The organism is Streptomyces sp. NPDC048606, assembly GCF_040650855.1.
Taxonomy (GTDB): domain Bacteria; phylum Actinomycetota; class Actinomycetes; order Streptomycetales; family Streptomycetaceae; genus Streptomyces.
This window is the reverse complement of record NZ_JBEZIB010000001.1, coordinates 468,313-509,139: the sequence shown is the minus strand read 5'-3', so window position 1 is coordinate 509,139 and position 40,827 is coordinate 468,313. Positions and strand designations below refer to the sequence as shown.

Here is a 40,827-nt window from a genome sequence, read left to right as displayed (position 1 = left end):
TGCACAACCTCGCCCTCGCCGGATAGGCCTACGGGCGGTACAGCAGCCCACTATCCCCGAGGCAACTCAAAGATCATTTACGGGACAACCCTTAGGGGTTCGGGACGGTCAGCCGGAAGCCGTCAGACGGTTGCCGAGTAGGCAGCGCGCCGCTGCGGTGCGGCGCTTACGGGGTTGAGGTCGGGGTTGGAGCGGGAGTCCGCCTGCTCCTGCGCACGTATCCAGGCGTCGAGCGCATCGACCCGGTACGTCACCCGCCCGCGGGCGCCCATCCGGAAACTGGGCGGACCCTGCCGCCGGTGACGCCAGACGTAAAGCGTCTTGGGTGAAATACCGAGATACGCGGCCGTGTCCTGGACCCCGAGAAACGCACGGCCGACGGTGGAACGGTGACGAAATTCGGGGGAACCGACAGAGGGAATCGGATCGACGACGGACAAGCGAAGTTCCTTACGAAGGGGACGGGGAAATAGACCACTGGCCACGCACAGGCGCAGCGGCCTCCAGGGACCACCAATGGTGCGGAGAATCCCCGGTTTCGGAAACCGGGGATCGTCGGCTATATTCCGCCCACCCTCAGCGACTCGGGGCGGCTCGACGGAGCAGCGAGAAGCGCGTTCGGCGAGGATCCGAGGGCTGCGGCGATGGCGACGAGGTCGTCGATGTCGCAGCGTCGGACCGTGCGTTCGATGCGGGAGAGCGTGGTGAAGGTCATGGGGCGACCGAGTGCGGTGACCCGGGCTGCGAGCTGGCGCTGGGAGTAGCCACGGGCCACGCGGGTGCGTTCGATGGTCTGGGCGGCGGCGCGTCCGGCGGGTCCGATTTCGAGAGGGCGTGGCGGCATTGGTGTGTTGTAGCTTGCCCGCCGGAGGCTTGGGAAGGCATTCCCCGTCTGCTGTGAGCGATCCCGGGCCGACATCGAATATCGCGGGCGATTTCGGCGACCGGGGTTTCGGGTTTACGGTCGTGCGACCGGAAAACCTTTCACGGCCGCTTGAGCCAGGTCTGGACTTCCGGACTCGGGGTGTGGCTGTGTTGTCCACGCACCCCGGCCCCGCCGGTTTCCCTGCCCCGATTTCGAAAGGCGGTCGATCTCCATCGCCCGTATCCGCACCATCAAGCCCGAGGCCTTCGCCTCCGAGTCCCTGGCGGCCGTGTCCCTGAGCGCCGAGCGGACCTTCTTCGGCCTGCTCACCCAAGCCGACGACAAGGGCCGCATCCGCGACCAGTCCGCCGTCATCGCCGGACAGCTGTGGTCGCTCCGCCGCGAACACGGTCCGGTCGAAGTCGAGGACGATCTGACGCAGCTCGACGCGGCCAGCCTGATCTGCCGCTACGAGGGCGAGGACGGAAGGCAGTACCTGCACGTCGTCGCCTTCGCCCTCCACCAGAAGATCAACCGCCCCAGCATCAGCAGGATCCCGTCCTGCCCGCACCACGACCTCGGCGTCCCGCGTGAGCCCTCACCGCCGGTACACGGAGCCGTCACGGAGGCCTCCAGGACGGGTCAAGCAGCATGCAGTGAGGCCGCCATGAGCAGGGAATCCGCAGTTCAAGGGCAGTTCAGTGAGTCCTCACAGCCGGTTGCGGGAGGGCTCACTGAACCTGACGTGAGCCCTCAGCGTCCGGATCTAGGACCTAGGAACAGGGATCTAGGAACTACCCCGTTGGGGGGCGCGAGCGCCCCCGCGCCCCAGACCGTCTCGGCGAAGGACCTCATCGCCGAGTACGCCGCGGCCTGCGAGCACCGCCCTCCCTCCACCGTGCTCGGCCAACTCGGGCAGGAGACCAGGAAGCTCCTCGACGAGGGCATCGCCCCCGCCCACGTACGAGCCGGTCTCGACCGCCACCGCGCCAAGGGCCTCCACCCGAAGACCCTGCCCAGCCTCGTGCACGAGGTCATGAACGCGGGTGCCTCCACACCCACCGCCGCGCACCGCCCCTGGCCCAACCCCACCGACGTCGCCGCTGCCTACGGGGGTGCCCTCTGATCACCACCGCCCTCCCGCAGCCCGCCGACCACGTCGTCCGGGCCATGGCGGGGATCCTGCACCGCCGGGGCATGGACCCGTCCGTCATGGACTCGCAGGAACCGGAGCCCGCGCCCCAACCGGTCACCTCCCTGCAACTGGCCGACGCCCGCATCCCCCCGCGCTACCGGCAGGCCCTCGCCGATCACCCCGAGGTCGCCGCCTGGGTGGACGAGATCGCGGGTGCCGGGCGCCCCGGCCCATCCGGCACACGCGGCATCGCAGAGGGCCCGTCGTTGCTGATCGTCGGCCCCACCGGCACGGGCAAGACCCACCAGGCCTACGGGGCCGTCCGCAGCCTGCTCGCGGCCGGTGTCCGCCTGCGCTGGGAAGCCGTCACCGCCGCCGACCTGTACGCCCGCCTGAGGCCGCGCCCAGGACTCGACGCGGAACGTGAACTGCACACCCTGGCCCGCTGTCCGCTGCTGGTCCTGGACGACCTCGGTGCCGCCAAGGGCAGCGAGTGGACGGAGGAGCTGACCTACCGGCTGATCAACTACCGGTACGAGTACCTGCGCCCCACCTTGCTCACGACGAACCTCCCCATCCCCAAGCTCCGCACCGCCCTCGGCGACCGCGTCGCCTCCCGCCTCTCCGAGATGACCCACCGAGTCATCCTCGACGGGCCCGACCGCCGCCGCCGCAACTCCCCCGCCGCTTGAACGCGCCCACCCTTTGGAGCACCACCCGCTTGACCACCACCTCCCTCCGCACGCAGACCGCCGAGCGGTACGCCCTGGCCATCGCAGGCTGCGTCATCGTCGCTCTCACCGCCGCGGGTTTCTGGCTCTCCTACGCCCACCTCGCCGAAGTCGCAGGGCGGCACGGCCTCGGGACTTCCCCCACCCGCCAATGGGCGTGGCCCGCCACGCTCGATGCCTTCATCGTCGCCGGCGAAGTGCTCATGCTCCGCGCCAGCCTCCGCCGGGAAACCGACGGCTGGGCGATCTCCCTCACCGCTGCCGGATCGCTGGGCTCGATCGCCTTGAACGTCGCCGGCGTCAGCAGGTCCGACGGCGTCCCCGCCCCAGCCCTCGACTACGTCGTCGCCGCTGTCCCACCAGCAGCCGCGCTCTTCGCCTTCGGCGTCCTCATGCGGCAGATCCACCGCCACGTCGCTGCCGAGGAGTCCCGCCACAGTCGCCGTCCGGTAGGGGAACCCTCGGCCCATCCCGCGGACCTGGACCGTCCCCGCGGGCACTCCGCCACGCCACAGCTCCTGGACCCGGAACGACACTCGGGCCACGAGGGTGACCGCCCCACTCCGGCTGACGCCGGACAGGACGCATCAGGCGATGTGGCGGAAGAGACCGATCAAGTGGCGGAAGCCCACGTCCCGCCGAAGAAGCGCACCGGTCGCAAGCCCGCCGCCACCGACGACGAGCTGTTCGCCATCGCTCTCACCGCCCCGCTCGGACGCGATGGACGCGCGTCGAGCCGCCACATCGAGACGGCTGTCCGCTCCCGCGGCCTCTCCCTCGGCAGGGACCGCCGAGACAAGATCACACGGCAGGTCCAGTCCGAACTCGACAGCGGCCAAGCGGACGCCGCGTAGGCCCCGCCCGAAAGTCACGCTGCCCCCGCGCATCCATCGCGGAGCGAGCTGGCGTTCGTACGCCCCATCCCCGCAGCACCGAAGCCGTTCCAGCCTGACCAACAGGAGGCACGTTCTTACACAACGACCCCACTGCCACGCATCCCCACAACCTCCAAGCAGGCGACGCCTACCCGAGACCCAGACGGAGCAAGTTATCGGCCAAGACACTCTTCCCCGTCGGGGGAGAGCGTCTCGGCCAATCCCGCCCCTGGAGTGGCGGGAGCGGGCCGGAGCCAGGGGGGCACCGGTCCGCCAGGCAGCGACCGAGGACGGATCGCAGCCGAGGGGAAGAGCAGCAGCCTGCGTGCGAAGCCGCGTACACCTCCGCTACCCCGCCAGAGCGCGTACACGACGACGTACCCACAGGGACGGCCAGCGCTCCAAAGTGTGCATCCTCCGTCTGCACGGCGACGAGCACGCACTCGTCGCGACCGCCGCCAGGGCCGTCGGCCGTCGGCGTCGCCAGCTTCTTTGCCCGAGCCGCCCTCAGGCGGTCTCTGGCCTCAGGATCGTCCTGCAGATGTACTGCCATCACACCTGAGTGCGCGGAGCATGGTGGTGTACACGGGTGCGTCGGGGAACGGCTGCTGGTCGCCGATGTGCTGGTACCCCCAACCCTCGTAGAGGGCCTTCACCTTCGGGTGGCCGGGCTCGACGAGCAGCGTGACGCGCTCCTCGGTGCGACCGGCCAGCAGTTCCTCGTGGATCCGGTGCGCCAGGCCCGTGCCCCTCCAGGGGGCCCGGACCATGATCTCGAAGAGGGCGAGGGTGCGGGTGCCGTCCTCGGTCGTGTCCGCCTCGGGAAGCGGCTGGAGCATGTGGGCCCACCAGCCGGTGTTCTGGGGCAGGGCCGCGGCGTAGGCGTAGCCGGCAGCCTCGCCACCGTCGTAGGCGACCACGGCCTCCCAGGACGGGCGGGAGGAGTGGCCGGTGAGACGACCCTCGAAGCGGTCGACGGAGAAGAACGGGTCCTCGCCGATCTCCTTCTCGTACACCTCGGCGTACACGCCGACCAGGGTGGGGCGGATGGTGGGCAGCTGGTCGGTGCCGTAGCGGTGAAGGGTGATCTCCGGGGCGGGCATGGTGCTCCTTGTCGCGTGACGGTTCAGGCAGTGCGGGCGCGGTCGTTCCACTGGCGGGTGACGGCGGACTTGGGGGCCGCCTGGTTGAGTGCGGAGGTGAAGCTGCCCAGGAGGTGCGGGACCCGGCCCGAGTCGGCGCCGGTCGGGGCGATGACGCGGGCGGCGGTGGCCACGGCCTGCTCGACGTCGCCCTGCGCGACCTGCGCGAGCGCCGCCTGGGACAGGTAGTAGGCGCGGTTGCGGTGCTGATCGTCACGGAGGTCCGCGATGCACCGATGGGCGTAGAACTCGGCCTTCTCCGCTTCGCCGAGCCGGTAGTGGGTGATGCCGGTCAGGCCGTGGAGTTCGCCCCGGGTGTAGAAAGCGACGGAAGACGGACGGGCCTCGGCGGGATCGGCCCGGTCGTAGGCACCATGGGCCCGGTCCAGGGCTCGGAGGGCCCGGGTCTTGTCACCGAGGCTGGCGGCGGTCAGGGCGATGCGGGAGTGGGTCAGCGAAGCGTAGAACGGGTCGGTGCGGTGCGCCCGGGTGCCGGTGCAGGCTTCGGCCGCGGCGAGGGCGTCGGCGTACCGGCCCCGCTGTCCGGCGAGCATGGCGGCGTACCGCCAGGTCTGGTGCTGGACCTGTCCGTCTCCGGAAAGCCCTGCGAGGGTGACGGACTGCTCCAGGTAACGCTGGGCCTCCCCCAGCCGGCGGGCGTCGATGGCCGAGAACATGGCGAAGGCCGTGAAGGACGCGGCGACGGCGTAGAGGCGGGAGCGGACGCGCTGGCTGGCAGAGCCGTGCTGCTGGAGGCTGAGCGTACGGGCGGCGAGGTCGGCTGCGCGCCTCTCCAGCACGGGGCCGCCGCCGTTCTGGTCGTCCAGGAGCCACAGTTCGGCCAGCAGAACGCGCAGGCGGTCGACGTCTGAATGCCCGACGGTGGGTCGGGTGGCTGCGGTCGCAGTGCCGGTGGACACGGCGACGGCGGCGCCGGTGGCTACGGAGATGAAGCTTCGACGGCCGAGCACGGGGTCCTCCAGTCGTGCCGAGGGCGTTGTGGGGCGGGAGCGGGCACGGGGCACGAACCCCAGGTCGGTCGCAGCAAGCCCGGAGACGACCTCCAGAGCCTGCCACTGGCGATCCTGGGGCGAGCGGTTCTCCCCCGACAGCCACCGGTAGACCGTCCGTTCGGTGACGGCACCTCGGTGGCCTGTGAGGTCTGCCATGGCGTCGTTGACCTGCTCGGCAAGAGCGCCCGCACTGAGCCCGTGTTCCTTCATCCAGGTCTCTAATTCCGCGTTCCGCTTCCGCACCATGCAGCCACGGTAGGGGTGGGGCCGACCTTCGAGGTAGCGGAGGCCGGGACTTTTCGTCAGTGGTCACGCGAGTAGGCACGAGCCGATTCGTCATGTCCAACGCGGCTCGACCGCGGGTTACTTGTCCGCACAGCCGAACTGGCAGCAGCCGGATGGGAGCGGAATCGTGACCGTACTCGCGCACGAAGTGGCGGCAGCCCCGGTCGAGGTGCCCACGGTCACCTCCGCCAACCAGAAGACCCTGATCGCCTCTGCGGCTGCCGCCGTCGCCGGGGACGTCGAGGCCGCCCTTACCCTCGCCGACCGCCACCCGGCCGGGGAGGTTGCCGTGCGGCTGCGGGAGCGGCTGCGCGAGCACGTCCACACCCTCGCAGTGCCCGCCGAACGGTACGCAGACCTGCTGCCGGAAAGCCGGGAGAAGGACATCGCGGCCAGCACCGTGCGGTTCGCCCGCAAGGTCGCCCGGGACTACGGGAGCAATCCGGCGATAGCACTGCGGCTGCTGGCCAAGTCAGTGGCCCACCTCGCCCGGTACACGGACCTCCTGCGGCAGCACTGAACCGCTTCCGGCGCCGGCCTGCCCGGAGGCGCCGGTGCCGGAAGCCCGCCACCTGCCCGGCCGCGGCAGGTGACAACAGCGCCTCACCGACACCGGTGAAGGCCGGTCGTCTTCTCCACATACGGGCGAGGAGGCGGCCACCGTGCCCCGGCCCGGCGCCGGGCCCCGTCGAACCTCGCCCTGGAGGCACCCACGTGTACGCGATCGGCATGTGCGTCGATGCCCGCTATCTGTTGCCCGCACTGGTCACGCTCGGGTCGGTCGCCGACCACCTGCCTGTGGCCGACCGCCGCGAGAGCGCGGTACGGGTACTGACCAACGGCCTGTCCCCGGGGCAGGCCGCCGTGATGGCGTCCTTCGCCCGCCGCTGCGGGTTCGGCTCCTTCGACCTGCGCTGGCAGACCGCGCCGGCCGAGAGCGTCATGGCGGACACCGCCTACATCTCCGTCGCCACCTACCTGAGGTTTGGGTTCACCCCCGGCTTCCTCGACCGGCCGTTCCTGATCTACGTGGACGCTGACGTACACGTGCGCGGCGACGTCTCCGCGCCCCTGGACGGACTGCCTGTGGACCGAATCGGCGCCGTTCAGGACGAGTTCAACCCGGCCGTCGGGCAGTGCCCAGCACTCCCCGGTGTCGCTGAGCGCTGGCCCCACCTGGTCGGGCGCACCTACTTCAACGCCGGGATGCTGTGGGTCCCCGCGCCGATGCTCGCCCCCATGCGGGTCGGGGTCCAGCAGGCCCTGGTCGGCGGGCGGCGGTACATCAAGCACAACGACCAGTGCGCCTTGAACCTTTGGCTGTTGTCCTCCGGGGCCGTACATCCGGTCGGGCCGGTGTTCAATCGGTTCGAGGTGGACCGGTTCCTCCAGCGGGGGGACTGGGTCCGCAGGGTCCTCCGCCGCCCGGTCACCCGCCGGGACGGGCACGTGGTGCACTTCGTCGGGGGCCACAAACCGTGGATGCGCTCGTGCCCCGGCACCGAGGACGTACGTGCCTACCGGCAGCAGATGCACCGCACCCTGCGGCACCTGGCCGGGGCGGGCGCACGATGACCGGCGGCGGCACGTTCCCGGCAGTGGAGCGCGCCTGCGCGGAGCTGACCGGGTCGGCGCCGGCCGAGACCGTCCGGGTACGCCACGGGCCGAAGACGGACGTCTACCGCGTCCGTCTCGCCGACGGCCGCCCTGTGGTGGTCAAGCTGTTCACGGCCGACACCGCCCACGGAGCGGCTGACGAGGCCCGCCTCCTGACCGCCGTCACCGCCGCCGGGCGGGTGCGGGTACCGGTCGTGATCGGGCACGGCCCCGTTCCCGGTCTGACCGTCTCCGCCCTCGTCACCGCCGATGCCGGGACGAACACATTGGGCGACGCCGTCCGGGCCGGGCAGATCCCGCGTCCGGCGGCCCTGCTGCGGCTCGCCCTGCTGATGGCGGCCTTCCACAGCACCAAGGCCCCGCCCGGCGTCCCCCTGGCACCGGGCATCGGCCAGCAGGTCAGCGCTCTTGCCACCCACTGCCCCAAACAGGTCTTCGTCCGGCTCGCGCCCGCCCTGGAAGTCATCGCAGCCGGGGCCCGCGTGGAACGGCTGGTGTGGTGCCACGGAGACCTCCACCTGGAGAACGTGGTCCGCGGAGACGACCGACGCCTCACCGCCGGCGAACACGGCCTGCTTCGCCTCCCCGACTACCTCGTGGACTTCGAGGCCGCGACCGTCGAGGTCCCCGAGTACGACCTCGCCCAGACCCTCGTGACCTGCGACGCCCTGGAGCCGTCCGACCGGGTGTTCGTGGCCGCCGCCTACGGACGGCCCGTCGATACCCGGCTCTTGGACGCCTACGTGGCCTTCCAGGCCGTTCGTGGCTGGACCTACGCCGCCCACCAGGAGGGCCGCGACCGCGACGCCTGGGCGGCCCGCCTGCACCTTGCCATGTCCCCTCAATCAGGAAGGACCGTGCTGTGACCGACCCCGATCTGTCGGTGATCATCCCCGCGTACAACGAGGCCGAGTACCTGCCCCGCTACCTGCCCACCGTCTTCGCTTCCCTCCGGGCCTGGGAGGCCCTGTCCGGCCTCACCGGGGAAGTGATCGTGGTGGACAACGCCTCCACCGACGACACCGCGACCGTCGCGAAGGAGCTGGGAGCCAGGGTGGTGACGGAGCCGGTCCGCAGCATCGGCCTGGCACGCAACACCGGAGCCCGCGCAGCCGAGGGCCGGATGCTGTTCTTCGTCGACGCCGACGTGGCCCTACCGCTGGAGGGGATCACGGCCGCCGTCGCCGCGATGGACGCCGGGGCCATCGGTGGGGCCATCCCACCGCTCTACACCCCCGCCCGGTTCGGGGCCCGTCTGCTCTGCGCCTACTGGGACCACCACCGCGCCCGCCGCGGGGGCGCCCAGGGCGTCAACCAGTTCTGCACCCGAGATGCCTTCAAGGCCGTGCACGGCTACCGGCCGGACTACTTCATGAGCGAGGACATGGAGTTCTTCGCCCGCCTGACCGCCTACGGCCGCCGCACGGGCGGGCCCGTCGCGGTCCTCGAAGACCTCCGCGTGCGGCCCTCCAACCGCCGCTACGACGCCTGGTCCACGGCCCGGATGCTCTGGTGGCAGAACCCCGTGATCGTCCGCCTCGGCCTGACCTCCCCGCGCTTCTGGCGCAACTGGTACGCCACCACCGTCCGATGATCGGAGAACATCAGGTGACCCGCCTTCCCCTGCCGGACGCCGACGGCATCTACACCTTCCCCACCGACCTCCTAACCGCGCACCGGTCCTGGATGGACTCCCTGACCGGGTCGAAGGAGATCACGACGCTGACAGCGCCGCTGACCCTCGCGCCGTACTGGATCGAGCCGCGCAAGCCGTCCGGGCGGCCGGTCGTCGTCATCGAACCCCACCACGACGACTTCGTACTGTCCGCGTCCGGGACCTTCCTCGCCCGTCCCCGACCGCTGACAGTGGTCACCGTCTTCACCCACTCGCGCAGCGTCCACCCCTCCCTCGAAAGCACCTACAACAGCGTGGAGGCGGTCTCCGGACTCCGCGACCGCGAAGCCGCCCAGTCCCTGTTGCCCCTGGGAGCGGCCCGGGTTGGTCTGGGGCACAAGGACGCCGAGAAGCCGTACCGGGCACCCGAGCCCGCCCAGGTGGACCGGATCACCTCCGAGCTCGCCGAGGTACTGGACGGGATGGACGACGCGGAACTGCTCGCCCCTGCCGCAGTCACCCGCCACCCGGACCATCTCGCCGTCCACGAGGCGGCGCGCCGCCTGGGATGCCGGTGGTTCTGGGAGGACGTCGCTTTCTGGTCCACCTACGCCTTGTCCGGCTGCGACCGGCAGCTGTTCCGGCAGCGGGTACGCGACGCCCTCGACCCGGAGGTCGAGGACATCACGGGCACCGTCCTGGACAAGGTGACCCTGCTCCACATGCACGGCTCACAGATGCACCCCGCGCGGCAGATGTACCGGCCGATCCGGCACGCCCACACCGTCGCCGCCAACCTGCTGCCCGACCCGGACGGCCGTCCACGCGGCCAGTTCGCGGAACGCTTCTACCGGCTCGGGGGGTCGTGGTGATCCTCGGCCTGGAAGGCCCCTCGTACGGGGGAAAGACCTCCGCCCTGGGACGGCTGCGCCAGGTGCCGGCGATGCGGGACGCGATGTTCTTCCCCTGCTACGTCAAGTCGTTCGCGCGCCGCGAGGACATCCCCACCCCCGCCACCCAGTCCGCCGCCGAGCAGGTGGAGGCGTTCGTGACGTTCATGGAAATCGAGGGCGAGCGCGTGCGTGCCGCCCGTCGGCACGGCGGGCTGGTCGTCCTGGACCGGACCGTCGACACCCTCCTCGCCCACGCCCACGCCATGGACGAGATCCACGGCTTCGGCATCCTGCCGGAACTGTGCCGGCGGGTAGAGGAGATGCCGCACCTGAGGCCGGACCACACCCTGTACCTGGACGTGACGCCAGAGCTCCTGCACCTGCGGCGCAAGGCGGCCGGACACCACGAGGTCGAGCCCGACTACTTCCTCCACGACCCCGCCTTCCTTACGCACTTCCGCGACTACTTCCGCCGCCCTGTCCGCAGCCCGGCGACTGCGGAGTTGGCCGTCGCCTCCGGGGACGGCGACCGGCAGGAGACGGCCGCCGTCGTGCAGGCCCTCTTCACGTACTGGTCGGGTGTCCGATGACCGGCCCGACGGTGCTGTTCGCATGGCGGCGAACCCCGCCACCGCTGCTGATCGGGGGCGCTGAGGTCTCCCAGCAGCTCTTGGCGGAAGAGTTCGTCCGGGCCGGCTGGCGGGTCGTCTACCTCGGCAGCCACGAGGCCCCCTGGAACGGGTCCGCCCAGATCGGCCACCTGCGCGCCCACCTCCGGGCCCACGGAACCGTGTGGGAGGAGGCCGGCAGGGAGGTCCGCTACCGGTGGAACGGCGTCTCGTGCCGGGCCGTGCCGCAGGACAGGGTGGAAGCGACGCTGAAGGGCCTCCTGGCTGAGGCCCGGCCGGAGCTGGTGGTGACCTCGCAGGAACGGGCGGCGGACCTCGCCGCCCTCGCCCGCCGGTCCTCTCGGGTCGCCGGATGGCTGCACTCGGTCTCGGCCAACAGCATGGGCGTCCTCCACGGCCGACCGCACGTCGCCCTCGCCACGTCGAATTTCGTCGCGGGACGTGCCCAGGCCCAGGCCGATACGAAGGCGATCGTCTTCTACCCGCCGTTCGCACCGGCCGAAGGCGCCGGGCCCCTCCTCGCCGCAGGGCGCGGCACAACCGATCGCGTCCCCGGCGGCGTGCTGATGGTCAACCCCATCCCCGCCAAGGGCGCGGCCCTCCTGCACCAGCTGATCCGCCGGTTGCCCGCCCTCCGGTTCACTCTCGTCGAGGGCTGGTGGGACACGGCTGGCGAGTTCACCTCTTACCCGAACGTGCACTGGGTCCCCCGCACCTACGCCATGGGCCCGATCTACGCCGCGAACGACCTGCTGCTCGTGCCCTCCCAGGTCGAGGACGCCTTCCCCCGGGTGATCGTGGAAGCCGGGCTCCACGGCGTCCCCACGATCGGCTCGTCCCGCGGCGGCATTCCCGAGGCGGTCGGGGACGGCGGAATCATCCTCCACCCCGACGACGTGGACGCCTGGGTGCAGGCGATCGAGTCGGCCAACCGGACCGGCCTCGGCGCGAAGGCCCGCGCCGGGGCAGCGCCGCTGGTCCGGCCGTGCCTGCCCGAGCTGGCTGCCGCCGGGCTCATCCCGGCGGCAGCCGCCGCCGGCTAACGGGCCGCGTAGGCGGCCTGCACCTCGTCGGTGCGATCGGTCCACCAGTTCAGCAGTGCCTCGTCCGTCAGGAACATCTCGCCGAAGGTGGGGTCCTGACGGTCGAGGTAGAACTCCAGTTGCCAGAAGTCGGTCAGCCGCTTCCACCACAGCCGCTTCACGGCGTCGGCGAGGTCGCCCTCGGACAGGTCGATCACGGACCGGTATCCGGAACAGAACGCGGCGACGCGGTCGAGGTCGAAGACACCACCGACCCCGAACTGCACCTGCGCGGTCCGCGCCACCTCCTCACCGTACGGACGGACCCCGAGCCGGTCCCAGTCCAGGACCGCCACCACCCGGCCGTCCCGGCGCAGCAGGTTGCGGTACTGGAAATCGCCGTGCGTCCACCCGTACGGCCCGGCCGGCACCTCGCCGTCCGGCCGGGCATCGCCGTACCGCGCGAGGAGGCCGCGGCGGCCGTGCAGGGCCTCGGCGGCGGCCTTGTCGAATTCGGTCACAGGATCGGCCGGAAGGCGACTCAGGAGAGCAGCGGCGGCCTGGTCGGCCTCGGCCACATCGCGGACCTTCGCCACCGGCGCCTGCCCCGGAACCGGGCCAGGCCCATGCCGCCGCAAGCCTTCGTGCAGGCGACCCAGGAGAGTACCGAGATCGCGGACCTGGTCGAGCGGAAGGTCCGTCCCTTGAAGGTGCTCGCCGTCCACCCACGGCAGGACGCAGTAGCCGTGACCACCGACTTCCACCACGAGGTCGCCACCGGCGTCGAACAGGGGCGTCGGCACCGGGATGCCCTCACGGGCCAGGTCCACGAGGACCGCGAGGTTCCTGCGGACCTTCGGCAGAGGAACGTCGGTGGTCTCCTTGAGCGCATACACCCCCGTCGTCGTCACGAGCCGCCAGTTCCGGTTCATCAGGCCGTGGGCAAGGAACCGCCGATCGCTCACCGCGCCCAGCCCAAACGCGTCGGACAGAGTGGGCAACACCGCCGCCAGACCATCTTCTCGAGTCGTATCCGTCACCCCGAGCACGGTACGCCGACGCCGAACCTCACACCCGGTTTCGTCACCCAGGTCCCCGCAGAGAGTCGGAGGGAGATCCGAGCCAGGATCCCCCTCCATCATCGGCTCACCTGACTCTGCCCGTGGCGGAGCCGGAACCGCCCCGGCGGCCTCACTACCCTGACCGACGGACCGCCCGCGGCCGTACGACGATCGGGAGACCATGACCACGCCCTCCACCGTCCGAATCGAAGACCTCCTACAGACCGGCGTGCGCGCGGAGGTCTACCCCGGCGCGGTGTGGGCGGTCGGGGACGCCGACGGCATCCGTGCGAGCGGAGCCGTCGGCCTCCTCGACCCCGACCGGCCCGACGAGCCCATGCGGCTGGACACAGTCTTCGACGTAGCCAGCCTCACCAAGATCCTCGCCGTCTGGTCCACGATCGGCACGCTCGTCGAAGAGGGCAAACTCGGCCTCCACTCCCCTCTGGGCACCTTCTGCGACGAGGTAGCCGGCCACCCCCTGGGCCGGGTCACGGCCCACCACCTCCTGACCCACACCGCGGGCCTGCCCCTGCGCGCCAACCTGAAGAACCTCTACGGCACCGACCCCCAGGACATCCGCGACGGCGTCCTCCACGAAGCCCTCCACCGCCCGCCGGGCGAGGCCGTCGAGTACACCGACCGGGCTGCCCTCGTCCTCGGCTACCTCGCCGAGAACCTCTCGGGCCAGCCCCTGGACCGGCTCGCCACCGACCGTGTCTGGTACCCCCTGGGCATGACCAGCACCCGCTTCGGCCCCCTCCCCGCCACCGAGGCGGCCCGCTGCGCCCCCACCGAGTACGACGAGACCACCGGCACCCACCTCAAGGGCACCGCCCACGACTTCTCCGCCCGCCTCCTCGGCGGCGTCTGCGGCATCGCCGGCACCTTCTCCGTCCTCGACGACCTCACCCGCTTCCTCCGCCACATGCTCGCCCCCACCCGCGCAGCCTTCGGCCCCGCCTGGATCAAGGACTCCCTCCGCATCCACACCGGCACCCTCACCCCCGCCCGCGGCCTCTTCTGGCACCCCGCCCCCGGCACCGACCCCGCCGAAGACGTCTGGGTCCACTACGGCTTCACCGGCACGGGCCTGTGGATCAGCCCAGCGCAGGACCGCTGGGCCGTCCTCCTCACCAACAAGCTCCGCTACAACCGCGATCGCGAGCCCCTGGCGGAGATCCGCAACACCTTCCGCGTGGCCGGGTTCACTCCCGAGGGCTCGAGACATCAGGGCATGACCGTGCACTGAACGGGCCCTTAAAGCTCGCTGAAACAAGTCAGGGGTAGCGCGGGAGCAGCCCCGGGCCATTTCAGGTCCCATGACCGCGCAAGGCGGAGCTTGGGCGAGAACAGCAAGGTGTACGCCCTTTTTGCACGAGTGAACTACGTGGGGCCTCGCCCACTGATCTTGGACACTAGAGATGTGGATCTTGAGGCTCCGAGAGCAGACGTGTTGCGGCGATGAAGCATTACCAGCCGGAGTTGAAGGTGATCGCGAATCAGACACGAACACCAGTCGAACATCACATGGTTCCAGCCGAGGGCGAGAACTGCCGCCGCAAGCACGTGCAGCCACCAGCTCATCACCCAGGGCGAACAGCAAGGCTACGAACCGTCAACACCTACTCCTCGGCCACTTCGCGCAGTGACCGTTTTCCACTCTGTCCTTACCCCTGATCACCCTCATACGGTGAAGCCCGTTTTGATCCGCGCAAATGCCGTTCGCGCCTGCCGATTGGAGATGCGACGGCCCTGCGGACCCAGGGGGAGGAAGCGCAAATATGGATCCGTTGGCATTTCCCGTCCTCGCAGGGACGCTGCTAACCGAAGCGGTCAGGTTCCTCTTCGACCGAGCGGGTGCAGTGTTGGACCGCCGAGCAGGTCGAGTTCCGATGGAGCAGCCTGACCACGTTTCGGGGCAGGCGCAGCCCCTTCTGGTCAGCACTCCGGCGCTCACCGATGAACGGGTCGCACGCATTACCGGGGCCCACGGCGCGCTCCGCGTCTACATGTCGCGTCCCGAGTTCCTCCACGGCGATGACACCGAGCTGAGGGAGATCCTCGGACGCCTTCGTCGGGACTTGGAGGAGGTCTACGGACGCCGCTTGCCCTTCGGCGACGAGAAGGAGGCAGACCGGCCTGGAGTGGAGGTCTCACAGCGCGCCGACTCCCTTGATGGCAAGCAGGTTGGTATGCGCGTCGGCGGCGGCATCACCGATCGCGGACGGGCACGGATCGACCAAGAGGCCGACACCATCGGGGAGACCGGTGAGCAGGTCGGCATCGAGGTAACAGGCACGATCGGCTGAGGCGGGGCGAGAACGTCATGAGCTTCGATCACAGCCCTGCCGAGGAACATCCGCAGCAGGCACCAGCTCCGTCTTTCGCAGGCCCTGAGGGACAAGAGGGCGAACACCCGACATCGGTACCCCAGAAACTAGGTGCGAACAGCCTGCCCGGCCTGCCGCCGCGCCCCACTACCCTCCCGCCTAGCAGTGTGCCTCCGGCCCCGTCGGCTCCCACAGCGGCAGAAGCCGGTGACGCCGAGCGAGCCCCTGACGACAGCCACCTGCAGCGGCCCCCTGCAACGACACCCACGCGCGACGCAGTCGAGGCGGTCGGACAGGCTGCCGTGCTCCAACGGGCCTTCATCAACAACGGTGAACAAATCGGCACGAAGTACGTGTACGAGCAGACCCTCGACTCGCACTCCCCCATCTCGTCCGACTATCTGGCCGTAGTCCGCGAGGTATACGCCGAACCCCGCGGTGTGGACCACCTGGCGCCCAGCCCCTTCAAGCAGGCCCTTGCAGCCTTGGGGGCTGAAGGCTCCGTCCTGGTCATCAGCCGCCCGTCAAACAGTAGCCGGAGCTTTACCGCCTACGCATTGTTCGCTCACCTCCTGAACGATGGCGTCATCACCGAAGTACGGCCGTTGTCCTTCGGCGGTTCGAAGCACTTTCCGACCAGGCGGCTGCCGCACGACCACGAATGCGGTTATCTTCTGGAACTCCCTCCCGATGAGGATGACTTCGTGGTCGATGCCTCTTTCGGGGGCAATCTCAACAAACTCGTCGAGCGCCTCCAGCACCGGAGGTGTCGGCTGATCGTGCTCACTCGCCCCGAACAGTGGAGGCGCATCAGCCACGGGGCGCCGGACGGCGTAGCCCCGAACTTGGGCATTGTGACCCCGCGCGACATAGCCGAACGATGGCTGCTCGGACAGGAACCCGACTTCCCAGCACACCAGTGGCTCGATCACGCGGACATAGAGCCGCTCCTAGCCGGCCAAGCCCCGACAGACGTACTCAACCTCGTATACCTCATGCTGGAAGAGCACCGGACGTCGCAATCCGCAGCTGCAGACGCCACCGATCCGGGTCAAGCGCTAAAGCGTCCTCGAGACCGTTCCCCACGCCGTACGTTCGCAGAGCAAGTGGCCAACGTTGCCGCCGCCCACAGCAACTGGGAAGATGCGCTATACACGTGGCACGAACCCGAGGGGCGATCCCGTACCAGCTTCGAGCGCAACTTCCTTCTGGCTGCGGCCGTTCTGCGTGGCGATCCGGTCGGGCATGTCTACGCCAGAGCCGCAAAGCTGACTGAACAGCTCGACAGTCTCAAGGTGGAGGTGGAGGGACAACGGGAACCCGGGGTCATCGCCATGACGAAGGCCATCGGAGCGGAGCGCGAGGGTGACGGCACTCTCACCTTCACCCGCCCGCACTGGGACGACGCCGCGATCGAGTACTTCTGGAACGACCGCCCCCTGGCTCGCACCACGTTCCTGAAGTGGCTCGCGCAGGCACCTGTCCCCGACCCCAACACGAGCAAGGAAGCCCTGGAGATCACCAGCAGAGAAGGTCGACTCGCCCTAGCAGAGCGTGTGGGGCAGTTCGCTCTGCGGTGGGCCGTTCGGCATCGGCGTCAGACGCCGCTCGAGCGGATAGTCGAGGAGTGGCACAAGCACGGAACCACCAGGGAGCTGTGGCCTCTGGCTGTTGAAATTCTGGACTCCGCCGCGATCCACGCCGTGAGCGCGCCCTATATCCATTCCATGCTGCTCGCCTGGTCGAACCGCAGCCAACCCCACCTCCAACGAGCCGTGGTAGACGTGTGTACAGGCGCGTTCGGCCGCCGCCATACCGCCAAAGCGTTACGCCGGCTCAGGAATGTGGCAGCCCAAGGTCATCCCGATGTGATCGATGCGCTGCGCGAGGCCGTGCGCGTTCTTTGGGAGGACCCCACCGTACGGCAGATGTTGTTCGGATACGTCATCGACTGGTGCAAGTCGGACACGACGAGCCAGACCGTCGGACACCGCACATTCACCGCGTTAGCGCTCAACTCGCCACCCGAGACAGCCGGCCTTCCGCCGCTCCTCCAAGCAATGACCGAGGAGAACCGCGACGAGGAGGACAGCTTCCGCCCCACCTTGCAAGGGCTCGTGACAGGCTGGCGCACTCTGCTGCGCCAGGCTGCGGGACCGGCAGGGGAACGAGACTTGGACAAGGGCGTTTTCACGTGGCTCGACGCGGCACTGGAATCGCACACACTCAAGTCCACTGTCCTCGACACCCTGCGCGAAGCCGTGAACGTTCCAGGGGCCGAAGGGCCGGCTCTTCGGGAAACTCTGCGCACCTCTTCCCAGTGGTGGGTGCAGGGGCTGGACCGCCCCTACTCCGCAGAACGGGAAAGCCTCAAACGCGAACTGTCCGCCCTGCTTGACCAAGACCTCCTCGCTCGCCGACAGCAGCCGATCACTGCTCTGCCCTCATCGGCAGGCACTCCGGTTGACGAGCCTCAGGGCAGTGCGGCGGAGGCCGACGTCGCATGAAGCGCCGAACTGTCAAGGCCTCAGATTCTTCGACAGAAGACGAGGCCGTCTGGACGTCCGTCTTGACGGACCGCGTCAGGAGCAAGGACCCGTCGCTGTTCTTCACCACCGAGATCCGAGTGACCTGGCGACTCTCCGGCGCCAACCAGCCGGTGAATCGGTACACAGCACCACGCCTCGCCAGGAGACAAATCGAAGAGGAGGCCGAACGGTGTGACGTCCTCCGTCCAGACGCCGCCGAGCAGGACATCACCGTCGCCGTCCAAAGGGAACTTCCCCTCTCCGCAGAGGGTGTGGAGGTGGTCGCAGTGCGACTACGTGTCCGCGTGGACGACACAACTCGAAGGGCTGCTCTCCTGTTGGAAGGCCTACGGCAGGAGTACGAGCGACAGGAGGAGAGAATCCGACGCGACCACGATCTGGACGAGCTGGCACGACGGCAGGTTCGAGCACGCGAGACGTTCCTCAGGGAGGAGATCCTCGCCAATCCGTCCACAGCCCGCCTCTACGGGCTGTTGGAGGGGACGTCGAAGAACTGGAATCGACTCGGCGGTCCCCCCAGCGGCAGCGACCTCGACGAGTTGGTGCGCGATATCCAGCAGTGGCAGCCAGGCCAGCGATGGGTGACAGCTGCCCAACTGCTCCACGAGTTCGTCGTCGGCCTGAGCGCGGAAGGACGCAAGGAACTACTCACCCTCCTCGTCGACGCTGTTCGTACTTTCGGTGATGAGCAAACGGCACACCAACTCGCCCTCCTATCGGACGAGGCCCGATGAAGACGGCTGTTTTACGCTGGGTGCTCGCCCCCGTCACCAGCACGCTCGCTCTGTGGTTGCTGCTCAGGAAAGGGCGTCGTCGGTTGTCCTTCGACACCGCCTGGCGCCTTGCCCGGGTGATGCGTCATCCAGACGAGTTGGGGTACCGCCTCCACGGTCACCGGAACGAGGATGCGTAGTCACCGCGGGACCAAGGCGACGAGATGTGCGGGCCGTTGGCCCCGTGCCAGTGAAACGTCGGGGCGACATCGTCGGCCGCAGGGATCACGCGGCACCGCTCGGGGCGCGTTCATCCTCCTCGCGGTCCCGCGTCCACGGCTTGAGGGACCGGCCGACGCCCACGATGTGCGCCCGTACCGACCACACTTGAAGCCGGGGCCGCACCCAGAAGCACACTCTCGTACCAGTTCGGTCTGGCCACCAGTGACCAGATCGATCGGATGGTGGTTTGCAAGTCATGAGGACCCGCACCGGTCGCCGAGGCGTACCACCACCTCGGGACGCTATCGCCCGCAAGCTGATGACGTCCCAACGACGCCGAGACACGGCGCCGGAACTCGCGCTGCGGCGTGCCCTCCATTCCCTGGGCTTCCGCTACCGAGTGGACATGCCCCTGCCCGGAATGCCGCGGCGCCGTGCTGACCTCACCTTCACCAGGTGGCGAACTGCGGTCTTCGTCCAAGGGTGCTTCTGGCACGCGTGTCCGAAGCACCTCCACCACCCGAAGCACAATCGCGAATGGTGGCGACAGAAGCTCGCGGGAAACGTCCAGCGCGACGAGGAGACGGACGCTCGCCTATTGCGCATCGGGTGGCTACCACTGAGGGTCTGGGAACATGAGAGCGTGACCGGTGCTGTCGGGCGGGTGACATCGACCCTCGCCGCCCGCGGCCACCCACGAGCCGTTCACCTCGAAGGCCTGAAGTGAGCCTCCTTACCGGCCTTCCTTCCGCAGGCGGACGGCTCTCCCCCTTCCCCCTAAGTGGCCGGCCGACTCCATCTTCCGTGTCCGCCCGGTAGACCGGAAAAGATCGTCTTCTCGTGTCACATCGGTCACCTCCCGCACGGTACGCCCACCCCGAGTCCCGCACCGGCAGTACCGCGCGGGCGGACCGCAGGTCTCCGTGGACGGATAGGTTGAGATCCCGAGACCCGTCATTGTCGGTGGCTGGCCCTAAGCTCACCCCTCCAGCACGAACAAGGGGGGCACTTGAGCACGGCGAGCAGGTTCAACACCTTCCTGAAGAACATCAAGGCGAAGGAAGAGCACCACACTGACGCTCTGACCAGCGTCAATGCCATCGCCCGCAAACTACACGGGCACTACAGCAACGCCCAGTACACGGACGACTGGCGGATGATCGTCGGTTCGTACGGGAAGGGTACGGCGATCAGCCCGCCGCGAGACGTCGACCTGCTGTTCTTCCTGCCCGTACACGAACACACCCGCTACACCGGGTACAGGTACAACGGGCAGTCAGCCCTCCTGCAGGAGATCAAGGGGCTGCTCCTCGGTCGCTACCCCCGTACCGAGATCCGAGGCGACGGCCAGGTCGTGGTCGTCGAGTTCTCCACCAGGCACAGGGTGGAAGTTCTGCCCGGATGGCGCCGGCAGGGCGGCGGGATGATCGTGCCCAACACCCACAACGGGGGAGGCTGGCAGCACGTTGATCACCACGCTGAGATCGCTCACATCGCTGAATCGGACGCCCGGACCAACGGCAACACTCGCAGCCTCATCCAGATGATGAAGGCCTGGCAAGACTGTTGCTCTGTACCCATCAAGTCACTCGTCTTGGAGCTGGAAAGCGTCGCATTCCTGCAGACATGGGCCTATGCCCGCGAGTCCACGGTCTACTACGACTGGATGGTCCGCGACTTCTTCGCCGAACTGACCAAGAAGGCCAACCATTCCCGGCTGATCCCTGGCACCAGTGAGTTCAAGCACTACGGTGACGCCTGGCTCAGCAGGGCAACCAGCGCACACGCCCGAGCAGTCAAGGCATGCCAGCTCGAATCCGAGAATCGGCACATCGAGGCCGCACTGGAGTGGCGCAAGATCTTCGGGGAGCAGTATGAGTTCTAGCCAGGGCACCGGGCACACGGCGAACGTGCAGGCGATCCGGGAAGCCTTCGGCCGCGTCGTCTACTCGCACAAGACCCACGAGAAGGCCCGCGAGCTGGAAGCCGCCAAGGCGGACAAAGCCAAGTGGGTCAACATCACCCTTGTGACGCTGACGTCCGGGACGCTGCTCGCCTCGGTGATCACGAACAAGCAGCTTCTTCTCTACATCAGTAGTGGAGCCTCCGCCCTGGCACTGGCCTTCACCATCTTCCATCTGAGCTTCACTCCGGAGAAGGTCGCCGAGCAGCACCGTGCCGCCGCCAAGGAGCTCTGGTACATCCGGGAGCTGTATCTGCACCTGCTCACCGACATACAGACCGACCCGCAATCCGTGGACATACCTCGCCGCAGAGACGAGCTACTCGAGAAGCTGAACCACGTTTACCGGCTGGCACCGGACACATCGAGTAGCGCCTACCGGGCTGCGCAGCGAGCCCTGCAGATCGACGAGGACATGACGTTCACCAGCTCAGAGATCGACCGCTTCCTCCCGGAAGCGCTTCGCGTCTCCTGATGTCCGCCACAGGTTCTGTCTCGTGGATCACAGGCGGGAGCACGAGGCCGCCCTCCGCGGCTTGCCCCTGACGTGGCGTCATGGTGAAACGGGTTCGGCCCACACTTGTCGCTGGGCTGCGGATCGAACCCGGTTTCATGCCGTGCGGGTTCCTACTCGGTGCGGCTGCGTCGGGGGGCGTGTTTCCGGGGCTTCCGCGAGACGGGCACCTTGCGCTGCTCGGTACGCTGGGAGCGTCGGTCGCGGTACCGCATAGCGGCCAGCCACAGGTCCCTTTTGTGCTCGGAGTCCGACGGCATAAGCACCAACGCGGTGAGGATGCCGAAGGCCGCGGTGATGGTGAGGACGACAGCAACGGCCACCGCCCACCATGGGGCCCCCACAAAGGCGAGCGCACCGATGGCGCCTCCGCCGCCGAGGACGGTCCCGCCCAGCATCCGCCGGCCGTTCGGACCGGGCGGAGCCGGCGTGGAGGACGCGGCCGACTGCTGAAGCGGTGAGCTCATCGAGCCGCCTCCTTCGTGCAGGCCCTGCGGGCTTTGCGGCCCGACTCCTTGCGGGCTTCCTCCTCGCGGCCGCAGGCCCACTCGTGCGATTGCGCCCGCATGAGACTGGTGTTTGCATTCTCCATACCCTCATATACTGCCCGCATGGGACATTGGTCTGAGGGCATTGTCGACGAGGCCATGAAGCTGATCGGCGGTAGCCCAGACCGCCAGATGCTGACGGACGTGCTCGTACAGACCGGCCGCGAGATCGACGTTCTCTCGGGCCGTAGCTTCCAGCCGCCGCGCCGAGCGACCTCAGTCATAGAGCCCAACGGCTTGCCCTTCGTGGACATCCCAGACCTGCGGGTCGGCTCGATGGAACCAGGGGCGGGTGCATGGGAGGTCCCTGACCCGGTGAACGGCGAGATTGCGAACGTCCTACAGGTCTCACCTTTGGCCAGCCCTGTCCCCAGTGCCGCGCGTGTGTCCGACGCACTCTGGATTGCCGGCAGACTCACCGCCGGGGCATCGCAGACGGGGCGCCTGTCGGCGGACCATGTCCTCCACTGGCTGGGCACCTCTGTGGACCACGAGCAGCGAAAAGATCTCTTTCGCCGCATCATGGACCCTGCATTTCGCTTTTACGTCCCGATCCTCGGGGTCAATGTCAACGGATGGTGGATCCAAATCTCGCGGCGTCTCGTTTGGGTGACGAGCGAGACCGAAGACGACGGACGGCTCTACGAGCTGCTGCTGGACGAGGCCAGTACCAACGGACAGATCCCGCCGCTTGCAGCCACCGAGGCCATGCTCGTCGTGGTCCCAATGACGCGGCACCCCGCAGACTGGGCATTCACAGCACGCATCTGGACCGAGCAGGTTCAGCGTCCTGTCGATCGCCCGTGGAGGAGGTTTGCGAAGGCTATCCATGGCCACGGCATACCAACCATCACCCTCGACCCCGTCTCGACCTCTTACGAGATCGCGTGCCAGGTGGTCTTGAAGGCCTACTGGCACGGCTACATCAGGGGCGACGAGCCAGCGCTGACGAACGCCGTCGCGATGGCGTACCCGCGGCAGGTCGATCGCATCCAGCGTGAGACCCGCGCCCCAAACAGCGCTGCTGCGGCCGCAACACTCCTAGAACAACTGATCCACCCCGGCTTCGATCCGGCGCGGGGCGCGGAGGCGACTCGTCGCTACGTGCGCCGGAAGGCGAGCATCGCGGTCATGCAATACCGGAAGAGCGAGGCGCCGGACCGGTACCCGTGGACACAAGTCGGCATCAGCGAACGCCGCTACTACAAACTCCTGCCGCTGTTCGCTCAGAAGGTCAACGGCCGCTATGAGTACGACTACGACGACGTGGTGGCGCGCATGAAGGCCCACCTGAACCTCGTAGACAAGGCGCGAGAAGTACGAGCAGTCGCCCTTGAAGTCCTCCGGTCGCACGGCTTCGGCGACGAAGCCGCACGCAAATGGCTACAGCGGCATCCACCTGAGGAGGCCGTCAATGCCTGGCCGCGTGGTCGACGCTCGTAGTACCGGCTACCACCCGGGAAGCAGCCTGACGCACGGATCACGGTCCCGACCAGCGGCGATCCTCCTTCCGAGGCAGCCTCCGCTGGGGAGAATCTGGGGAGAACGAAGCCCCGTTGGGGAGCGGCTGGGGAGGATCGGCCGTACAAACGGGCAGCACGGCGAAAGGGCCGGGAAGGCGGATCGGCGCAGGCCAGACCCTGCATACCGTCGATCTCCGCAGGTCAGCAGCTTGAGGGTGACGACTTCAAGAAGATCTCCTCGTGGGCCGCCATCCTCTTCGCCCCCACCCTGGTCGGAACCATCTACGGCATGAACTTCGAGGTCATGCCCGAACTCCACTGGGCCGCCGGCTACCCCTTCGCCATCCTGCTGATGGCGGTCGTCTGCACGAGCCTGTACGTCATCTTCAAGAAGCGCGACTGGCTGTAGCCCGCACGGCGCGCGCTTGATCACCGCGCGCCGCGGGAACCGGATGACCGGCCTTCGCCGCTGATCCCGCCGGGGCGGGGCGGTGTGGGGTCTACAGGAGGTTCCCTCCCGGGGAAATGGGACAAATGGCCATTCGGGTTGTACCGGTCGCGGCTTGGCGGTGATCCTTTGCGTCATGCTTTCCGATATCGCCGCGTTCGACGCCTCGCACCTGCCCGACTACGCGCACCACTGGGCGCTGGTGGACGTCGAGACGTCCGGGTTGGTCGCGCGGCGCGACCGAATACTGTCGATCGCGGTGCTGACGTTCGGGCCGGACGGGGCGCCGGACGGGGAGTTCAGCACCCTCGTGAACCCGGGCTGCGATCCGGGTCCGGTGCACGTGCACGGGCTGACGGCGGAGCGGTTGCGTGACGCTCCCCCGTTCGAGGAGGTCGCGGGGCGCGTCGGCGCGCTGTTGCGGGACCGGGTCCTGGTGGCCCACAACGCGCAGTTCGACTACGACTTCCTCGCGCACGAGTTCGCGCGCGCCCGGCTCCACCTGCCCGTCGCGCGGCGCCTGTGCACGCTGGCGCTGAACCGGCGCGTGGAGCCGCCGACCGCGGACCTCAGCCTGGCGTCGCTGGCCGCGCACTACGGCGTACCGCAGAGCAGGGCCCACGACGCGCTCGACGACACCCGTGTCCTCGCGGGGATCTTCCGCGCGTCGCTGTCGGAGGCCGTACGGCTGGACCTGCCGCTGCCGCTCGTGCCCTGCCCGCCCCGGCAGGACCCGAAGTTCGCGCCGAAGCCGCCGAAGACCCCTTGCGCCTACCGCAACCCCGGCCGTCCGGAGGCGGGCGGCCCGCTGGTGCAGGGGATGAAGGTCGCGCTGACGGGCGAGACCGACCTGGCCCGGGCCGAGTTGGTCGCCCGCGCGGTCGCCGCCGGCCTGAACGTGGTGGGGTCGGTCAGCCGCCACACCAGTGTCCTCGTGACCAACGACGCCGCCTCGGGCTCGGCGAAGGCGCGCCAGGCCGTCGCCGAAGGGGTTCCCGTCCTCGACGAGGCGGCGTTCGTGAAGCTGCTGGAGGACGTGCGGCCCGGAACGCCCCATCAGAAGCAGCCGGCGCGGACCTCCTCCCCGGCCCCCGCCCCGACCACCGCGGCCACCCCGTCCGCCCCGGCCGCGTTCGTCGCCAAGCCGTTCGGGCGGCGGCGGGTCCTGGTGCTGGGCGGTTCGCACCAGGAGGCCGCCGACTGCCGGACCCGGGTCGTGGAGATGGGCGGTGCCGCCGCGATCAACCTGTCGGCGAGCGTCACCGACATCGTGCTCCTGCCCGGCGGCGAGCAGGACCGCCGCATGGCCCGCATCACGTCGATGGGCCTGCCGGTCCACGATCCCGCCTGGCTCGGGGCGCCGGCCCCCGTACGGGCCGACGCCGACGCCGACGCCGACGCCGACGTCCCGGGCCACGGCGGCGCGTCCACCGAGGTCCTCCCCCGCGGCGGGGTCGTCGATCTGCCGGCCCTGCCCGTCGACGGCCGCTGGCACCTGAGCGCCTCCTGGGCGCGGCAGACGGACTGCGAGATCGACGTGGTCGCCTTCGTCCTCGACGAGGACGAACAGGTATCCGGCGACGGGGACTTCGTCTTCTACGGCGCCCCGGAGAGCCCCGACGGAGCCACCCGGCTCCTGTGTGACGGCCCGACGGAGCAGACCGTCACGCTGGACCTCGCCGCCCTGCCGCCCGCCGTCCACCGCGTCGCGATCGCGGCGGCGATCGACGGGGCCGCCACCTTCGGCGACATCGGGGCCCTCCAGATCACGGTCGCACCGGGCAGTGACGCGTCGGCGCTGGCGCAGGCCGCCCTCGACGCCGCCACCAGCGAGCGGACGCTGCTCCTCGCCGAGGTCTACCGTCGGGGCGCGCAGTGGCGCTTCCGTGCGGTCGGGCAGGGCTACGACCACGGCCTGGAGGAGCTCGTACGGGGATACGGCATCGAGGTCGCGTGACACCGGCGGCGCCCTGCCCCGGGGCGGGGGGGCGCCGCCCCGGGCGGGGGTCAGACCTTGCGGACCACGCTCGACTTCAGCTGCATCGCCCCGAATCCGTCGATGCGGCAGTCGATGTCGTGGCCGTCGACTCCGTCGACGAGGCGGATGTTGCGGACCTTCGTACCGGCCTTGATGCCCGACGGGCTGCCCTTGACCTTGAGGCCCTTGACGACCGTCACGGTGTCCCCGTCGGCGAGCACGTTGCCGACGGAGTCCTTGACGACCCTGGCCCCCGGCGCCTCCCCGGAGCCGGAGGCCGACGGGGCCTCGGGCTGCCATTCGTGAGCGCACTCGGGGCACACCAGCAGCGCGCCCATCTCGTAGGTGTAGGCGCTCGAACACACGGGGCAGGGGGGCAGCGAATTCTCGGTCACCGCTCCAGTATGCGCGGGCGCGCGACCTGCGCGTTTCATACCTCCGGGTGAGCCGGAGGCACTCCGGGCGGCCCGCCGGCCGCACCTGCCTAGGGTGGACGCGCGCCCGATCGGGAGCGTCCCCGGTCGGGAGCGGACCGCGTCGGGGCGCCCCCGCGGGCGCGTCGTCTCGTTCACGTCCCGGGAGCTCGCGTGGCGCAGCAGTCGCAGGACTCGCAGGAGTCTCAGCAGTACACCAGGGCCCTGCGGCTGCGGCTCCGGTACCGCTACCGGTTCGACCGTCTCGTCGCCGGCGGCACGCGGCTGCTCATCGGCTGGTTCGCCCTGGCCTGCCTGATCGCCGTCGTCCCGGTGAGCGCCGTCTTCGTCTGGTCCGACCGACCGGCCCCGGCCACCCTCTCCGGGCGGCTCCTCGCCATGTGGGCCAGCATCGGGCAGACGTTGAAGATCGGCGGGGCGACCGGTTCCCCCGTCCACGTGCTGGCCTCGGTGGTGCTCGCCCTGATCGCGCTGCTGTTCGTGTCGACGCTCGTCAGTCTGATCACCACCGGCATCGACCGACGCCTCATGGCGTTGCGCCTGGGGCACTCCACCGTGGTCGAGGCCGGGCACACCGTGGTCCTCGGCTGGTCGGACCAGGTCTTCCCGGTGCTCGGGGAGCTGGTCGAGGCGGGCGCCAACCAGCGCCGGTCGGCCGTCGCCGTGCTCGCCCCGAAGGACAAGGTGGAGATGGAGGAGGAGATCGCCGCCCGGCTTCCCGACCGCGGCCGGACCCGGATCATCTGCCGCAACGGGAGCACCACCGACCCGGCCGCGCTGCGTCGGGTGAGCCCGGGGACGGCGAAGGCCGTGCTCGTCCTGCCGCCCGGCGGGGACGCGGGCGACGCGCAGGTCGTGAAGACGCTGCTCGCGCTCGACGCCGCCGTCGTCGACGCCGTCGCCCTCGGGGAGGACGGCGAGGCGGTGGTGGTGGCCGCGGTCCGCGAACCCCGCCACCACGGGACGGCCTCGCTGGCCGCCGGGCCGGCGGGACACGTGCTGTGCGTCGACGAGATCACCGCGCGACTCCTCGTCCAGACCGCGAGGCAGCCCGGTCTGTCCCTCGTCTACCAGGAGTTGCTGGACTTCGACGGCGACGAGTTCTACACGGTCCCCGCCGGCGCCCTGGGCGGGCGCGCCTTCGGCGAGGCCCTGTTGGCGTTCGCCACGTCCTCGGTGGTCGGGCTGCTGCGCGCCGACGGCTCCGTCGCGCTCAATCCGGACCCCGGCGCCGAGATCGGGGCGGGCGACCGGATCGTCGTCGTATCGCGGGACGACGACACGGCCGTGCCGCAGGACGTGTCCGGCTGCGTGGAGCCGGACGCGATCGTGACGGCCGGCCCCCGGACCCCGCCGGCCCAGCGGCTGCTGCTGCTCGGCTGGAACCGTCGCTCCCCGCTGGTCGTGGACCAGCTCGACCGGTACGTCGGCCCCGGAACCACCCTCGACGTGGTGGCGCTCGCCGGGGACGGGATCGACGCCGGCGGGCCGGTCGCCCTCGCCGTGATGCGCCGCCACCTCGAAGTGGCCTTCCTCTACGCGGACGTCACCGACGCGCGGGTGCTGGCGAAGCTGGACGTGCCGGCGTACGACGCCGTGATCGTGATGGGCGAGACGGATCCGGCGACGCTCCCCGCCCTCCCCCTCGCCCTGCCTTCCCCCACGGCCGTGGTCCCCGCCGGGCGGGCGGTCGACCCGGAGGCGCTCGCCGACGACCGGACGCTGGTGACGCTCCTGCACCTGCGGGCCGTGCAGCGGGCCGCGAACCGTCGCCTCGCGCTGACGACCGAACTGTCCGACGACGGCAACCGGCTGCTCGCGCCGGCCCGGGAGGGCGCCGACTTCATCGTGAGCGGCCACCTGATCAGCCTGTTGATGACCCAGATCTCGGAGAACCGCCATCTGGCGGCCGTCTTCGCGGAGTTGTTCGACGCGGAGGGCCACGAGCTGTACCTCAGGCCGGCCGCGGACTACGTCCGGACCGGGCGGGAGGTCAGCTTCGCGACCGTGGTCGCGTCGGCCGGGCGGCGGCGCGAGTGCGCGGTCGGCTACCGCTCGGCCGCCGGGTCGGGGACCGCGCCGGCGCACGGGGTGCACTTGAACCCCGACAAGCGGCAACGGATCCGCTTCACCGACGCGGACCGGATCATCGTGCTCGCCGAAAGCTGACCGGACGGAGGCGGGGGCCGGGGGGACCGGGGGGACCGAAGGGGCCGTGGGTTCCCGGGCCCCGGGGCGCCGGAGCCCTCCGGCCCACCCCGGCGGGGCGGGGTGGGCCGGAGGGCCCGGTCGGTCAGCCGCCCAGGAGGGTGGCCGCCGTCGCCGCCGGGACCGGGGCGAGGCCGTTCGGGCGGGCCGTGAACGTGCCGCGGCCCTGGGTGCGGCCGCGCAGGCGGGACGCGTAGCCGAACAGCTCGGCCAGCGGCACCGTCGCCGTGAGCAGCGCCGTCCCGCCCTCGGTGGTGGACCCCGAGATCCGGGCGCGGCGGGCCGCGAGGTCGCCGAGCACTCCCCCGACGCCGTCCTCGGGGACGGTCACGGTGACCTCGGCCACCGGCTCCAGGAGCTCCAGGGTGCTCGCGCGCAGGGCGTCGCGCAGCGCGAACCGGCCGGCCGCCCGGAACGCCATCTCCGAGGAGTCCTTGGAGTGGGTCGCCCCGTCCGTGAGGACCACCCGCAGGCCCGTCACCGGATGCCCGCCGAGGGGTCCCTCGGCGAGGGCGTCGCGGCAGCCGGCCTCCACGGCCCGTGCGTACTCCTGCGGGACGCGTCCGCCGGTGACCGTCGAGCGGAACTCGAAGCCGGGCCCGTCCAGTGGCTCGACGTCGAGGACGACGTGCGCGAACTGGCCCGATCCGCCGTCCTGTTTGACGTGCCGGTGGACGAAGCCGGTGACCCCGGCCACGACGGTCTCCCGGTAGGAGACCTGCGGCCGACCCACGACGACCTCCACCCCGTGGCCGCGCCGGATCTTCTCCACCGCCACCTCCAAGTGCAGTTCGCCCATCCCCGACAGCACGGTCTGGCCCGTCTCCGCGTCGGAACGCACCACCAGGGAGGGGTCCTCCTCGGTGAGGCGGGCCAGCGCGGTCGCGAGCCGGCCGGTCTCGGTGCCGCGCGCCGCCTCGACGGCGACGGACACCACCGGTTCGGCCACCGAGGGCGGTTCGAGGACCAGCGGCGCCCCGGGGGCGCACAGGGTCGTCCCGGCGCGGGCCGTCTTCAGCCCGATCACGGCGACGATGTCACCGGCCGTGGCCTCCTCCCTCTCCTCGTGCCGGTCGGCCTGGACGCGCAGGATCCGACCGATCCGTTCGGTCCGGCCGCCGCCCGCGTCCAGGACGGAGTCGCCCTTGCGCAGGGTTCCGGCGTAGACGCGCAGGTAGGTCAGCCGCCCGGTCGGGGTGGCCGTCACCTTGAAGGCGAGCGCGGTGAACGGCGCCGCCGGGTCCGGCTCGCGCCGCGTCTCGGTGTTCCCGTCCGCCGACGTGCCCCGTACGGGCGGCATGTCGGCGGGTGCGGGCAGGTAGTCGCGTACGGCGTCCAGCAGCGGTTCGACGCCGCGGTTGCGGTACGCCGAGCCGCACAGCACGACCAGTCCGTCCCCGGCGAGGGTCAGCTCGCGCAGGGCCCGCACCAGGGTGGCCTCGGTCACGGTCGAGGTGGCGCAGAACTCCTCCAGGGCGTCCGGGTGCAGTTCGGCCACGGTCTCCTCCAGCAGGCGGCGCCGCCGGGCCGCCTCCTCGCGCAGGTCCTCGGGGACCGGCGCGTCCTGCCGTTCCCCGCCGCCGGCGGGCCACAGCACGGCGCGCATGCGCAGGAGGTCGACCACTCCGGTGAAGCCGTCCTCGCGGCCGATCGGCAGCTGGACCACCAGCGGGACCGCGCCGAGCCGTTCGCGCAGGGACGCGACGGCTCCGTCCAGGTCGGCGCCGGCCCGGTCCAGCTTGTTGACGAACGCGATGCGCGGGACGCCGTACCGGTCGGCCTGCCGCCAGACGGACTCGCTCTGCGGTTCGACGCCGGCGACGGCGTCGAAGACGGCGACCGCCCCGTCGAGCACCCGCAGGGAGCGCTCGACCTCGTCGGCGAAGTCGACGTGGCCGGGGGTGTCGATGAGGTTGATGCGGTGACCGTCCCAGGTGCAGCTGACGGCGGCGGCGAAGATCGTGATGCCGCGGTCGCGTTCCTGCGCGTCGAAGTCGGTGACGGTCGTGCCGTCCTGGACCTCGCCGCGCTTGTGGACGGCGCCGGTGGCGAAGAGGATCCGCTCGGTGACGGTGGTCTTGCCGGCGTCGACGTGGGCGAGGATGCCGATGTTGCGGACGGCGCGGAGGGTGTCGTGGATCGGGGTGGCGCGCATGGCCGGGGGCCTTTCGAATGACGGGGCGTTGGCGGCGCGATGGTCCCGGTCACGGCACGGGAGCACCCCCGTCACCCCCCGTCGCGCGGCCCGAGGGGCCTGCGGAGGGGGCGGGGAGGGGAAGAGCCCGGGCGTGCGCCGGGGGCGTACGGTGACGGCCGCGCAGCCGGTCACCGCACGCGGCGGGACACCAGGATCACGTCGTACCGGCAGGGGGGAACGGAGGCGGCGGCACGGTCGGTGTGCGTACGCATGGCCTGGTTCCCCTTCTCGTCTCTTCGCTCGGCATCGGATCACGCCGGGCCCGTCGGGCGGGGCGTGTCGGTGAGTCTAGGGGCGGGGCGGGCGCGGGGGCACCGGGTTTTTCGCCGGGCCCGGCACGGCCCCCGCGCGGCGCGCGTCAGACGAGGAGGCGGGCCCGCAGGCGGGCGACGGTGTCCGGGGTGATGCCGACGGTCTCGGTGAGGTAGGCCGCGGGGGATCCGTAACGGGTCGTCAGGTCGGCGAGGACCAGCGACATGACGGTGGCCGGGGCGCGACCGTACGAGGGCCAGCGCATGGTGCGGCCGGGGTGGGCGGCGTGCCAGTCGGCGGTGAGGCGGGCGGTGGCCAGCTCGGTGAGGGCGAAGTCGGCGAGGATCTCCTCCTCGGGGACCTCCAGCAGGGTCAGGACGAAGGCGGCGATCAGGCCGGTGCGGTCCTTGCCGGAGGTGCAGTGGAAGACGGTCGGACCGGTTCCGTCCGCGATCAGTTCGAGGGCGCCGCGGATCTCCTCGACCCCGTCCTCGGCGACCTCCGCGAAGCGGTCGGCGAGGTAGCGCCAGGGGTCGACGTCCGGGTCGATGGCGGCCTGGTCGTAGGGGCGGTGCTCGATGCTGAGGTTGGCGTACGCGAAGCGCTCCGGCTCCGGTATCCGGCCCTTGGCCTCGATCTCCCAGGGGTAGCGCAGGTCGATGACGGTCCGTACTCCGAGGTCGAGGAAGCGGTCCCAGTCGGCGCCGCTCAGCTTGCCGAGGGAGTCGGCGCGGTAGAGGGTCCCCCAGGCGAGGGTGCGGCCGTCGGCGGTCCGATATCCGCCCAGGTCACGGAAGTTGTGCAGGCGTTCGAACGGGATGTGGCGGCTGTGCGGCACGGGGGCTCCTGAGTACCGGTGGGGCATGTTGCGGTGATCATCAGGATGCGGTGGGATCCGCGCCGGATTCAAGGGGCGGCGGCGGGCGGCGCGGCGACGGAACGGCGCGCGGGACGAGGGTAGTTCGGGTGGGAGCGTCCCGCTCCCACCCACCCCCTATCCATCACGTGTGACATGTGAAATATTACCTCCGCTTCGCTCGAAGCCCGACGCACCCCTCCGGAAGGCCGACCACGTTGCGCAGACGTCGCCTCGAACTCCTGCTCACCTCGGCGGGAGCGGTGATATCCCTCGCCGCCCTGACCCTGCTGTCCCCACCCGCCCAGGCGGCCACCGCGCCGCCCCCGCCCACCACACAGGTCTCCCCGCAGGCCCCCGAGCACGCCGCGGCCCCACCGCCCGCCCCGCTGGAACTCCAGCGCCAGTCCCTGCGCCGGCAGGCCCTGGAGGAGATCGCCGCCGGCGGCTCCGCCCCCGACTCCGCGCGCGCCTCCGGACTGCGGGCCGAGGCGGACGGCACCCTCCCGCGCACCGCGAAGATCGGCGATCGGTACGTCGAACTCGCCCGTGAGCGCAAGGACAAGGTGTTCGTCATCCTCGCCGAATTCGGCGAGGCCACCGACCCCCGCTTCGGCGGCACCCCCGGGCCCCTGCACAACACGATCGGCAAGCCCACGAAGGAGGACAACCACACCCTGTGGCGCAAGGACTTCGACCGCGCCTACTACCAGCGGCAGTTCTTCTCCACCGAGCCCGGATCGGCCTCGATGCGGGCCTACTACCGCCTCCAGTCCTCCGGCCGCTACGACCTGGACGGCACGGTCACGGACTGGGTCAAGTTGCCCTTCAACGAGGCCCGTTACGGCACCGACAACTGCACCGAGCCCGGCCAGTGCCGCACCAACTGGGACATGATCCGCGACGCCACGGCCGCCTGGTACGGGGCCGAGCGCGCGAAGGGCCGCACCCCGGAACAGATCCGCCGGCAGCTCGCCGAGTACGACGTGTGGGACCGCTACGACGCCGACCACGACGGGAACTTCGACGAACCGGACGGCTACCTCGACCACCTGGTGGTCGTGCACGCCGGCAAGGACCAGACCTGGGGCGGCGGCGCCCAGGGCAAGGACGCCGTGTGGGCGCACCGCTGGTTCGCGTACTGGAACCAGGCCGGCAGCGCGGGCCCGGAGGGCAACAAGGCGGGCGGCACCCCGGTCGGTGACACCGGCATCTGGGCCGGGGACTACCTGACCGGCGGCGAGAACAGCGGCGCGGGCCTCTTCTCCCACGAGTTCGGACACGACCTGGGCCTGCCGGACCTCTACAGCTCGGACGGCGACAACAGCGTCAACTTCTGGTCGCTGATGTCCTCGGCCTCCTACCTGGGCAAGGGGGCGAACACCACCGGGGAGTTCCCCGGCGACCTCGACCCCTGGAGCAAGCTCCAGCTGGGCTGGCTGGAGTACACGGAGGCCGACGCGGGCCGCCGCACCCGGGCCGTCCTCGGCGTCTCCGGCTACAACACCCGTGATCCGCAAGCCCTGTTGGTGCACCTGCCGCCGTCCGTCACCCGGACCGAGCTGGCCGACCCGTACGAGGGCGGCAGCCAGTGGTGGAGCGGTACGGGCGACTTCATGGACAACACCCTGACCCGTACGGTCGACCTGACCGGGGCCTCCTCGGCCCGGCTGGACGCCCGGGTCTGGTACGACATCGAGCGGGACTTCGACTTCCTGACGGTGGAGGCCTCCACGGACGGCGGCACCACCTGGAGCGCCCTGCCCGCCACCGTCGACGGCGCGGCCGTCCCCGAGAAGGGCCTCTCGGGCACCTCGACCGACTGGGCCGCCCTGGAGGTCCCGCTGGACCGCTTCGCCGGAACGGTTCCCCGACTGCGGCTGCGCGTCACCTCGGACGGCAACACCCATGGGCGGGGCGTCGCCTTCGACGCCGTACGCGTCACGGCGGGCGCCCCCGACGGCGCCGTGCGGGAGGTGCTGCGCGACGGCGCGGAGCAGGGCGCGAACGGCTGGACGGCCGTCAAGTGGTCTCGTACGGAGGGGCGTACGGGCAGCGCGTCCCACCCGCGCGCCTACTTCGTGGAGAACCGCCGCCACACCGGCTACGGCACCTTCCTGAAGACCGGGCCGTACAACTTCGGGTTCGGCGGCGACAAGGTGGAGTTCTACCCCTACCAGCAGGGCGTGCTGATCTGGCTCTGGGACACCGCCCACAGCGACAACACCACCAAGGCGCACCCGGGTTCGGGCATGCTGTTGCCGATCGACGCGCGGCCCGAACCGTTGCGCTTCGCGGACGGCACCCTCCTGAACGCGCGGGCCCAGACCTTCGACGCGCCCTTCTCCACCCGCGCGACGGACCGGATCACCCTGCACAGGGCGGGGGTCGCCCTGACGGTGCCCTCCCGCCCCGGCGTGGCGGTCTTCGACGACCGGCACGGCTCGTACTGGAACGCGGACCTGCCGCAGGTCGGCGTCAAGGTCCCGGACACGGGCACCCGCATCGAGATCGTGCGGGAGTCGGCGTCCACGCACCAGGCCACGATCCAGCTGACCCCCTCCCCGTGACGCCCGACGCCTGACGCCTGACGCCTGATCCCCGGCCCTGCGCCGGGGTGACGCCGCCCCGCCCCGAACCCCCGGGGCGGGGCGGCGCGCGTCCCGGCCCTGCCCGGCCCGACCACGGGGGTGCGCGGGGGGTGTGCCACCTTGGGGGAGCACGGGCCGCGGGGCGCGGGCGGAGCGACGACGAAGGCGGAGCGGGGACGGATGAGCGGCGCGGTGAGGCGAAGGACCATCGGCCTGTGGGCGCTCGGGGGCGCCTGCTGCCTGCTGCTGGCCTTCGTGGTGGGCCGCGGGGTCCTGTTCGGGCACCTCGCCACCGGGGATCCCGGGCGCGGGACCTACGTGCAGAACGCCGCGCTCGCCGACGAGGCCGGAGCCGGGGTGGAACGGATCACCCGGGCCGCACCGCCCCTCGCACGGCCGACGCCGACGCCGACGCCGACCACCGGCGCGACGCCGCCCCCGGACAAGCCGCCCTCGGACACGCCGCCCGCCGATCCGCCGCGAGCACGGGCGGTTCCCGCCGAGGCGGCGATCGGGGCGCTGTTCTCCCCCGGCGCCGACTGGGACGGCGACCACCACTGCTCGGCCTCCGTCGTCCACTCCCCCGGCGGGGACCTGATCGCCACCGCCGCGCACTGCGTGTACTCGGGCGGCTTCCGCACCAACCTCGCCTTCGTCCCCGGCTACCGGGACGGCGGCGCCCCCTACGGCGTGTGGGTGCCCACCCGCGTCGAGGTGGACCCCCGCTGGGTCGAGTCCTCCGACCCCGACTACGACGTGGCGTTCATCCGGGTGCGCCGCGCCGGCCCGCCGGGACCACGCCTGGAGGAGGTCACCGGCGCGCACCCGATCGGACTCCGCGCCGAACTGCCCACCGCCGCACGGCTGGTGGGCTACCCGAACGATTCCGAGGAGCCCCTCGGCTGCGCCGGCGCCGCCGTGCCGGCCGGGCCGACGCAGCTGCGTCTGGACTGCGCCGACGTACCGAACGGGACGAGCGGCGGCCCCGTCCTCGGCACGACGGGGCGGCTGATCGGGCTGATCGGCGGTCGGGACGGCGGCGGGGACGAACTGACCTCGTACAGCAGCGGGTTCGGCGACGGGATCGCCGCCCTCTACGAGCGGGCGATCCGGGACTGACCCCGCCCTCGGGTGAGGACCGGGCGCCTCACCCCTCCCCGGAGGGCGGAGGGGGGTGGTGCGGCGGGTAGGCGGCGGTGGCCGGAGCCGTGGGCAGGCGCCACTTGGACAGCACGCGCAGCACCGTCCACGGCGCGAGGAGGGTGTTCGGCGGGGCGGACAGGGACAGGACCCCGAAGAACGCGGCGGAGATGGCCGGGTCGGTGTTGGCCCCGACCATCACCCGGGACATGTACCCCTGGAGGAAGCGGGTGGCGCGGTCGGGCGGCGGCCCCTCCGTGCCGGGATAGCGCAGGTCCTCGCTGGTGGCGATCTGCCAGGCGACGGACGCGGCCTCTGCGGTGCGCCGCTGGAGGGTGCGGGTGGCCGCGGGGACGCGCTCGAGGGCGAGGCCGGTCAGGGCCCGGTCCAGGGCGTCCGCGCCCAGGGCGGCGACGGTCATCCCGTGTCCGTAGACGGGGTTGAAACGGCAGGCCGCGTCGCCGACGACGAGGAGGCCGTCGGGACCGTCCTCCAGGCGCTCGTAGTGGCGCCACTCGTTGGCGGTGCCGCGGAAGCCGGTGGGTTCGGAGAGCGGCTCGGCGTCGCGGATGGCGTCGTGGAGGGCGGGACTGCGCAGGCCGCGGGTGAATTCGAGGAACCCGTCGGCCTTGGTCGGCGGGGCGTGCTCGCCGTTGCCGATGAGGGTGACCAGCCAGCGGTCCCCGTCGAGGGCGACCAGCACTCCGCCGCGCGGGCTGTCGGGGCGGCCCTGTACGTACATGCCGTGCCAGCGGCGGGCGGGGTCCTTCGGGGCGGCGTAGTAGCGGCTGGAGTAGCCGAGGTGGGAGTCGTAGCGGGTGGTGCGCGGCGCGGCGTGGCCGAGGGCGGCGAGCCAGGCGGGGGTCTTAGAGGTGCGTCCGGTGGCGTCGACGACGAGGCGGGCGGTGAGCGGCTCGGTGGTGTCGCGCAGGGTCACGCCGGCGACGGAGCGGCCGTCCGGGCCGGGGTGCAGGCCGGTGACGGTGCGGCCGGCGGTGATCCGGATCCGGCCCGCGCCCTCGCGCAGCACGGCGCGGCGGACCGTCCAGTCGAGCAGTTCCCGGCTCGCGACGAGGATCGGGGCGCCCGGCACGGCGTGGAACCAGTCGGCGGGGCTGAGCCACAGGAAGTCGCGCGGGGACTCCAGCAGGGCGGCCCCGCCGGCCTTCAGCTCGTCGGTGACGCCGGGCAGCAGCCGCTCGATCACCTCCACGCCCTTGGACCACAGCAGGTGGGCGTGCCGGGACTGCGGCACGCCCGGCCGGAAGTCCGGTCCGTCCGAGGGGAGTTCGTCCTTCTCGACGACGGTCACGCGCGCGAAGCGCCGTGCGAGCACCCGGGCGGTCAGCAGCCCGGCCAGGCCGGCTCCGAGGACCAGGGCGTGGTCGTCCGTCGGCCCGTCGCCCCCCGTGCGGTCTGGGTGGTTGTCCGGAGTGTCGTCCATGCGGTCGAGTGTCCCGCCGCCGCGCCGCGCCGCGTCAGACCCCGGTCGGGGGCGGACGGATGCGCGACGGGGCGGGCGGGGGCGGTCGGGGGGCGCGCTTCGCCCGCGGCGAGCCGGGTCCCGGGGGGCGGCCGTCGATCCGGGTCCCGGCGGCCCGGCCGTCGATCCGGGTCAGGGTGGGGGCGAGGCGGCCTTGACCAGGACGTCGCCCGCGGGGAGGCGGGTGTAGAGCACCGTGCGGCCCGTGCGGCGGCGCAGGACGAGGCCGGCCTCCAGCAGCACCTTGAGCTGCCCGGCCACCGCGCCCAGGCTCAGCCCCGTCACGGCGACGAGCTGCGTCGTGGACTTGGGGCTCTCCAGCAACACCAGCACCCGTGCCCGCACGGGTCCCAGCAGCCGCACCAGCGCCCGCGGGGCGGTCCCGGCCGGGGCCCCGGCCCCGCCGACCGCCTGCGTGAGCTGCCCCTCGCAGGGGTACACCAGCGCGTGCCGCCGCCGCCCCGTCCAGGACACCCACCCGTGTCCGGGCGTCACGGGGACGAACACCAGCCCCGCGTCCCCCGACAGTTCGCGCGGCGGCCGGTCCTGGAGGTTGATCCGCAGCCGCCCCTCCCCGAGCCACGCCATGCCCGGCCGCATCCCGGACAGGGCCGCGGCCCAGCCGCCCCGGCTCAGGTGCCCGGTCCGCACCAGGACGTCGGCCTCGGCGACCCGGCGCCGCCGTTCCCAGTCGGGGCGTACGGCCCGCTCCCACACCCACTCCAGCACCTCGGCCGTCCTCGGCCCCAGGCCCCGGGCCCGGTGGAGGACCTCGGGCAGCGGTCCGGAGGCGGCGCGCAGGTCGGTACGGACCACCGCGTCCGGGGTCGCCCGGATCACGGCCAGTTCCTCCTCCACGGGGCGCCCGTCGGGCGGCGGGGTGAGGAAGCCGGCGATCCACTGCCGTCCGAAGGCGGCCCGTACGAGGGCGGCGGCGACGGGGTCGGCGGCCAGGTGGGCCTCGTAGGGCGGGAGGGTCCGCGCGAGCCAGGTCCGGTCCCCGGGGTGGGCCGCGGTGCGCCAGTGCAGGGCCATCAGGGCGGCCACGGTCTCGGCCGGCGCGGAGAGCACGAAACGGCTGCCCGCGAGCGCGTCGGTGTCGATGCGCCACCACCCCACGACCCCGCCCTCCCTTCGGCCCGTCGGCCCGTCGCCGCGTCACCCCGTCCGCCCGTCGCCCTGCCGCCTCGCCGGCGGCCGCGCGGCGTGCCCCGTCCGGGTTTCGCCCCCACGCGAAACATTAGGCGACCCGCGACCCCGCCCCGAGACTCCCCGCATGCCCCGCACCTACCGCTCGCTCGCCCGCGTGCCCGAGTTCACCCCGTTCTTCGCGGCCGCCACCCTGCGCATCGGCGCCTCCACCCTCGGCTCGCTCGCCCTCGGCGTCCTCGTCTACGACCGCACGCGCAGCCCGCTGCTGTCCGCCCTGGCCATGTTCGGCCCCTCCGTCGCCCAGGTGCTCGGCGCGACGCTGCTGCTGTCCGCCGCCGACCGGCTGCCCCCGCGCGGCGCCCTCGCCGCCCTCGCGGCGGCGGCCTCCGTCGGAACGGCCCTGCTCGCCGCGCCCGGCCTGCCGTTGTGGGCGGCGTTCGCGGTCCTGCTGGGCCAGGGTTTGGCCGACTCCCTGGCGGGCGGCGTGCGCTACGGCCTGCTCACCGAGATCCTCCCGCCCGACGACTACCTGCCGGCCCGTTCGCTGCTGGCCGTCTGCGGGGGCGTCGCGCAGATCGCCGGCTTCGCCGCCGGCGGGCTGCTGCTGACCGCGCTGTCCCCGCGCGGGGCGCTGCTGGTGGCCGCCGCCCTCGGCCTGGCCTCGGCCCTGACCGTCGTGCTCGGCCTGCGCCCCCGGGCGCCCCGGGCCGCCGGTCGGGCCGGGCCGGGCGAGACCTGGCGCGTCAACCGCCTCCTGCTCTCGCACCCGGCCCGCCGGACCCTGTACCTCGCCCTGTGGGTGCCCAACGGCCTGATCGTCGGCTGCGAGTCCCTGTTCGTCCCCTACGACCCCGCCCACGCGGGCCTGCTCTTCGGCTGCGCCGCCGCCGGGATGCTCGTCGGGGACACCGTCGCGGGCCGGTGGCTGCCCCCGCGGCTGCGGGTGCGGCTCGCGGCGCCGCTGCGGCTGCTGCTCGCCGTCCCGTATCTGGTGTTCCTCCTCGAACCGGGCCCCCTGCTGGCCGCCGGCGCCGTCGCCCTGGCCTCCACCGGCTACTCGGCCGGGCTCCTGATGCAGGAACGCCTCGTACCGCTGCTGCCCGAGGGCACCCAGGGCCAGGCGCTCGGGCTCCACTCGGCCGGGATGCTGACCCTCCAGGGGGTGTGCGCGGCGCTGGCCGGCGCGCTCGCCCAGTACACCTCCCCGGCGCTCGCGATCACCGTGCTGGCGGCCGCCTCCGTCCTGGTCACCCTGGCACTGGAACCGGGCCTGCACCCCAGTAAGCTGCGGGTCCATCCGCCGCACACCCCTTCGACCGTTCCCCGAGGTACCGCTCAGTGAGCTCCGCAGCACCCCCCGTACCCGTGACGGTCGTCGGCGTCGGCGCAGACGGCTGGGCCGGGCTCACCGCCGGCGCGCGGTCCGCGCTCGCCTCGGCCGAGGTCCTGATCGGCGGGCCGCGCCAGCTGGACCTGCTGCCGGCCGCCGAGTGCCCGGGGCTGCGCGTCGCCTGGCCCAGCCCGCTGCGCCCGGCCGTGCCGAAGCTGACGGCCGAACACGCGGGGCGCCGCATCGTCGTCCTGGCCAGCGGCGACCCGATGTTCTACGGGATCGGCCGGGCCCTGTCCGAGGAGCTGGGCCCCGACGCCCTGCGGATCCACCCGCACCCCTCCTCCGTGTCCTACGCCTGCGCCCGCCTGGGCTGGCCGGTGGAGGACACCGAGGTCGTCACCGTCGTCGGCCGCCCGGTCGCCCGGGTGGCGGCGGCGCTGTACGAGGGACGGCGGGTGCTGGTGCTCAGCGCCGGGGCCGACTCCCCGGCCGCCCTCGCGGCGCTGCTGCGCGAGCGGGGCTTCGGCCCGAGCCGGATGCGGGTGCTGGAGCGGCTCGGCTCCGAGCACGAGGACGCGTACGAGGGCCGCGCGCTGGACTGGGAGCACCCGCCCGGCGATCCCCTCAACGTCGTCGCCGTCGACTGCCGGCGCGACCCCTCGCACCCGGCGCCCCGGCTCGGCGCGACGCCCGGACTGCCGGACGTGGCGTACGAGCACGACGGGCAGCTCACCAAGCGGCACGTGCGCGCGGCGACGCTGTGCGCGCTGGCTCCGGCCCCCGGGGAGCTGCTGTGGGACATCGGCGGCGGCTCCGGCTCGATCGGCATCGAGTGGATGCGTACGCACCCGTCCTGCCGGGCGGTCGCGGTCGAGCGGGTCCCCGAGCGGGCGGCCCGCATCACCCGCAACGCGGCGGCGCTGGGCGTGCCGGGCCTGCGCGTGGTCGTCGGCGCGGCGCCGGCGGCCCTGGAGGGGCTGCCCGCCCCCGACGCCGTGTTCATCGGCGGCGGGCTGACGGCGCCCGGCCTGCTCGACGCGGCCTGGACGGCGCTGGCGCCCGGCGGCCGGTTGGTCGTCAACACCGTCACCCTGGAGTCGGAGGCGGTCCTCGCCGAGCACTACCGGCGACACGGCGGCGAGTTGGTGAAGCTGGCCGTCTCGCACGCCGTGCCGGTCGGCGGCTTCACCGGCTGGCGGCAGGCGATGCCGGTCACCCAGTGGTCGGTCGCCAAACCGTCCGCCTCGACCACCGCCTCCCCCCTCTCCGAGTCCGACACCGCGAGCGCGAAGGATCAGCCATGACCGTGTACTTCATCGGAGCGGGCCCCGGCGCCGCCGACCTGATCACCGTGCGCGGTGCCCGGACGCTGGCCGCCGCGCCCGTCTGCCTGTACGCGGGCAGCCTGGTCCCGCGCGAGCTGCTGGCCGAATGCCCGCCGGACGCGCGGCTGGTGGACACCTCGGGGCTGAACCTGGACGAGATCGTCGCCGAGTGCGTACGGGCCCACGAGGCGGGTCTGGACGTGGCCCGGCTGCACTCCGGCGACCCGTCGATCTTCAGCGCG

36 protein-coding genes and 1 pseudogene (1 of these 37 only partly in view) are annotated in these 40,827 nt (G+C 71.4%); 26 read left to right on the top strand and 11 right to left on the bottom strand.

Annotated elements, in window-relative coordinates; translation table 11 throughout:
* Positions 1-122: 122 nt before the first annotated feature.
* Together AB0D01_RS02065 and AB0D01_RS02060 are read right to left on the bottom strand one after the other, a co-directional pair.
* A complete protein-coding gene (locus tag AB0D01_RS02065; RefSeq protein ID WP_363053031.1) occupies positions 123-440 on the bottom strand; it encodes a helix-turn-helix domain-containing protein in 318 nt (105 codons plus the stop codon).
* Between the two features lie 119 nt (positions 441-559).
* A complete protein-coding gene (locus tag AB0D01_RS02060; protein ID WP_363053030.1) occupies positions 560-844 on the bottom strand; it encodes a helix-turn-helix transcriptional regulator in 285 nt (94 codons plus the stop codon).
* A 253-nt stretch (positions 845-1,097) separates the two neighbouring features.
* On the opposite strand from AB0D01_RS02060, the gene AB0D01_RS02055 reads away from it, so the two are divergent.
* The 3 genes from AB0D01_RS02055 to AB0D01_RS02045 are packed head-to-tail and all read left to right on the top strand — an operon-like array spanning position 1,098 to position 3,585.
* The gene (locus AB0D01_RS02055) at positions 1,098-1,991 is read left to right on the top strand and encodes a hypothetical protein (protein ID WP_363053052.1); all 894 of its coding nucleotides are present in this window, start codon (positions 1,098-1,100) and stop codon (positions 1,989-1,991) included.
* A 44-nt stretch (positions 1,992-2,035) separates the two neighbouring features.
* The gene (locus AB0D01_RS02050; protein ID WP_363053029.1) at positions 2,036-2,692 is read left to right on the top strand and encodes an ATP-binding protein; all 657 of its coding nucleotides are present in this window, start codon (positions 2,036-2,038) and stop codon (positions 2,690-2,692) included.
* A 29-nt stretch (positions 2,693-2,721) separates the two neighbouring features.
* Positions 2,722-3,585 carry a DUF2637 domain-containing protein gene (locus tag AB0D01_RS02045; protein ID WP_363053028.1) on the top strand — a complete coding sequence of 288 codons (864 nt, stop codon included), beginning with the start codon at positions 2,722-2,724 and terminating at the stop codon, positions 3,583-3,585.
* 545 nt (positions 3,586-4,130) lie between these two features.
* Here AB0D01_RS02045 and AB0D01_RS02040 read toward each other — a convergent pair.
* Both AB0D01_RS02040 and AB0D01_RS02035 read right to left on the bottom strand, forming a co-directional pair.
* On the bottom strand, positions 4,131-4,709 hold the full coding sequence (locus AB0D01_RS02040) for a GNAT family N-acetyltransferase (protein WP_079430408.1): 579 nt from the start codon (positions 4,707-4,709) through the stop codon (positions 4,131-4,133).
* Between the two features lie 23 nt (positions 4,710-4,732).
* A complete protein-coding gene (locus AB0D01_RS02035) occupies positions 4,733-6,007 on the bottom strand; it encodes a Tat pathway signal protein (protein ID WP_363053027.1) in 1,275 nt (424 codons plus the stop codon).
* A gap of 166 nt (positions 6,008-6,173) precedes the next feature.
* On the opposite strand from AB0D01_RS02035, the gene AB0D01_RS02030 reads away from it, so the two are divergent.
* From AB0D01_RS02030 to AB0D01_RS02000, 7 genes are all read left to right on the top strand, one after another.
* A complete protein-coding gene (locus AB0D01_RS02030) occupies positions 6,174-6,566 on the top strand; it encodes a hypothetical protein (protein ID WP_363053026.1) in 393 nt (130 codons plus the stop codon).
* 194 nt (positions 6,567-6,760) lie between these two features.
* Entirely contained in the window at positions 6,761-7,621 is an 861-nt protein-coding gene (locus tag AB0D01_RS02025; protein ID WP_363053025.1) for a glycosyltransferase, read from the top strand.
* 23 nt (positions 7,622-7,644) lie between these two features.
* Positions 7,645-8,529, top strand: coding sequence for a phosphotransferase (locus tag AB0D01_RS02020; RefSeq protein ID WP_363053024.1), 885 nt, complete (start codon positions 7,645-7,647; stop codon positions 8,527-8,529).
* Complete coding sequence (locus AB0D01_RS02015; protein WP_363053023.1) at positions 8,526-9,257, top strand: glycosyltransferase; 732 nt, start codon at positions 8,526-8,528, stop codon at positions 9,255-9,257. Before AB0D01_RS02020 ends, AB0D01_RS02015 begins: the two co-directional genes overlap by 4 nt.
* Positions 9,254-10,150, top strand: coding sequence for a PIG-L family deacetylase (locus AB0D01_RS02010; RefSeq protein WP_363053022.1), 897 nt, complete (start codon positions 9,254-9,256; stop codon positions 10,148-10,150). The genes AB0D01_RS02015 and AB0D01_RS02010 overlap by 4 nt, the downstream gene beginning before the upstream one ends.
* Positions 10,144-10,761 carry a hypothetical protein gene (locus AB0D01_RS02005; RefSeq protein ID WP_363053021.1) on the top strand — a complete coding sequence of 206 codons (618 nt, stop codon included), beginning with the start codon at positions 10,144-10,146 and terminating at the stop codon, positions 10,759-10,761. Before AB0D01_RS02010 ends, AB0D01_RS02005 begins: the two co-directional genes overlap by 7 nt.
* Positions 10,758-11,843, top strand: coding sequence for a glycosyltransferase (locus AB0D01_RS02000; protein WP_363053020.1), 1,086 nt, complete (start codon positions 10,758-10,760; stop codon positions 11,841-11,843). The genes AB0D01_RS02005 and AB0D01_RS02000 overlap by 4 nt, the downstream gene beginning before the upstream one ends.
* Here the strand turns inward: AB0D01_RS02000 and AB0D01_RS01995 are convergent.
* A complete protein-coding gene (locus tag AB0D01_RS01995; RefSeq protein ID WP_363053019.1) occupies positions 11,840-12,871 on the bottom strand; it encodes a phosphotransferase in 1,032 nt (343 codons plus the stop codon). The two genes, AB0D01_RS02000 and AB0D01_RS01995, sit on opposite strands and share 4 nt — an antisense overlap.
* 193 nt (positions 12,872-13,064) lie before the next feature.
* Between AB0D01_RS01995 and AB0D01_RS01990 the strand changes: the two genes are divergently transcribed.
* The 7 genes from AB0D01_RS01990 to AB0D01_RS01960 all read left to right on the top strand — a co-directional run bounded on the left by AB0D01_RS01990 (position 13,065) and on the right by AB0D01_RS01960 (position 21,138).
* The gene (locus AB0D01_RS01990; RefSeq protein WP_363053018.1) at positions 13,065-14,135 is read left to right on the top strand and encodes a serine hydrolase domain-containing protein; all 1,071 of its coding nucleotides are present in this window, start codon (positions 13,065-13,067) and stop codon (positions 14,133-14,135) included.
* 643 nt (positions 14,136-14,778) lie between these two features.
* Complete coding sequence (locus tag AB0D01_RS01985) at positions 14,779-15,195, top strand: hypothetical protein (RefSeq protein ID WP_363053017.1); 417 nt, start codon at positions 14,779-14,781, stop codon at positions 15,193-15,195.
* A 323-nt stretch (positions 15,196-15,518) separates the two neighbouring features.
* Complete coding sequence (locus AB0D01_RS01980) at positions 15,519-17,723, top strand: hypothetical protein (RefSeq protein WP_363053016.1); 2,205 nt, start codon at positions 15,519-15,521, stop codon at positions 17,721-17,723.
* Complete coding sequence (locus tag AB0D01_RS01975) at positions 17,720-18,499, top strand: hypothetical protein (RefSeq protein ID WP_363053015.1); 780 nt, start codon at positions 17,720-17,722, stop codon at positions 18,497-18,499. The genes AB0D01_RS01980 and AB0D01_RS01975 overlap by 4 nt, the downstream gene beginning before the upstream one ends.
* Positions 18,500-18,956: 457 nt before the next feature.
* On the top strand, positions 18,957-19,427 hold the full coding sequence (locus AB0D01_RS01970; protein ID WP_363053014.1) for a very short patch repair endonuclease: 471 nt from the start codon (positions 18,957-18,959) through the stop codon (positions 19,425-19,427).
* A gap of 282 nt (positions 19,428-19,709) precedes the next feature.
* A complete protein-coding gene (locus tag AB0D01_RS01965; protein ID WP_363053013.1) occupies positions 19,710-20,585 on the top strand; it encodes a nucleotidyltransferase in 876 nt (291 codons plus the stop codon).
* Positions 20,575-21,138 (top strand): SLATT domain-containing protein, encoded by a 564-nt coding sequence (locus AB0D01_RS01960; RefSeq protein ID WP_363053012.1) that lies wholly within the window; start codon positions 20,575-20,577, stop codon positions 21,136-21,138. The genes AB0D01_RS01965 and AB0D01_RS01960 overlap by 11 nt, the downstream gene beginning before the upstream one ends.
* Positions 21,139-21,290: 152 nt before the next feature.
* On the opposite strand, the gene AB0D01_RS01955 is transcribed toward AB0D01_RS01960, so the two are convergent.
* Positions 21,291-21,644 (bottom strand): hypothetical protein, encoded by a 354-nt coding sequence (locus AB0D01_RS01955; RefSeq protein ID WP_363053011.1) that lies wholly within the window; start codon positions 21,642-21,644, stop codon positions 21,291-21,293.
* 144 nt (positions 21,645-21,788) lie between these two features.
* Between AB0D01_RS01955 and AB0D01_RS01950 the strand changes: the two genes are divergently transcribed.
* From AB0D01_RS01950 to AB0D01_RS01940, 3 genes and pseudogenes are all read left to right on the top strand, one after another.
* The gene (locus AB0D01_RS01950) at positions 21,789-23,168 is read left to right on the top strand and encodes a hypothetical protein (protein WP_363053010.1); all 1,380 of its coding nucleotides are present in this window, start codon (positions 21,789-21,791) and stop codon (positions 23,166-23,168) included.
* Between the two features lie 237 nt (positions 23,169-23,405).
* Positions 23,406-23,597: pseudogene (locus AB0D01_RS01945) on the top strand (CorA family divalent cation transporter); the annotation flags it as partial.
* Between the two features lie 175 nt (positions 23,598-23,772).
* Positions 23,773-25,593: a TerD family protein gene (locus tag AB0D01_RS01940; protein ID WP_363053009.1), complete on the top strand. Its 1,821-nt coding sequence runs from the start codon at positions 23,773-23,775 to the stop codon at positions 25,591-25,593.
* Between the two features lie 50 nt (positions 25,594-25,643).
* Here the strand turns inward: AB0D01_RS01940 and AB0D01_RS01935 are convergent, their stop codons facing one another.
* Positions 25,644-26,009 carry a zinc ribbon domain-containing protein YjdM gene (locus AB0D01_RS01935; protein ID WP_363053008.1) on the bottom strand — a complete coding sequence of 122 codons (366 nt, stop codon included), beginning with the start codon at positions 26,007-26,009 and terminating at the stop codon, positions 25,644-25,646.
* A gap of 192 nt (positions 26,010-26,201) precedes the next feature.
* On the opposite strand from AB0D01_RS01935, the gene AB0D01_RS01930 reads away from it, so the two are divergent.
* Positions 26,202-28,217, top strand: coding sequence for an NAD-binding lipoprotein (locus AB0D01_RS01930; RefSeq protein WP_363053007.1), 2,016 nt, complete (start codon positions 26,202-26,204; stop codon positions 28,215-28,217).
* 124 nt (positions 28,218-28,341) lie between these two features.
* Here AB0D01_RS01930 and fusA read toward each other — a convergent pair whose 3' ends face one another.
* Both fusA and AB0D01_RS01920 read right to left on the bottom strand, forming a co-directional pair.
* The gene (gene fusA, locus AB0D01_RS01925; protein ID WP_363053006.1) at positions 28,342-30,411 is read right to left on the bottom strand and encodes an elongation factor G; all 2,070 of its coding nucleotides are present in this window, start codon (positions 30,409-30,411) and stop codon (positions 28,342-28,344) included.
* 400 nt (positions 30,412-30,811) lie between these two features.
* A complete protein-coding gene (locus tag AB0D01_RS01920) occupies positions 30,812-31,543 on the bottom strand; it encodes a tyrosine-protein phosphatase (protein ID WP_363053005.1) in 732 nt (243 codons plus the stop codon).
* A gap of 236 nt (positions 31,544-31,779) precedes the next feature.
* Here AB0D01_RS01920 and AB0D01_RS01915 point away from each other — a divergent pair, with 236 nt between their 5' ends.
* Both AB0D01_RS01915 and AB0D01_RS01910 read left to right on the top strand, forming a co-directional pair.
* Positions 31,780-34,131: an immune inhibitor A domain-containing protein gene (locus AB0D01_RS01915; protein WP_363053004.1), complete on the top strand. Its 2,352-nt coding sequence runs from the start codon at positions 31,780-31,782 to the stop codon at positions 34,129-34,131.
* A 213-nt stretch (positions 34,132-34,344) separates the two neighbouring features.
* On the top strand, positions 34,345-35,271 hold the full coding sequence (locus AB0D01_RS01910) for a trypsin-like peptidase domain-containing protein (RefSeq protein WP_363053003.1): 927 nt from the start codon (positions 34,345-34,347) through the stop codon (positions 35,269-35,271).
* A gap of 28 nt (positions 35,272-35,299) precedes the next feature.
* Here AB0D01_RS01910 and AB0D01_RS01905 read toward each other — a convergent pair whose 3' ends face one another.
* A complete protein-coding gene (locus AB0D01_RS01905) occupies positions 35,300-36,736 on the bottom strand; it encodes an FAD-dependent monooxygenase (RefSeq protein WP_363053002.1) in 1,437 nt (478 codons plus the stop codon).
* A gap of 171 nt (positions 36,737-36,907) precedes the next feature.
* Positions 36,908-37,894 carry a winged helix-turn-helix domain-containing protein gene (locus AB0D01_RS01900; protein ID WP_363053001.1) on the bottom strand — a complete coding sequence of 329 codons (987 nt, stop codon included), beginning with the start codon at positions 37,892-37,894 and terminating at the stop codon, positions 36,908-36,910.
* Between the two features lie 157 nt (positions 37,895-38,051).
* On the opposite strand from AB0D01_RS01900, the gene AB0D01_RS01895 reads away from it, so the two are divergent.
* The 3 genes in view from AB0D01_RS01895 to cobM are tightly spaced (each overlapping or abutting the next) and all read left to right on the top strand, a layout consistent with a single transcriptional unit that may run on beyond the window.
* Positions 38,052-39,269, top strand: a complete 1,218-nt coding sequence (locus AB0D01_RS01895; protein ID WP_363053000.1) for an MFS transporter — start codon at positions 38,052-38,054, stop codon at positions 39,267-39,269.
* Positions 39,266-40,564 (top strand): precorrin-6y C5,15-methyltransferase (decarboxylating) subunit CbiE, encoded by a 1,299-nt coding sequence (cbiE, locus tag AB0D01_RS01890; RefSeq protein WP_363052999.1) that lies wholly within the window; start codon positions 39,266-39,268, stop codon positions 40,562-40,564. Before AB0D01_RS01895 ends, cbiE begins: the two co-directional genes overlap by 4 nt.
* On the top strand, positions 40,561-40,827 hold the 5' portion of the coding sequence (gene cobM, locus AB0D01_RS01885; RefSeq protein ID WP_363052998.1) for a precorrin-4 C(11)-methyltransferase. The gene runs 483 nt beyond the window's last position; only the first 267 of its 750 coding nucleotides appear in the window; it begins with the start codon at positions 40,561-40,563; the stop codon falls past the right edge of the window. Before cbiE ends, cobM begins: the two co-directional genes overlap by 4 nt.

What these genes read in the sequence shown, in the direction of transcription:
- AB0D01_RS02060 (WP_363053030.1), bottom strand. Translation starts at nt 844, where the DNA reads ATGCCGCCACGCCCTCTCGAAATCGGACCCGCCGGACGCGCCGCCGCC.
- AB0D01_RS02050 (WP_363053029.1), top strand. Translation starts at nt 2,036, where the DNA reads ATGGCGGGGATCCTGCACCGCCGGGGCATGGACCCGTCCGTCATGGAC.
- AB0D01_RS02040 (WP_079430408.1), bottom strand. Translation starts at nt 4,709, where the DNA reads ATGCCCGCCCCGGAGATCACCCTTCACCGCTACGGCACCGACCAGCTG.
- AB0D01_RS02035 (WP_363053027.1), bottom strand. Translation starts at nt 6,007, where the DNA reads ATGGTGCGGAAGCGGAACGCGGAATTAGAGACCTGGATGAAGGAACAC.
- AB0D01_RS02010 (WP_363053022.1), top strand. Translation starts at nt 9,254, where the DNA reads ATGATCGGAGAACATCAGGTGACCCGCCTTCCCCTGCCGGACGCCGAC.
- AB0D01_RS02000 (WP_363053020.1), top strand. Translation starts at nt 10,758, where the DNA reads ATGACCGGCCCGACGGTGCTGTTCGCATGGCGGCGAACCCCGCCACCG.
- AB0D01_RS01990 (WP_363053018.1), top strand. Translation starts at nt 13,065, where the DNA reads ATGACCACGCCCTCCACCGTCCGAATCGAAGACCTCCTACAGACCGGC.
- AB0D01_RS01985 (WP_363053017.1), top strand. Translation starts at nt 14,779, where the DNA reads ATGGAGCAGCCTGACCACGTTTCGGGGCAGGCGCAGCCCCTTCTGGTC.
- AB0D01_RS01975 (WP_363053015.1), top strand. Translation starts at nt 17,720, where the DNA reads ATGAAGCGCCGAACTGTCAAGGCCTCAGATTCTTCGACAGAAGACGAG.
- AB0D01_RS01970 (WP_363053014.1), top strand. Translation starts at nt 18,957, where the DNA reads ATGAGGACCCGCACCGGTCGCCGAGGCGTACCACCACCTCGGGACGCT.
- AB0D01_RS01960 (WP_363053012.1), top strand. Translation starts at nt 20,575, where the DNA reads ATGAGTTCTAGCCAGGGCACCGGGCACACGGCGAACGTGCAGGCGATC.
- AB0D01_RS01955 (WP_363053011.1), bottom strand. Translation starts at nt 21,644, where the DNA reads ATGAGCTCACCGCTTCAGCAGTCGGCCGCGTCCTCCACGCCGGCTCCG.
- AB0D01_RS01950 (WP_363053010.1), top strand. Translation starts at nt 21,789, where the DNA reads ATGGGACATTGGTCTGAGGGCATTGTCGACGAGGCCATGAAGCTGATC.
- AB0D01_RS01940 (WP_363053009.1), top strand. Translation starts at nt 23,773, where the DNA reads ATGCTTTCCGATATCGCCGCGTTCGACGCCTCGCACCTGCCCGACTAC.
- fusA (WP_363053006.1), bottom strand. Translation starts at nt 30,411, where the DNA reads ATGCGCGCCACCCCGATCCACGACACCCTCCGCGCCGTCCGCAACATC.
- AB0D01_RS01905 (WP_363053002.1), bottom strand. Translation starts at nt 36,736, where the DNA reads ATGGACGACACTCCGGACAACCACCCAGACCGCACGGGGGGCGACGGG.
- AB0D01_RS01895 (WP_363053000.1), top strand. Translation starts at nt 38,052, where the DNA reads ATGCCCCGCACCTACCGCTCGCTCGCCCGCGTGCCCGAGTTCACCCCG.